Annotated in this window: 45 protein-coding genes, 5 pseudogenes and 6 CRISPR repeat arrays (1 of these 56 cut by a window edge); of the genes and pseudogenes, 34 read left to right on the top strand and 16 right to left on the bottom strand. The window is 69.5% G+C overall.

What is annotated here, in order from left to right; translation table 11 throughout:
• Both HNP84_RS29215 and HNP84_RS29205 read right to left on the bottom strand, forming a co-directional pair.
• Nucleotides 1–131: pseudogene (locus HNP84_RS29215) on the bottom strand (ATPase, T2SS/T4P/T4SS family) (its annotated part extends 203 nt beyond the left edge of the window); the annotation flags it as partial.
• Nucleotides 132–389: 258 nt separating this feature from the next.
• The gene (locus HNP84_RS29205; protein ID WP_185053141.1) at nucleotides 390–1,355 is read right to left on the bottom strand and encodes a ketopantoate reductase family protein; all 966 of its coding nucleotides are present in this window, start codon (nucleotides 1,353–1,355) and stop codon (nucleotides 390–392) included.
• A 91-nt stretch (nucleotides 1,356–1,446) separates the two neighbouring features.
• On the opposite strand from HNP84_RS29205, the gene HNP84_RS29200 reads away from it, so the two are divergent.
• The 12 genes from HNP84_RS29200 (at nucleotide 1,447) to HNP84_RS29150 (ending at nucleotide 8,951) form a co-directional block, all read left to right on the top strand.
• A complete protein-coding gene (locus tag HNP84_RS29200; protein WP_185053140.1) occupies nucleotides 1,447–2,016 on the top strand; it encodes a TetR/AcrR family transcriptional regulator in 570 nt (189 codons plus the stop codon).
• 161 nt (nucleotides 2,017–2,177) lie between these two features.
• Complete coding sequence (locus HNP84_RS29195; protein WP_185053139.1) at nucleotides 2,178–2,366, top strand: hypothetical protein; 189 nt, start codon at nucleotides 2,178–2,180, stop codon at nucleotides 2,364–2,366.
• A 231-nt stretch (nucleotides 2,367–2,597) separates the two neighbouring features.
• On the top strand, nucleotides 2,598–2,762 hold the full coding sequence (locus HNP84_RS29190; protein WP_185053138.1) for a Tn3 family transposase: 165 nt from the start codon (nucleotides 2,598–2,600) through the stop codon (nucleotides 2,760–2,762).
• 93 nt (nucleotides 2,763–2,855) lie between these two features.
• Complete coding sequence (locus tag HNP84_RS29185; protein WP_185053137.1) at nucleotides 2,856–3,203, top strand: hypothetical protein; 348 nt, start codon at nucleotides 2,856–2,858, stop codon at nucleotides 3,201–3,203.
• A 61-nt stretch (nucleotides 3,204–3,264) separates the two neighbouring features.
• A complete protein-coding gene (locus tag HNP84_RS29180; RefSeq protein WP_185053136.1) occupies nucleotides 3,265–3,654 on the top strand; it encodes a rhodanese-like domain-containing protein in 390 nt (129 codons plus the stop codon).
• Complete coding sequence (locus HNP84_RS29175; protein WP_312925924.1) at nucleotides 3,651–4,136, top strand: MerR family transcriptional regulator; 486 nt, start codon at nucleotides 3,651–3,653, stop codon at nucleotides 4,134–4,136. The genes HNP84_RS29180 and HNP84_RS29175 overlap by 4 nt, the downstream gene beginning before the upstream one ends.
• Before the next feature lie 5 nt (nucleotides 4,137–4,141).
• Nucleotides 4,142–4,264 carry a hypothetical protein gene (locus HNP84_RS55310; protein WP_281396293.1) on the top strand — a complete coding sequence of 41 codons (123 nt, stop codon included), beginning with the start codon at nucleotides 4,142–4,144 and terminating at the stop codon, nucleotides 4,262–4,264.
• Nucleotides 4,265–4,286: 22 nt separating this feature from the next.
• Nucleotides 4,287–4,511 (top strand): mercuric ion transporter MerT, encoded by a 225-nt coding sequence (gene merT, locus HNP84_RS29170; protein WP_185053135.1) that lies wholly within the window; start codon nucleotides 4,287–4,289, stop codon nucleotides 4,509–4,511.
• A gap of 237 nt (nucleotides 4,512–4,748) precedes the next feature.
• On the top strand, nucleotides 4,749–5,558 hold the full coding sequence (locus HNP84_RS29165; protein WP_221336884.1) for an arsenic resistance protein: 810 nt from the start codon (nucleotides 4,749–4,751) through the stop codon (nucleotides 5,556–5,558).
• A 299-nt stretch (nucleotides 5,559–5,857) separates the two neighbouring features.
• The gene (locus HNP84_RS29160) at nucleotides 5,858–6,484 is read left to right on the top strand and encodes a TetR/AcrR family transcriptional regulator (protein WP_312925948.1); all 627 of its coding nucleotides are present in this window, start codon (nucleotides 5,858–5,860) and stop codon (nucleotides 6,482–6,484) included.
• The gene (locus tag HNP84_RS29155) at nucleotides 6,481–7,371 is read left to right on the top strand and encodes an ABC transporter ATP-binding protein (protein WP_185053133.1); all 891 of its coding nucleotides are present in this window, start codon (nucleotides 6,481–6,483) and stop codon (nucleotides 7,369–7,371) included. The genes HNP84_RS29160 and HNP84_RS29155 overlap by 4 nt, the downstream gene beginning before the upstream one ends.
• The gene (locus tag HNP84_RS29150; RefSeq protein ID WP_221336883.1) at nucleotides 7,368–8,951 is read left to right on the top strand and encodes an ABC transporter permease; all 1,584 of its coding nucleotides are present in this window, start codon (nucleotides 7,368–7,370) and stop codon (nucleotides 8,949–8,951) included. Before HNP84_RS29155 ends, HNP84_RS29150 begins: the two co-directional genes overlap by 4 nt.
• Before the next feature lie 190 nt (nucleotides 8,952–9,141).
• Here HNP84_RS29150 and HNP84_RS56805 read toward each other — a convergent pair.
• Nucleotides 9,142–11,175 (bottom strand): annotated as a pseudogene (locus HNP84_RS56805) (Tn3 family transposase); the annotation flags it as partial.
• Between HNP84_RS56805 and HNP84_RS29140 the strand changes: the two are divergent.
• A pseudogene (locus HNP84_RS29140) lies at nucleotides 11,172–11,516 on the top strand (transposase); the annotation flags it as partial. The pseudogenes HNP84_RS56805 and HNP84_RS29140 sit on opposite strands and share 4 nt — an antisense overlap.
• Nucleotides 11,517–11,556: 40 nt before the next feature.
• Here the strand turns inward: HNP84_RS29140 and HNP84_RS29135 are convergent.
• The 3 genes from HNP84_RS29135 to HNP84_RS29125 form a co-directional block, all read right to left on the bottom strand.
• Complete coding sequence (locus HNP84_RS29135) at nucleotides 11,557–12,570, bottom strand: glycoside hydrolase family 113 protein (RefSeq protein WP_185053132.1); 1,014 nt, start codon at nucleotides 12,568–12,570, stop codon at nucleotides 11,557–11,559.
• Nucleotides 12,571–12,849: 279 nt separating this feature from the next.
• Complete coding sequence (locus tag HNP84_RS29130) at nucleotides 12,850–13,503, bottom strand: hypothetical protein (RefSeq protein ID WP_185053131.1); 654 nt, start codon at nucleotides 13,501–13,503, stop codon at nucleotides 12,850–12,852.
• A gap of 46 nt (nucleotides 13,504–13,549) precedes the next feature.
• Nucleotides 13,550–14,200 (bottom strand): hypothetical protein, encoded by a 651-nt coding sequence (locus tag HNP84_RS29125; protein WP_185053130.1) that lies wholly within the window; start codon nucleotides 14,198–14,200, stop codon nucleotides 13,550–13,552.
• 70 nt (nucleotides 14,201–14,270) lie between these two features.
• On the opposite strand from HNP84_RS29125, the gene HNP84_RS29120 reads away from it, so the two are divergent.
• The 11 genes and pseudogenes from HNP84_RS29120 to HNP84_RS29085 all read left to right on the top strand — a co-directional run bounded on the left by HNP84_RS29120 (nucleotide 14,271) and on the right by HNP84_RS29085 (nucleotide 23,243).
• On the top strand, nucleotides 14,271–14,753 hold the full coding sequence (locus HNP84_RS29120; protein WP_185053129.1) for a hypothetical protein: 483 nt from the start codon (nucleotides 14,271–14,273) through the stop codon (nucleotides 14,751–14,753).
• A 482-nt stretch (nucleotides 14,754–15,235) separates the two neighbouring features.
• Nucleotides 15,236–15,481, top strand: a complete 246-nt coding sequence (locus tag HNP84_RS29115; protein WP_185053128.1) for a hypothetical protein — start codon at nucleotides 15,236–15,238, stop codon at nucleotides 15,479–15,481.
• Nucleotides 15,482–15,784: 303 nt separating this feature from the next.
• On the top strand, nucleotides 15,785–16,027 hold the full coding sequence (locus tag HNP84_RS51365; protein WP_221336880.1) for an FAD-dependent monooxygenase: 243 nt from the start codon (nucleotides 15,785–15,787) through the stop codon (nucleotides 16,025–16,027).
• Complete coding sequence (locus HNP84_RS56800; RefSeq protein WP_376771974.1) at nucleotides 16,021–16,437, top strand: FAD-dependent monooxygenase; 417 nt, start codon at nucleotides 16,021–16,023, stop codon at nucleotides 16,435–16,437. The genes HNP84_RS51365 and HNP84_RS56800 overlap by 7 nt, the downstream gene beginning before the upstream one ends.
• Nucleotides 16,422–16,739, top strand: coding sequence for an aromatic-ring hydroxylase C-terminal domain-containing protein (locus HNP84_RS56795; protein WP_376771979.1), 318 nt, complete (start codon nucleotides 16,422–16,424; stop codon nucleotides 16,737–16,739). Before HNP84_RS56800 ends, HNP84_RS56795 begins: the two co-directional genes overlap by 16 nt.
• Nucleotides 16,740–16,904: 165 nt before the next feature.
• Nucleotides 16,905–17,387: a hypothetical protein gene (locus tag HNP84_RS57125; RefSeq protein ID WP_185053127.1), complete on the top strand. Its 483-nt coding sequence runs from the start codon at nucleotides 16,905–16,907 to the stop codon at nucleotides 17,385–17,387.
• Nucleotides 17,388–18,021: 634 nt separating this feature from the next.
• On the top strand, nucleotides 18,022–18,189 hold the full coding sequence (locus tag HNP84_RS53600) for a hypothetical protein (RefSeq protein ID WP_246518835.1): 168 nt from the start codon (nucleotides 18,022–18,024) through the stop codon (nucleotides 18,187–18,189).
• A gap of 65 nt (nucleotides 18,190–18,254) precedes the next feature.
• On the top strand, nucleotides 18,255–19,367 hold the full coding sequence (locus tag HNP84_RS29100; RefSeq protein ID WP_246518834.1) for a tyrosine-type recombinase/integrase: 1,113 nt from the start codon (nucleotides 18,255–18,257) through the stop codon (nucleotides 19,365–19,367).
• Between the two features lie 169 nt (nucleotides 19,368–19,536).
• Nucleotides 19,537–20,018: a CRISPR direct-repeat array (repeat unit 30 nt; unit sequence GTCCTCATCGCCCCTACGAGGGGTCGCAAC).
• A 314-nt stretch (nucleotides 20,019–20,332) separates the two neighbouring features.
• Nucleotides 20,333–20,845, top strand: a complete 513-nt coding sequence (locus HNP84_RS56785; RefSeq protein ID WP_376771972.1) for a ThiF family adenylyltransferase — start codon at nucleotides 20,333–20,335, stop codon at nucleotides 20,843–20,845.
• Between the two features lie 506 nt (nucleotides 20,846–21,351).
• Nucleotides 21,352–21,621, top strand: a pseudogene (locus HNP84_RS56780) (Mov34/MPN/PAD-1 family protein); the annotation flags it as partial.
• A gap of 146 nt (nucleotides 21,622–21,767) precedes the next feature.
• Entirely contained in the window at nucleotides 21,768–23,243 is a 1,476-nt protein-coding gene (locus HNP84_RS29085; protein WP_185053124.1) for an SAVED domain-containing protein, read from the top strand.
• A gap of 230 nt (nucleotides 23,244–23,473) precedes the next feature.
• Nucleotides 23,474–23,835: direct repeats of the CRISPR family, unit length 30 nt; unit sequence GTCCTCATCGCCCCTACGAGGGGTCGCAAC.
• Between the two features lie 315 nt (nucleotides 23,836–24,150).
• Here the strand turns inward: HNP84_RS29085 and HNP84_RS29080 are convergent.
• From HNP84_RS29080 to HNP84_RS29045, 8 genes are all read right to left on the bottom strand, one after another.
• The gene (locus HNP84_RS29080; protein WP_185053123.1) at nucleotides 24,151–25,197 is read right to left on the bottom strand and encodes a hypothetical protein; all 1,047 of its coding nucleotides are present in this window, start codon (nucleotides 25,195–25,197) and stop codon (nucleotides 24,151–24,153) included.
• Nucleotides 25,198–25,502: 305 nt separating this feature from the next.
• Nucleotides 25,503–25,997: direct repeats of the CRISPR family, unit length 30 nt; unit sequence GTTGCGACCCCTCTCAGGGGCGATGAGGAC.
• 124 nt (nucleotides 25,998–26,121) lie between these two features.
• Nucleotides 26,122–28,368 (bottom strand): hypothetical protein, encoded by a 2,247-nt coding sequence (locus HNP84_RS29075; RefSeq protein ID WP_185053122.1) that lies wholly within the window; start codon nucleotides 28,366–28,368, stop codon nucleotides 26,122–26,124.
• An 88-nt stretch (nucleotides 28,369–28,456) separates the two neighbouring features.
• The gene (locus tag HNP84_RS29070) at nucleotides 28,457–30,532 is read right to left on the bottom strand and encodes a TIGR03986 family type III CRISPR-associated RAMP protein (RefSeq protein ID WP_185053121.1); all 2,076 of its coding nucleotides are present in this window, start codon (nucleotides 30,530–30,532) and stop codon (nucleotides 28,457–28,459) included.
• Nucleotides 30,532–31,077, bottom strand: coding sequence for a type III-D CRISPR-associated protein Csx19 (csx19, locus tag HNP84_RS29065; protein ID WP_185053120.1), 546 nt, complete (start codon nucleotides 31,075–31,077; stop codon nucleotides 30,532–30,534). Before csx19 ends, HNP84_RS29070 begins: the two co-directional genes overlap by 1 nt.
• Nucleotides 31,074–32,639, bottom strand: coding sequence for an RAMP superfamily CRISPR-associated protein (locus HNP84_RS29060; protein ID WP_185053119.1), 1,566 nt, complete (start codon nucleotides 32,637–32,639; stop codon nucleotides 31,074–31,076). The genes csx19 and HNP84_RS29060 overlap by 4 nt, the downstream gene beginning before the upstream one ends.
• A complete protein-coding gene (locus tag HNP84_RS29055) occupies nucleotides 32,636–34,924 on the bottom strand; it encodes an RAMP superfamily CRISPR-associated protein (RefSeq protein WP_185053118.1) in 2,289 nt (762 codons plus the stop codon). The genes HNP84_RS29060 and HNP84_RS29055 overlap by 4 nt, the downstream gene beginning before the upstream one ends.
• On the bottom strand, nucleotides 34,921–36,447 hold the full coding sequence (locus HNP84_RS29050; protein WP_185053117.1) for a Cas10/Cmr2 second palm domain-containing protein: 1,527 nt from the start codon (nucleotides 36,445–36,447) through the stop codon (nucleotides 34,921–34,923). The genes HNP84_RS29055 and HNP84_RS29050 overlap by 4 nt, the downstream gene beginning before the upstream one ends.
• The gene (locus HNP84_RS29045; protein ID WP_185053116.1) at nucleotides 36,432–37,466 is read right to left on the bottom strand and encodes a hypothetical protein; all 1,035 of its coding nucleotides are present in this window, start codon (nucleotides 37,464–37,466) and stop codon (nucleotides 36,432–36,434) included. The genes HNP84_RS29050 and HNP84_RS29045 overlap by 16 nt, the downstream gene beginning before the upstream one ends.
• Nucleotides 37,467–37,739: 273 nt before the next feature.
• A CRISPR array of direct repeats spans nucleotides 37,740–38,036; the repeat unit is 30 nt; unit sequence GTTGCGACCCCTCTCAGGGGCGATGAGGAC.
• Between the two features lie 304 nt (nucleotides 38,037–38,340).
• Here HNP84_RS29045 and HNP84_RS29040 point away from each other — a divergent pair.
• From HNP84_RS29040 to cas2, 8 genes are read left to right on the top strand one after another with little or no spacing between them, the layout of a single operon-like run.
• The gene (locus HNP84_RS29040) at nucleotides 38,341–39,069 is read left to right on the top strand and encodes a CRISPR-associated endoribonuclease Cas6 (protein ID WP_185053115.1); all 729 of its coding nucleotides are present in this window, start codon (nucleotides 38,341–38,343) and stop codon (nucleotides 39,067–39,069) included.
• Complete coding sequence (locus HNP84_RS29035) at nucleotides 39,066–40,508, top strand: hypothetical protein (RefSeq protein WP_221336877.1); 1,443 nt, start codon at nucleotides 39,066–39,068, stop codon at nucleotides 40,506–40,508. Before HNP84_RS29040 ends, HNP84_RS29035 begins: the two co-directional genes overlap by 4 nt.
• Before the next feature lie 4 nt (nucleotides 40,509–40,512).
• Nucleotides 40,513–41,547 (top strand): type I-B CRISPR-associated protein Cas7/Cst2/DevR, encoded by a 1,035-nt coding sequence (gene cas7i, locus HNP84_RS29030; RefSeq protein ID WP_185053114.1) that lies wholly within the window; start codon nucleotides 40,513–40,515, stop codon nucleotides 41,545–41,547.
• Nucleotides 41,544–42,194, top strand: a complete 651-nt coding sequence (gene cas5, locus HNP84_RS29025; RefSeq protein WP_185053113.1) for a CRISPR-associated protein Cas5 — start codon at nucleotides 41,544–41,546, stop codon at nucleotides 42,192–42,194. Before cas7i ends, cas5 begins: the two co-directional genes overlap by 4 nt.
• 11 nt (nucleotides 42,195–42,205) lie before the next feature.
• Nucleotides 42,206–44,530 (top strand): CRISPR-associated helicase Cas3', encoded by a 2,325-nt coding sequence (gene cas3 / locus HNP84_RS29020; RefSeq protein WP_185053112.1) that lies wholly within the window; start codon nucleotides 42,206–42,208, stop codon nucleotides 44,528–44,530.
• Nucleotides 44,527–45,024, top strand: coding sequence for a CRISPR-associated protein Cas4 (locus tag HNP84_RS29015; protein WP_312925913.1), 498 nt, complete (start codon nucleotides 44,527–44,529; stop codon nucleotides 45,022–45,024). The genes cas3 and HNP84_RS29015 overlap by 4 nt, the downstream gene beginning before the upstream one ends.
• Nucleotides 45,024–46,004 carry a type I-B CRISPR-associated endonuclease Cas1b gene (gene cas1b / locus HNP84_RS29010; RefSeq protein ID WP_185053111.1) on the top strand — a complete coding sequence of 327 codons (981 nt, stop codon included), beginning with the start codon at nucleotides 45,024–45,026 and terminating at the stop codon, nucleotides 46,002–46,004. Before HNP84_RS29015 ends, cas1b begins: the two co-directional genes overlap by 1 nt.
• Before the next feature lie 7 nt (nucleotides 46,005–46,011).
• Nucleotides 46,012–46,275 carry a CRISPR-associated endonuclease Cas2 gene (cas2, locus tag HNP84_RS29005; protein ID WP_185053110.1) on the top strand — a complete coding sequence of 88 codons (264 nt, stop codon included), beginning with the start codon at nucleotides 46,012–46,014 and terminating at the stop codon, nucleotides 46,273–46,275.
• Nucleotides 46,276–46,407: 132 nt separating this feature from the next.
• A CRISPR array of direct repeats spans nucleotides 46,408–46,704; the repeat unit is 30 nt; unit sequence GTCCTCATCGCCCCTGAGAGGGGTCGCAAC.
• A 95-nt stretch (nucleotides 46,705–46,799) separates the two neighbouring features.
• A CRISPR array of direct repeats spans nucleotides 46,800–47,284; the repeat unit is 30 nt; unit sequence GTCCTCATCGCCCCTGAGAGGGGTCGCAAC.
• 174 nt (nucleotides 47,285–47,458) lie between these two features.
• Here cas2 and HNP84_RS29000 read toward each other — a convergent pair.
• Entirely contained in the window at nucleotides 47,459–47,959 is a 501-nt protein-coding gene (locus HNP84_RS29000) for a hypothetical protein (RefSeq protein WP_185053109.1), read from the bottom strand.
• 7 nt (nucleotides 47,960–47,966) lie between these two features.
• Here HNP84_RS29000 and HNP84_RS28995 point away from each other — a divergent pair, with 7 nt between their 5' ends.
• Nucleotides 47,967–55,592: a polymorphic toxin-type HINT domain-containing protein gene (locus tag HNP84_RS28995; RefSeq protein WP_185053108.1), complete on the top strand. Its 7,626-nt coding sequence runs from the start codon at nucleotides 47,967–47,969 to the stop codon at nucleotides 55,590–55,592.
• Nucleotides 55,586–56,095, top strand: a complete 510-nt coding sequence (locus HNP84_RS28990; protein WP_185053107.1) for a hypothetical protein — start codon at nucleotides 55,586–55,588, stop codon at nucleotides 56,093–56,095. Before HNP84_RS28995 ends, HNP84_RS28990 begins: the two co-directional genes overlap by 7 nt.
• Before the next feature lie 363 nt (nucleotides 56,096–56,458).
• On the opposite strand, the pseudogene HNP84_RS28985 reads toward HNP84_RS28990, so the two are convergent.
• Nucleotides 56,459–57,230, bottom strand: a pseudogene (locus HNP84_RS28985) (transposase family protein).
• Between the last annotated feature and the right edge of the window lie 441 nt (nucleotides 57,231–57,671).

Below are 57,671 nucleotides of genomic sequence, written 5' to 3'. Positions count from 1 at the left end.
CGTGCAGGTGCCGCAGCCGCCTTCGTGGCCGGTGTTGAGCGCCGCCAGGAGGTCTACCACCTCCGCTCCCCTACCTCGCCCACCACCAGGCGGTCGGGACGCATGCGCAGGGCCTGGCGCACGAGGTCCCGCGAGACCGGCTCTTCCTCGCGGATCTCTTCGTACGCCGGCGGCGGCGCGAACGGGCACGTACGGGCCATGGGGAACTCGTGCTTCTCGGCGGTAGTCATGATTTTCCTTCCACGACGTCACGGACAGGCGATAGAGGCTGGACAGCGAAAGGCCGTGTGTGAACGGCAGTCGGTCGACCGGTGCGACCGGCTTCGGCTCTGGGATGCGGCGGACCAAGCAACCGCGATGGACCACCGGGACCGACAACATCGATGGATTCAGACTCGACCCGTCCCCTCACGGGCGAAGTTCGGTTCCGCCGCTTCCAGTCGCGGTACCGAGATGCCCAGCCGTCGTGCTTCGGCCAGGGTGTCTCGGCAGATCTCACGCGGCTCCTCGGCGTCGGGGTCGGAGTGCGCCGAAAGACTCACGCGCGCAAGCGCGACATGAGCAGTCAGCCAGGCGAGCGCGGGGGCCGTCAGCCAGGTGGGCGCCCGGAACAGCAGCACACCGCCCCGGTGGCGTCGCAGGTCAAGGCCGCGCGCCGTGAGGAGCGGCAGCAGTTCGCGGCCGGCCAGCAGCGCCTCGCGCAGGTCGCCCGTTGCCCCGGCCAGCTTGGACAGGGAACCCAGCCGCAGGCCCTGCGAGGACAGGCCGGCATCCGACACGAAATGGACCCACAGCCAGCCGCGGATGTCAGGCTGCTCCTTAATCCGGAGCCCGGCGTCGCGAAACGCCTGGCGCACGGCCCGCTCCCGGTCGGTCGGGGGCTGGCCGAGGGTGCCGAAGATGACCGACGGCAGCAGCGCCCCCCGGAGCACGCCGTCCGCGCCGAAACCGCCACCGGCCTGGGGAAAGCCCCAGGCGATCTGGTCGGGCGGGAGTGCGCCGATCGCGGCCAGCGGCTCGGTCCAGATGTTGCCGAAGACCAGCACTGTGGCCTGGCCGACACGCGGGGACAGGAAGGCCGTCGCCTCCGGAAGGCGGTGGTGCGGCACGCTGAGCACGATCAGGTCGAAGTCGTGGTCCGGCTCCAGCGCCTCGCGGTAGCGCACCGGCCACTTCTCGACGACGCGCTGCCCCCACACCCGGCGCCGCGTATCGAGCAGGTTGAGATCCACCGCGTCTCCGTACGTGGCGGCGCGGCCCGGCCGGACGTAGAACTCGACGTCATGCCCGGCCCGTTGCAGGGCCCAGCCGTAGACGGTGGCGATCACGCCTCGGCCGAACATCAGGATCTTCACGCTGCACCTCGTGGGGTACGATCGATTTGGAGGTCATCTCCACTTTCCGAAAATATGGAGGTCATCTCCAGTTGTCAACGCGAGGGAGCGCATGACCGCCGACAAGCCGCTGCGGGCCGACGCCCGGCGCAACCGCGAGGCCCTGCTCGCCAAGGCCAGGGAGATCTTGGACGCCGGCGACTTCTTCGACCTGCGCTTCGATGACTTCGCTCGCCTGGCCGGGGTGGGCACCGGCACGCTGTACCGCCACTTCCCCACCCGGGAAGCACTGGCCGAGGCGGTCTACCACGGGGAAGTCGCCGCGCTGTGCGACCGCGCCCGCCGGCTACAGGCCACACTGCCCGCGGCAGAGGCGTTGGCGACCTTCCTGCGCGGCATGGTCGACCACATAGCCGCCCACGAGGGCCTGGCCCGGACGCTGGCCACGCTCATGGCCGATCGCTCGGGTACCCTCGCCAAGGGCAGCCGGGCACTGGAGCAAGCTGTCACCGACCTGGTGGCCGCCGCCGTGCGGGACGGCGCCGTTCGCGACGACGTGGGTGCCGGTGCCGTGATGATGGCGCTGCACGGCATCGGCGCGGCCCATGACCGTCCCAACTGGCGGGCCGAGGCCGACGACGTCATCACCCTCGTACTGGACGGGCTGCGCCGCCCCCTATGACCAAACTTCGGATGGCCAACGCCCGCCACCTCTTCCCAGGGCCGCCAGTTCTCTTCAGGAAACCACCCTTCCGTTAAGTAACCTGGCCCATGCCGTCCCCCACCCCCAGCTCGGCGTCCCCGCACGCCGGACCGGATCGCGCCGAAATCACTTCACGAAAGGTGGTCGGGCTCCCCGACCGGCTCGATTCGGCCGACGACAGCCTGCCCGCCTGGATCGAGCGCCACCTCGATCTGGCCGTGCGCGGGGTCCGCTCGCTGGAGGTCACCGCCAAGATCTCCCGGCATCCGCAGCGCTTCGCCACCTGGATCGCCGATGGTCTCGGGCACGACGGCCTGGACCTCCTATAGCTACGGCGAGCCGCCACCCCGGCCAGTCCTGAGGGTCAATGAGGGATATGCGAAGAGTTAGTTATCGGTTCCAGTCACGTAGTTATCTCAGGTAGTGCATACCTTCCGGTAACCCCTTCGAGCTCCTCCATGGTGATCGGGCCGCTGATAGCGCCGGTCTGGGGAGGAGCTCCGAGGTGCGTACCGACTGGGAACAGGATGAGCTGATCAGCGCGTGGACGCTGGTGGAGGGTGCTGGCCCAGCTCCTTCAGGCCGTTCTGCGAGATCCGCAGTGGGCCGGCAAGCTGACGGAGGAGGACCGGCGTGCGCTCAGCCCGCTGTTCTGGGCTCACCTGAACCCCTACGGCCGGTTCCGGCTGGACATGGACACCCGGCTCGACCTCACCGCGGCCTGAGCGAATCCCCCGGCGGTCGGGTTCTTGCGGTGGGAGAACCGGCCGGCCGCAGGACTTGCATCCGGTACCTAGGTACAGGTTTACCGTCGAGGTATGACACAGAACGTCGCCCTTGACCTGGGGTGGGCTCCCTCCGCGTGCACTCTGCCCACCGCCGAGCAGCCGCTGCGGGTGGCCGAGTTCGACGCCTTGTTCGCCGACGCGGTGCAAACGGTCGTGCGGCTCGCGCCGACGCGGCTGCGGCTGGAGCTCGTCTTCGGCCCGGAGCACGCCGCCCGGGCCGCCGAGTTGGCCGCGCGGGAGAACGGCTGCTGCTCCTTCTTCACCTTCACCCTGACCATCGCCGACGGCGGTCTGGCGCTGGAGGTAACGGTCCCGGCCGAGCACGTCGAGGTGCTGGACGCACTGGCCGAGCGCGCCGGCGCGGCGGCACCGGCGTGAGGCGCTCGGGTCAGGCGCTGGTGAGCCGGCCACAGAACGCGGCCGGGACAGGAGGTTGGTGATGGAGCGCATCACGTGCGAGGACCTGCTCGCGCTGCTGGACAGCGGGGACGTGCAACTGGTGGAGGCGCTACCGGCCGACGCCTTCGCCGCCGAGCACCTGCCTGGCGCGCGCAACGTGCCGGATCAGGTGTCGGCCGAGCTGGCCGGGCTGGTGGCGCCCGATCGGGCCGCCCCGGTGGTGGTCTACTGCTCGGGCCCGTACTGCAACCGCTCGAAGATAGCCGCTGCGGCGTTCGTCCGGCTCGGGTACGCCGACGTGCGCGTCTACACGGGCGGCAAGAAGGATTGGGCGCAGGCCGGGCTGGCGTTCGAGGGCAGCCGCGCGAGCACGCCCACGACCGTGAGCACGATCAGCGACGCGGCCGCCGTGGCGGGGCGGCCGTCGTGAGGCAGGACATCGTGCTGCAAGGTGGTCCGGGCGAGTCGTATCTGCGCAGCGGGCAGGTGGCCGAGCAGGCCGGGGTCAACCTGCAGACCTTGCGTTACTACGAGCGCCGGGGGCTGATCGCCGAACCGGCGCGCAGCCCCGGCGGGCATCGTGCCTACCCGCCTGAGACCGTCACCCTGCTGACGGTGATCAAGGCGGCGCAGCGGCTCGGCTTCACTCTGGAGGAGGTGGCCGAGCTCCTGGACACCGGCAGGCGCGGGCACCCCACCCCGGACCTGCGCGAGCGCGCCCAGGCCAAGATCGCCGAGGTGGAGGCGAAGATCGCCGACTTGACCACCATCCGGGCGGCGCTCGTCCAGGTGGTCAGCGCGGGCTGCGACAGCCTGACCCACTGCACCTGCCCCGACTGTCCGCTGCCGTTCGCCGACCTGGCCGAAGGCCACCGTGCCCCCAACGCCCCCAACGCCCCCAAGGAGAGCTGACCACTGTGAGCACCGATCACGACGACCGCGCGTCCACCGCCGGGCCCGTCACCGTCCCTCTCGCCGGACGCGGCAGCGGGCCGGGCGAGCGCGGCACCAACGAGGGTGGCGGGCCGCCGCTGCGCTAGTAAGGTCACCGCCGCTCTGGCCGTGCTGGCGTGCGCGGCCTGCTGCGGCCTGCCGGTGCTGATCGGCGCCGGGCTGCTCACCGGTGCCGGTGCCGCGCTGGCCGAACAGACGTTGCTGGCCGTGGCCGGGCTGCTGATCGCCGCTGCGGCGGGCATGTGGTGGCTGCACCGCCGCCGCACCTCACGCACGGCCAGGGTGGTCATGGGAGCCGGCTGCGGCTGTGGTGGGAGCAGCTGCGGGTGCTGACCTCAACCTCGGCACGCTCCGCGCCCCCGGCCCTGCGCCGGTCAGGCCGCGCCGGTACCGTCACCTCGGGCGATGGGACGGCACGAGCGGGAGACGAGCGGTGACGCAACAGGCACAGCAGGTGCCCGGCCCGGCAGCGGGGCTGGTGGCGGGGATGGAGCGGCACCAGGTCGCCATCTGCGTGGGGCCGATCGCCGCCGGGCCGTGGCGGGGTGGGCCGCCCCGGGGCTGGGGCCGGTGCTGGAGCATGCGATCAACCCCGTGCTGGCGGCTCTGCTGTATGTGACGTTCCTGCAAGTGCCCGCGGCCGAACTGGTGCGCTCGCTACGGGCGGGTCGGTTCCTGGCGGCCGCGCTGGTGGTGAACTTCGCCGTGGTGCCGCTGGTGGTCGCGGCGATGTTCGCCTTCCTGCCCGCCGACCAGGCGGTGCGCCTCGACGTGCTGCTGGTGCTGCTGACACCGTGCGTCGACTACGTGATCGTCTTCTCCCGGCTGGCCGGAGGAGACAGCCGGCGGCTGCTGGCCGCCACGCCGCTGCTGCTGCTCGCCCAGATGGTCGCGTTGCCGGTGCTGCTGGTGGCGTTCATGGGCGCCGAGCTGACCCACATCGTCGAGCCGGGGCCGTTCGTCGAGGCGTTTGTGGTGCTGATCGTCGTCCCGCTGGCGCTGGCCTGGCCCACCCAGGCGTGGGCGGCCCGCCGCCCGGCCGGGCGCGCGGTCGCCCACGGGGCGGGGACGGCGATGGTGCCGCTGATGGCGGCCACCCTGATCACGGTGGTCGCCTCCCAGGTGCCCAAGCTGGACGGCAACCTGGCCGCGGTCGCCGCCGTGGTGCCGTTCTACGTGCTGTTCCTGGTCGTGATGGCCGTCGCCGGCCTCGCTGTCGGCCGCCTGTTCCGGCTGGACGTACCGGCCGCGCGGGCGATCGTGTTCACCGGCGCCACCCGCAACTCCCTGGTCGTGCTGCCGCTCGCGCTGGCGCTGCCGGCCGCGCATGTTCCGAGGCGTTCACGCGCGGGTGGCTTGACCAAACCACTGGCCAGATAACAACAGTTATCCCGAAACCTCTTTGGGCGCCGTACCCGTACTGGTGGGCCCGCCTATGCAACTGTCGCGAGTTGTGACCATCCGTGTTGCCCGGCGGTGTAGCGGCTCCATACGTCGCGCGGCGGTCAACGGGATGGAGCGGCGGCGACACTGCCCCGGTCTCGCACGGAGACATCTCCCGCCAAAGTGAGACCTTCGCCAAGGGTGCCCCAGATGCGCAAGCCGGAGATCGCGACTTGTGGTGGTTGATGTGCTGAACGTTCGTATGGCGACCGATACGTTTGTATAGACTCTTGGACGTGCGACCAATTTCTGAAGAGGACCTGACGACGCGCGCCCGCATCCGCGACGCCGCGATGGCGCTGTTCGCCGAGCAGGGGGTCAAGGCCACCACCATCCGTGGGATCGCCGAGGCCGCAAAAGTCTCGCCCGGCCTGGTGCAGCACCACTTCGGCACCAAGGAAGCGCTGAGACAGGCTTGCGACGAGTACGTCCTCAGCTACCTGCGCGAGCAGGTCACCGTCGGCGTCACCGACCACAACCTGGACAAGCCCGAATTCATCGAGAACGTCCACCGAACCGCGCCGCCCTTGATGAAATACCTCGGCCGCGCGCTGGTGGACGGTTCCCCCGCAGCCGCCGCCATGTTCGACGAACTCGTCAGCGTGACGGAGGAGCATCTCGCCGACGACGACCGCTCCGAGGCCGACCATCGCGCCCGCGCGACCGTACTGACCGCGATGAAGCTCGGCATCACGGTGCTGCACGAGCACGTCTCCCGCGCGCTGGGCACGGACCTGTACGCCCCGCAAGGCGCGCTACGCGTCGGCAAGGCCCAGCTCGATCTGATCAGACCGGAATTCCTCGGCCGCGAGCTGTTCGACCAGGCGCGGACGGGCCTGGAGAAGGTCGAGGGACAACGATGAACGCCGCAGTGCACGTGGGGGGCCTGGTCAAGAGCTTCGGCCGGGCCAGGGCCCTGGACGGGCTCGACCTCACCGTCAAGACGGGCGAGGTGCACGGCTTCCTCGGGCCCAACGGTGCCGGCAAGACCACCACGATACGTATCCTGCTCGGCCAGATGCGCGCCGACGGCGGCCAGGTCGCGTTACTCGGCGGCGACCCCTGGCGCGACGCCACCGAACTGCACCGAAGGCTCGCCTACGTGCCCGGCGACGTCACCCTGTGGCCCTCGCTGACCGGCGGCGAGGTCATCGACCTGCTGGGCAGGGCCCGTGGCGGCCTGGACCCCAGGCAGCGCGCCGAGCTGCTGGAGCGCTTCGAGCTCGACCCGCGCAAGAAGTGCCGCACTTACTCCAAGGGCAACCGGCAGAAGGTGGCGCTGGTGGCCGCCTTCGCCTCCGACGTCGAACTGCTGATCCTGGACGAGCCGACCTCGGGCCTGGACCCGCTCATGGAGGCGGTCTTCAACGAGTGTGTCCTGCGGGAGAAGCGCGACGGCCGCACGGTGCTGCTGTCCAGCCACATCCTGTCGGAGGTGGAGACGCTGTGCGACCGCGTCAGCATCGTCCGCGCCGGCCGTACCGTCGAGTCCGGCACCCTCGCCGACCTGCGCCACCTCACCCGCACGTCGGTGACCGCCGAGCTGATCGGGCCCGCTCCCGGGCTGGCCACCCTGCCCGGCGTACACAACCTGACCGTGGACGGCGCGCGGCTGCGCTGCCAGGTCGACGGTGACGCGCTCACCGCGGTGCTCGCCGAGCTCGCCAGAGCGGGCGTACGCACCTTGACCACGCAGCCGCCGACGCTGGAGGAACTGTTCCTGCGCCACTACGAGGGAGCCGCCAGATGACCGGCACCATGACCGGCACCGGGACACTGATCCGGCTCATCCTGCGCAGGGACCGCGTCCTGCTGCCGGTGTGGATCGTGATCACCGCGCTGCTGCCGGCGAGCATCGCCTCCGCCACCACCGACCTGTACGCCGACCAGGCCGCCCGCGACTCCTTCGCGGCGGCCTCGGCGAGCAACCCCGCGCAGCTGGCCATGCGCGGCCCCATCTATGACGCGAGCGTTGGCGGCCTGACCGCGTGGACGCTCGGCTCCTCTCTCGCGCTGTTCGGCGGGCTCATCAGCATCCTGCTGATGATCAGGCACACCCGCGTCGAGGAGGAGACCGGCCGGCGCGAACTGCTGGCCTCGGGTGTCATCGGCCGTCACGCCCCGCTGGCCGCCGCGCTCGCGGTCGTGCTGGCCGCCAACCTGCTGCACGGTCTGCTGTCGATGCCCGCCCTGGTCGCGGGCGGCCTGCCCGCGGGTTCCTCGCTGCTGTTCGGGCTGTCCACGGCCGCGGGCGGCTGGGCGTTCGCGGCCGTGGCCGCCATCACCGGGCAGCTCACCGCGTCCTCCGGTACGGCGCGCGGCATCGCGATCGCCATCGGCGGCCTGCTGTTCGCGCTGCGCTCGCTGGCCGACACCGGCGGCATCGGCTGGCTGGCGTGGCTGACGCCGTTCGGCTGGGTCCGGCTGACCAAACCCTACGCCGGCGACCAGTGGTGGGTGCTGGGGCTGATCGCGGTGTTCGTCACCGCGCTGGCGGCGGCGGCGTTCGCGCTGTCCACGCGGCGTGACGTGGCCGGCGGCCTGATTCCCGCCCGCCCCGGACCCGCCGAGGGAACTTTGCCGGGCGCGTTCGGCCTGGCCGCTCGCCTGCATCGCGGCACCCTGGCGGGCTTCGCGATCGGATTCGGAGCGCTGGGCGCCCTGCTCGGCGTGGCGGCGCGCGGGCTGAACACCCAGCTGGACACGCCGCAGTTCCGGGAGCTGGCCGCGACCCTCGGTGGCGCCGAGGCCGGGCTCTCGGATGTGTTCTTCACGTTCGTGATGTACGTGCTCAGCCAGCTCGTCGCGGGAGCGGCGCTGGTGTCGGCGCTGCGCGCCCGTGCGGAGGAGGCGGCGGGCCGGGCCGAGCTGCTGTTGTCCACCCCCGTCGGCCGGCTGCGCTGGGCGCTGAGCCACTTGGTGTTCGCCGTCATGAGCCCGGTGCTGCTGCTGACCGTGCTGGGCGCGGTGGCGGGGCTCACCTTCGACGGCGACGTGGCCCGCGTCACCGGGGCTACGCTGGCCTACCTGCCCGCGGTCTGGACCGTGGCCGGGATCGCGACGCTGATGTTCGGCCTGTTGCCACGGCTGGCGGCGGCCGTGAGCTGGACCGCGCTCGGTCTCTTCCTGGTCGTGGATCTGCTGGCGGAGTTCAAGCTGGCCACCGGGATCATCCTCGACCTCTCGCCGTTCATGCACGTGCCGGCGATGCTACTGGGCGGCGCCTCGTCACCAGCAGCGCCACTGCTAGGGCTGACTGTGGTGGCCATCACCCTGACCGCGGCGGGGCTGGCGTTCCTGCGCCGCCGTGACCTGATGCCCTCCGCCTGAATCAGCCCCAGAGAGGCGCTGATGGCCGACAGGCAGCGGTGTTCGTCTTCTGGACGCAGGACGGCGGCGTCCGCGTGGTGAACCTGGCCACCGTTGCTCGGCCGTGGATGGCATCGACAACAAAGAGATCACCGACCGCCGACATCACCAGCGGCCACTTCACGTCACCGGGATGCGAACGGTCGGCGCTTCAGACGCCGTCCTGGTCCACGACAGTGGCGCTGGCGGCACTGACCTCGGGCAGCGCCGCCGCGCCGAGCGGCCGCAGGCCCTTGTCCGGGGCCGAGGAAGCGATCGCGTAGCGGCCCGGGCAGTTGAGGTGGGCGTGGCCCAGAGGGGACAGCCGCGCCACGTCCTCGTCCTTGACCGGCACACCCTGGGCGTGTAACTGGTCCAGGATCGCCGACAGATACCGTAAGTTCCACAACACGACGGCATTGACGACAAGTCCCAGAGCTGCCAGTTGGTCCTCCTGGCCTTCCCGATATGCCTGCCGGATCCGGCCGGAGTTGCCGTGGCAGATCTTGCGGGCCAGGCGGTGCCGGGACTCCTGGACCGACAACTGCTTGCCCAGGCTCCGGCGATAGCTGGAATCCATCGGGTCCAGCATGCTCAGTAGGTGCATCGTCTTGTCGATACGGCCGTACTCGGCGAACGCCTGCCCCAGCGGCGTCGGAGAGCCCTGGCGGGCGAATATGCGCAGCAGGTCGTAGCCGCGCACCTGGTTGGTCACCAGGGATCCGGCGACGCGGAGCACGTCCGGCCACTGGGTGATCACCTTCTTGGTGTTCAGCTTGTTCCGGGCGATCGCCTCCAGCACCCCGTATGCGCTGGTGGTGCCGTCGGACAGCTCGGCGCGCCAGAACCGCTGGTCGCCCAGGTCGGCGAAGCGGTAGCCGAGCATGGAGAAGATCCCGAACACCATGTCGCTGTCGCTGGCCTGGTCGGTCGTGACCACCTCGGGTTTCGGCCCGGCGTCCAGGTTGATCAGGCAGTCCAGGATGTAGAGAGAATCGCGCGGGGTGCCCGGCACGACCATCTGCCCGATCCCCGTTACTTGATCATTGACTGCGTTGAGCCAGGTGATACCGCGTTTGTAGCCGTAGTACTTGGGCGAGGGCCCGGCGTTGATGGTCTTGATCGGGACGACGAACCGCAGCCCGTCCACCGACGCCGGCACCCGGCCTTGATCACCGGCGCCAATCCGACGTTGCAGGCCTCGCTGATCAACAGCGCCACCGGCGATCTCGGCAGGTCGTTCATGCGGGTGGAGATGTCGGCCAGGTGCACGTACGCGTCCACGTACCCGGTCCAGGCGTGCACCTCCAGCAGCAGTTCCGGCAGGTCGACGCGGGGCAACATGGCCTGGCAGGCGGCCCGCAGCCACGCCAGCGACTCGCTCTCGCCGAGCGCGCCGAGCTTCTCCACCGACAGCCGGGCCCGCCCGCCGCCGGCCGGGGTCACCACCGAGACCAGCGCGTCCTCGCCCGCCTCCTCCAGCCGGGCGGCCATCTGCTTCCAGGCCGCGTCCAGGGCCAGGACCTTGTCGTTCAGATGCTTCTGGACGGGATCGGTGAGCGACAGGGAAGCCAGCACGTCCTCGGCGATCGCCTCCCACTGCGCCCCGGCCAGCAGATGCGAGCGCGGGTCGGCCCAGCGCAGCGACGGCGAGGCGAACACGTCCCTGATCGTCAGGGCCCGCATCAGGTGCTCCAGCACGCACACCACGTACGCGTCACGATCCACCGCGCCCTGCGGCAGGTCCGGGTTGGCATACACCGTCCGCTTCCACGACGCGGTCACCAGCGCGGCGTCGAACTCCTTGGGCAGCAGCGGCTTCTTGCTCACCTGCCGCCGCAACAGCTCCGGCAGCCGGCGTACCGCGGCCAGAACGCGCCGCCCACGGTGCCGCTGACAGCGCCTTGGACTCGCCCAGCAGCCTCAGGAACGGGTGCACCGTGTTGTACTTCTCCACCAGCGCGGCCCGCATCGCCGCCTCGGCCGCGCCGTCGGACTCGGGGACCAACTCCTCCACCACTTCCAGCGCCGCACGGACCTGCTCCTTGCTGGCGCCGGCGATCTCGGCAACTGCGGTCCACATCGCTGCCACATTGAGGTCCGCGCCCTCCTGGTCGACCAGGTCGAGCTGGTCGAGCTGGTCGACCAGGACGCGGCCGGCCTTGGCCACCAGCTTGGAGGCCCGCTCCAGCCGGGGCAGCCGGCGCCCCGATCTACGTGATCCTGGACAACCTGTCGGCGCACAAGAACCGGCGTGTCCGCGCGTGGGCCGAGAAGAACAAGGTCAGGCTGCTATTCACGCCGACCTACGCCTCGTGGGCCAATCCGATCGAGGCGCACTTCGGACCGTTGCGCCAGTTCGCCCTGGCCAACTCCAACCATCCCAACCACACCGTCCAGACCCGCGCCCTACACGCCTACCTACGCTGGCGCAACGCCCACACCCGCCACCCCGACGTGCTGGCCGCCCAACGCCGCGAACGCGCCCGCATCCGCAGCGAGAAAGGCATCCGCTCGGGCGGCCGACCTCTGGCTTCCGCAGCCTGAAGCCCGTTACCCAACCCGGTGATCGTTTCCCGTCACAGCACTAGATCCTGGGCGCGCCGAATCGGCTCGCGAGGGCGTCGAAGACCTGCTTGGGCTCCCACGCCATGTCGGGATAGCGCGTACCCTTCCGTCCTTTGAGGACTTTGACGACGCCGTAGCTCGCCATGTCGAGGTCGCGCTTCGGTTCGGGATCGAACGGGGCTTCGTAGCCGGCGAAGGTGAACCAGAAGGCGCCGTGCACGTCCTCGGCCTCGAAGACATCCATCAGCTCGTGAAAGTACGCCACCTGAACGGACTCGTCGCGGACGTAGTCGCCGTTCAGCACTCGGGGTGTCGCCGAGTGGTCGACGATGGTCCAGCCCGTTCCACCGGCCTCCGCCGCGCCACGGTAGGTGCAGCAGCCGAACTCCGTGATCACCAAGGGCTTTCCGTGCGTGCCGAAGTTCCGCACGATTCGGGGGTACTCGGCGGCGTTGTCCGCGGAGCGATACAGATCGACCGCGGTGAAGTCGAATCCTGACCAGTCGATGTCCTCCCACTCCCCCGAGGCATAAGTGACCTTCCCTCTGAAGTGCTCCCGCGCGCCCCCGGCAACGCCGCGCAACATCTCGTTGAAGTCCATCTTGGGGGTGTGGCCGGCCCAGGCCTGCGGGTTCATCGCGTTCTGGATGCGTTCCATCAGGTACGCACCCGGCACAAAGCCGGTGCAGAACAGTGACATCTCACAGCCCAGCACAAGCACGGTCTCCGGGTCGCGCACCCGGATCTCCTCCGCGCTCTTGGCACAGTTTTCGAAGTAGGGCAGCAGTTGCGCCGGCGTCAGGTCCATCGGGAACGGCGCGAACCACACCCGCAGCCCCGCATCGACGGCGGCATGCGCGGCCAGTGCGATGCGGTCCGGATCGTCCCCGCTGATCCGGACCGCATCGCAGTGCAGGTCTGCCGCGATGATCTCCAACTCTCGCCGTATCACATCGGGGTCGAAATCGATCCGCAACCGGTCACCGACCGCGCCACCGAACCCCGTGTCGTAGTTGATTCCCCTGAGCTGCATCTACGCCAATCGGTGGACGGTCCCATGGACGATCACCGGCATCCAGCCCGGCGCGGCCCCCACAGAGATGACCACCCAGCTCAAACTCGGCGGCCTCGCCAAGGGCGACTACGACCTCACCCTGCGGGTCGTGAACCCCTCCCCGGCGGCGACGACCTGCGCTTCGCCAACACGACCCAGGACACGCACTCCGGCCTGCTCACCCTCGGCCGGCTCAGGATCGGCTGACCAGCACCCACCCGTACCCCGGTGGCGTCCCGCCCCCGGGATACGGGCTGCTCAGGAAGAGGACTTTTTCAGGTCGATGACCCGGTCACCCCGCCCCGGATAGATCATGACCAGCAGGTGCTGCGGGGTGTCCGCCTCCCAGTCGGGTTCGCGGTAGTGCACCCGTACGCGGTAGTGGCCCTTGCCGACGATGGCCAGGTTCGGCAGCTCGGGCTCGGCCATCGGATCCCGGAGCACGAAGTCCCCGGTGGGGCTGCGGTAGCCGACCCCGATCACCTTGTCCCAGCCCTTGACCTCCACCGGCGGACGGCGCCGGTACGCCTCCGCCGTGACGCACGCCTCGGCCTCGGAGGACAAGTCGATCGACAGGTAGCCCGGCGCGCTGCCCACCAGGTCCCCGTGCATGAGGGACACGTCCTCCGCGGAGTCCTCATGGTCCTCCCACGCCTCCATGCCGACCTCAGAGAACTCCGGGACCCGCGCCACACGGACGGGCGTGATCCGGGGCCGGTGCCGGGAGCGGTCGCAGATGGCCTGGACGGCGGCGTCCCGGCGGGCGTACGCGGCTTCCGCGATGCTGGACTCGCGCAGCACGTCGGCCGCGGCGGGCGGGCAGATCGATGCGATGACGTCCATGTAGTCCACCACGCGCGGGTAGGCGGCGCACTGCGCCCGGCCGTACGCGAGCAGGGCGTGGTCGGGCACGGCGGTGAAACCGTAACCTCGGCGAGCGGCGCACAGGAACGCCTGTTCACCGACCGGCACCCGCGGCGTGTCCGGAGTGATGGGCGGGCACTCCCTGGCGATGGGACCCGAACCCAGGTCGGCCACCGGTACCAGCCCCACCACGGCCAGCGCCGCCGCACGCGACCGTCCGCCGTACCCAGCGCGCCCGCACCAGTCTCCCCAGCAGGGCGCGTAGCCGGTGGCGGGGCCGGCGCACGGCGGCGAACACGCACAGCGCGGCGCCCACGGCCACCACGTTCGGCCCGATGGAGAACCAGGCGCCCTCGGGCCCGCCCCACTCGGAGTAGAGACATACGCGGTCGCCTGCCACGTCCACGAGGAAGGCCAGCGGGCCGACGCCATGCACCACAAGCGCGATGGCGGCCATGGCCCGCGCGGTCACCCGCCCGATCCGGGCGCGGCCCACGCGCGTGCCCAGCCAATGCGCGGCGAACCCGAGGGCCACCATCGGCACGGCCCCATACGACAGGATCGGTACGTACGCGGCCACGTCCCACAGGGGATTCTGCTCCCCGGAGTAGAACTCACTGCCGGGACAGGACGCGCCGGAGCCGAAGTACATCCAGCCGAATTCCGACGTTGACAGACTGGCGGCCATCCCGCCGACGGCGATGGTCAGGGACGCGGCCCACCATAACCGCGATCTTCGTGACATAATTCGCCAACCTACCGCCCACTATCACCTGTTGAATGGTGATCAACCGACGAGCGTTCTGGAGAATGGCATGGCGCTGACCAAGGCGGACCCGGAGGCGTTACCGAGACAGCGGAGCAGGTGGCCCTTGTTCGTGTGCCTGGCGCTCCTGGCTTTTATCGTTGCCTGCGTTGTCGCCTTCGTCCTGGTGTTCAAGGTCCCAGAGTGGCGGAACAACGAAAAACTGGACCGGCTGGAGGAGCGGGTGAGCATGCTCCCGCTCCCGCCCGACACGGAGCCCGCTGATTACAGTATTCAGAGCACGGTAGGTCTTCAGTCGGGCAACAGCAATCATTGCGACTATCTGGTCCGCATGTCCCTGCTCACCAAGCTGCCCGACGCCGAGATCGCCCGCTACTTCGAGTCCACCACGGTCGAGGGTGTCGAGGGCCGCGACCTCTCCGGCAGTGTGTACGTCAACCCGAGCGGATCATGGCGGGAGGGGTACAAGGGCGTCATCGTGGAGTTCTTCGACGGATTTCACGAACCCGGGTTCGACCTGCGCTGTCATTGACCAGTCGTCCGGAACCCGACTCACCATGCGATCAATCGGCTAACTCACGGACTCCATCCGCGGCCAAGCGGCGCACAAGTCGGAGCCGTCATCGTGGGGGCATGACCAAACGTCGCAATTGAGGCACTACCAGGCGACGTAATCAAGGCACTACCGGACACCGTCGTCGCGGCACGGACGACGTCCGCACGTGAAGGGCCAGGCGTCCGGCCGCCGTCACCGCCTCCGGCAACCGGGACCCCGGGCCGATCCTCAAGGTGTTGATCGTGCTGGGGTGGCCGGGAATGTGCCTGGTGCCGATCCCGCTGTCCGTGCCGCCCACCCGACTCGCGGCGGGCGCCGTCGGCACACCCGGCACGCTCACCGTGGAGTGTGCGAGCCGATCTCCCGGGGCGGCTACGACTGCGAAGGCACGTTCGTCCCCGACGGCGGCGGGCCGGGGCTCCCGGTCGCCGCACCTCCCGGCCTGGAGGCGGGGCGGCGTGGCGGACGCCCAGCTCACCCCTAAGGGCGACCGGGCGGTGCAGGCGGACGTGCGCGGCGTGCTCGGCACGCTGACCCTGCCCTTCCTTCACGTCGGCATGATCGGCTTCCTGCCTATCGCCATCCTGTACTGGCTGGCCGCCACCGACCGGCATCTGCGCGCGGCGATGATCGCCGGTTGCGTACTGACCGTCGCGGGCACCGTCGGCGTCACCACTGGCCTCGTCGCCATCTACTCGACCTGACCGGCACAGGCCCGCGAGGCGGTCCCCCTCCTCGCGGCACAGCGTTCTCGCGGTCGCCGCTGCCCCCTCCCCAGATAGGCCGATCGAGCGGTGGCCGACGCCCGCGCCGCTCCCGGCCAGGGAGCCGTCCACACGGGTTACGCCCTCCTCGACACCCGCCGCTCGGACGGGTCTCCAGGTCCATCACCCCAGCCAGACCGGCGCCGAGGCCGGAAATGCGACCGCGCCTCCCGGCCTTGGGCTGCGTGCGTGTGGCTGACATGAGGGCTCGCTCTGCGCAGGGGCTCCCACCTCGCGTGGTGCGTGTTTCTCGCGCTCGCCGGGGTCGAGGTGAGCGTGGTGGACCGGCTGCCGCGGCGCTCGCCGTACTGCCGGGGGTGCAACCTCAACGCCCGCAGCCTGGAACTGCTGGACCGGCGTGGCATCGCCGAGCGGTTCCTGGCCGAGGGGCCGACGGTGCCGTACAGCATGTTCGCCGATCCGAGCCGGCGCCTCCCGCCGACCGTGACGAGCCGGTCCGGCTCGACTACTTCCAGCGGGTGCTGACCGAGCAACTAGGCCGGTCGGTCGGGCTGCGCGATCCCCGCTGGCTCACCCGGTTCTCCGACGCGGCCCGGCAGGCGGACCGCTACGTCGCCGGACGGGTCGTGCTGGCCGGGGACGCGGCGCACATCCACCCGCCGGCGGGGGCGGTCGGGGTGAACGTGGCGGCGGCGGACGCGGTCAACCTCGGCTGGAAGCCGGCGGCCACCGCCCTCGGGCACGCGCCGGACGCCTGCTGGACAGCTACCACCAGGAGCGGCACGAGGCCGGGGCGCGGGTGCTGCGGAACACGTGCGCGCAGGCGATCCCCGGGCGGCGCGATCCCGGTCTCGGCCCGCTGCGGGACCTGCTCGGCGAGCTCGCCGGCCTGCCGGAGGTCGGCAAGTACCTCGCCGAGATGGCGACCGGCGTGAGCACCAGGTACGCCCCGAAGGTCCCCGGCGACCACCCGTGGCTGGGACGGCTCGCGCCGAACCTGAAGCTGACCGTGGGGAAGCGGCACACCAGTGTCGCCGAACTGCTGCGGCCCGCCCGTCCGCTCCTGATCCGGTTCGGCGGCCGGGAGCTGCCGCCGGTCGCGGGCACCGGAGTGGACGCCTGCCACGCCGACTGCCCCGCACTCTGCGCCACCGGGGAGAACCGAACGACGCGTGCCGGCGGGCGCGGCCGAAGCGTGGTCGCGGTGATCGAGGACGCCATCACGCGGCCGACGTGATTCCGCCTGGTGACCTCGGCGGGTCCATGGTCGCGCTCGACCTGTCCCGGCCGGTGCGGGCGGACGCGGAGGCGGCAAGGGCCGCACCGCCGGCCGCGCGAGTGCGAGGGCTGACGCGGCCGGCGGGACAGGCGGCCATTCCATTGCCGGGCCCGCCGGATCGAAATGTCGCCGTCGTGGCTGCGGGCGCGGATCTCGGCCGCCTCGGCGAACCCCTCGGGGCTGCCGCAGGGGCCGAGGAAGTTGAGCAGCCTGCCGGTGGCCGTGCTCACGTCGAACCATGTGGCCGTGCCCTGCCGGATGCCGGCCTCCAGGTCGCCGGTCGTGCCCGTCAGCACCACCGAGCCGCGCACGACCTCTTCGATCAGCACGCTGCCGTACACGTTCTTCGCCTCGACGCCGCCGTGGGCGCGGTCGACCCGCATGTCGCCGTTGATGCCGATCAGCCGCAGGTCGCCGGTGATCTCGCCGACATGGCACTCGCCGTCGTCGTCGCTGATGGACGCCGTGCCGTCGATCTCGGGGATCCTGATCTCGCCGGACTCGGTGGCGATCTCGGCGTGGCCGGTCGCGCGCTCGACGGTGATCTCGCCGCTGTCGCTGGTCAGGTGGACCGGCCCGGCCTCCTCGACCCGGATGTCGCCGTAGCCGGTCCGCAACCGGCACGCGCCCAGCCGTCCCGCGCAGCGGAACCCGCCCGACATCGTCTCGCCCTGCACGCGTGCCCCCGACGGAAGCTCGATCGGTACGCTGGCCGTGACCCCCTCGTCCGTGAACATGCGGGCCAGCCCCCGACAACCCCAGAGCCCCGGCTTGACGAACGAGGCCACCGCCCCGGCCGCCGCCTGCCAGGACATCCCCCGCGGACCCGGGTCCTGCCGCGTGGACGGTGAACGCGCCTCGGGCCATCCTCTGGCAAGTGACACGGCGGTGAGGGCCGCCAAAGCCGCGGGAGTGCCGGGGCAGGCCGGGGGGTGACGTCTCGTCCCACGACGAATGACGGACAAACGATCAGAGGCCCGGTCTCCGTTTTCGGAGACCGGGCCTGCGACCTGGTGTTTCTCAGTAGACAGGGGCAGGATTTGAACCTGCGACCTCTGGGTTATGAGGCGAGTTAAGGCATTCAAACGAGGTTCTGGCCACACAGAGTCACAAGCACTAAACTGCAGGTCAGAGGCCGTTTTGTAATGTCGAACGGTGCCACCGAATATCACCCCCTCACGCACCGTCTGCCTACAAATTGCCTACAAGTGATCTTCGACTACGGGGAGGGCCCACCTTCATGGGATGGTCGATCAAGCGAGTCGGAAAGACCGGCAAGCCGCGCTACACCGCGCAATATCGCGACCTACGCGGCGAAAAGCAGACCATCGGCACATTCTCCAACAAAAAAGGGAAGCCGACCGAGCCTGGCAACGAGCCGAGGTCAAGCTGGCCGAGGGGCGAGTAGGCGACCCACGTCGAGGCCGCCAGACCTTCGCGCGGTATGTCTTGGATGAGTGGCTCCCGCATCACATGATCGAGGCCACCACCCGAGAGGGCTACACCTACCAGATCGGCAAACACCTGATGCCCTGGTTCGGCCCGCTCCGCATGGCCGAGATCCTGCCCAGCCACGTCCGCGAGTGGGTCACCATGATGGTCAACAACGGCGTCACCCCGGCCACCATCCAGCATGTCCGCAACATCCTCAGCGCCATCTTCACCACGGCCCTGAACGACCAGATCACCTTCCTGCACCCCTGCAAGGGCGTAAAGACCCCCACCGTCCCCAAACCCGAACTGAAGATCATCACACCGGAGCAGTTCGACACCATCTACCAGGCGCTGCCCAACGCCGACATGCAACTCCTCATCGAGACGGCCATCGAGACCGGCCTGCGCTGGGGCGAGCTGACCGAACTGCGCGTCAAGGACCTCAACCGCACGACCCGGATCCTGTCGGTACGCCGCGCCGTCGTCCAGGTCGACCCGAAGTTCCACCCCGAGGGCAAGCGATTCCACGTCAAGGACTACCCGAAGGACAAGGAGAGCCGCCGCCTCAAGCTCAGCAGGCAGATCGCCACCAAGCTGAGCGTCCACATCGACGCGGAGAGCCTGGGCGAGGACGACCTGCTGTTCCGCCTCCGCGACCAGGAGGACACCACGCCACCCCTGTACGTCGTGCCCGACCCCGACGACCTCGGCCTCACCGCCCCGAACGCCGCCGGCCGCCGGTACCGGCACGGCTCGCTCAGCGGCTACAACGCCGGCAAATGCCGCTGCGACCACTGCAAGAAGGCCTTCGCCACCTACCGGGCCGAACGCCGCGCCAAGGGCAAGGACGCGCCCCGCAAGAAGCGCGTGGTGGACACCGACGGCCACATCCCCCGCGACTGGTTCCGCACCAACATCTGGAAGCCCTCACTGAACAAGGCCGGCCTCGACTTCCACGTACGCGCCCACGACCTCAGACACGCCCACGCCTCATGGCTTCTCGCCGGCGGCGCCGACCTCCAGGTCGTGAAGGAACGCCTCGGCCACGGCAGCATCACCACGACCGAGAAGTACCTCCACACCCTTCCCGACGCGGACGAGAGCGCCATCGACGCCTTCGAAAGCATCCGCTACCGGAAGGGGACCGGCTGAGTCGCCGCCGCAGGGCACGGTGGAGACGTACGATGAGATCGGAAACCAGCGGTATTGACCTTGAAATTGCAACAGACCTCCCAGGGTTTCTGCACTACCGGAGGTTCACTGCAAAAGACTGGTCGCCAGCGGCCAGAAAGGCACGCATGACCTGCACCTTTACATTGGGGTCCTCATCGCCCCTACGAGGGGTCGCAACCCGGATTGGGGTGGAGATATCCCACCCCGGGCGGGTCCTCATCGCCCCTACGAGGGGTCGCAACCTGGTGAGCTGGCGGCCCTGCAGGGCGAGGTGACCGGTCCTCATCGCCCCTACGAGGGGTCGCAACCTAACAGGCTGGCCGACGGACGGCTCACCATCAAGGTGTCCTCATGTCCTCATCGCCCCTACGAGGGGTCGCAACTCTGCCTGCGCGGCCTTGGCCAGGATCAGGGCCCGGGTCCTCATCGCCCCTACGAGGGGTCGCAACGGGACCGGGATGTTGTTGACCACGGTGACCGTCGAGGTCCTCATCGCCCCTACGAGGGGTCGCAACCGGCCAGGCCAGCCGACCGGTGCGCCTCATCCCTCCGAGGGGTCGCAACGTGACGGGCAGCAGCCGCTCGGCGTCCACGTCCTTGGTCCTCATCGCCCCTACTAGGGGTCGCACCTTATTCCGCTTCAGATACTCGGCAAGGTTGGCCCGGCACTCATCGCCCCTCGTGGCCGAGCAGGTTCTGGCGAGCATCGCCGGGTGGCTGGAACAGAGCGCGGCCGGATGGCCGGACGACGACATGCGATCTTGAACGCTATCTGAAGCCCGACCCGAGCACGCTCGAACTCTACAACGCGGAGGACCTTGCCGACGTGGCCGGGAAGGCCGTACGAACCATGGCCGGGCAGACACCCACCACAGTGATCGTCGGGATGCGGTCCACTGCCTCAGGGGGGCTCACGAACGCAAACGGAAGGACAAGGCACTGGCGTGGGTAGACAAGCTCGGCGAGATTCTCAGGCCCGTCCGGGGCAGGTAGGGCATCGAGGAAACGCTCGGCCAACGGGCTGCCAGGCTCGCGCGGCACATCGCCATGGGCGCCGTCAATCTGTTGCTCCGCTACCGGCGAGATGGCCGGCACTCGGTCTTGGCGCTCAAGGTCAGGCGAGTCACCGGGGAATCGATGTACGTTCCCGCGAGAGCGCCGACACCAGCCCTCAGACGCGGCAGTTGCGCGCTGGAGTGACGGCCGAGGGACTGGCGAATGCGAAGATCGCCGTCGTCGGGTGCGGAGCCGTAGGGTCGTTCGCGGCCGGTACCTTGTTCCGCTCCGGCGTTCGCCATCTCACTCTTATCGATTATGAGCGGCTGCGCCCCGGGAACGTTGTAGGCCATCTGGCGGCACCGGTCAGGTCGGCAACTGGAAGGTCGAGGCCATGCGGAACCGCCTTGCCGACATCGACTCCGATGTGGGTCGCGTCGAGGTGCGGATGGACATGGTGACCACGCTCGTGGAAGCGTCCGAGCTGCTACGGGAACACCATGTCGTTCTGGACGCCACCGGAAGTGCCCGGACGAGCAGCCTGTTGACGACCGCCGCTGGCAGCGGAGCATGCAGCGGTCACATCGTCGTGTCCGCATGCGTACAACGTCAGGGCGACATCGTACGCGTCGCCCGGTTTCCGCTTCGAGGTAAAGAGACCTACCTACCGCCTCTACCGGCTCACGAGGACGATGACCGTCCATGGGAAAAGGGCTGTGGGGCGTCTGTCTCCCCTACTCCCGACTGGGGCAGTCATCGCCGCCGCCGAACTGGCCTGCCGCGTCGTGATCGACGAGGCCATCGGCACGTGCTCGCTGCCCGCCTCCCTGATGGAGGTACGCGGTGTCCAGCAGGTGCCGCCCTATACCCATGTCGGCCTGCTCTCCTCGCCTTCCCGGGAGCGGGAGAGGCGGTAGCGTGAGCCGGCCGCGCATCGGGATCGGTCCTCCACCCGGAGGTCAGGGCAACGATAATGGCGGCTGCATCATCGGCCTCTGGAATCGAGGCAGGCGGTTTGCTGCTCGGCTGGTGGCATGCCGGGCATATCGTGGCGCCATATGCGGCCGAAGTGACCGATCCTTGTGTGACCGCCTCAACCTGGAGCCGGGACGAGGAACGTGCACAGCAGGCGTTAAAGCAAGGACTTTCCGATCTTGATCACCCTGGGCTCGGTTATATCGGAGATTGGCACACGCATCCAGCTCGTTCCGGTCCTAGCAAGCAAGATGAGCATTGAATTCGGCAAGCTTTGCGCCAATACGAGCAGCCGCTGCTACTGTTGATTCACCGGGCGGACGACCGAATTGACGCTCGGATCGCCCACCAAGGGCACATCTGCTCTCCGCTCTTCCGCCCCGTTCCCAGTAGCCGGAGAAAATCCCCATGACGCTGCTTCCACCAGCCGCTGGTCCTGCCTCCCGCTCCGGCGTGCGCCGCTCTGGAGATGACTATCAGGATCTCATCGCCTGGGTGGCCGCCTTGCGGGTCATTCAGCCCGAGGGTGAGGTCACCCAGTTGGAGATGGAGATCAACGGTGCGGGGAATGTCGATGACGTGATCCTGCGCCGGCCGGCGCTCGGTGACCGGTTCGGCCAGGTGAAATGGGCAACGAACACAGCGCTCACCGTTGACGAGACCTTTATGACGGCACAGACAGGGAGAGGTACATCGCTGCTACAGAAGCTTTACGGGAGCTTTTGGCAGCTCCATGACCCTGACCGGCCTCCGATTCTCGAACTCATGACGAACCGCGGTCTCGATCCCGCACATCCGCTTCTCGGGCATGTCGACGGGCGGACAGATCTTCTTGTTCCCTACGCCGCTGACGCTCCATTGAACAGTGCCGCCGGCGTACAACTTCAGAAGTGGGGGGAGCACGTCGGAGGCGACCGCGAGCGCCTGGTGGAAATGCTCGCGCATCTTGTGTTCCGTACCGGCCTGACCGTCAGCAGCGAGTGGGACCGCGCGAAGGCGTTGATGCTGGCGGCCGGGCTCAAGCACGGAGACGACGCGGTGCGGCGAGGACTTGGCGCCGTGGCGGGGTGGGTGCGTGGCGGGCGGCGGATCATCCGGCCCGGCGACGTACACCAGGTCATCGACCAACATGCTCTTCGAGCCGACGAGCCCCGGGCCGTCCTGCTCGTACAGGCGATCGACCGCGACCCTCAACAGGAGGATGCCACCGAGGTCCTTGACTGGGTGGGCCTGTATGAGGGGAACACGCCCGCGACTCGCTACCGCCCCCGGGAAGACTCCGACTGGCAGAGGATGGCCGACGAACTGGCTCAGGCGGCACAACGCCTCGAAGCCGCAGGGGAGCGAGACATCCTCGTACGCGGCAAATTGCGCCAGGCGACATTCTTCCTTGTCGGTGCCTACCTTCCAGCCGTCCGGGGAATGACCCTCAGCTACCTGCAGTATCAGCAACTATGGTCGACGAACGCGGCGAGGACCAGCGTCCCCGCCCTTGAACGTCGATACGTGTCGATCGACGCCGGGACAGACCTTGCCGTCGCGGTCGGTATCGCGACGGACCCCGCCAAAGCCGTCATCGGCTACACGCGAATGGCGAGGCTCCCCGTCAGTGAGGTGGTAATCCTCACTCCACGAGGCTCCGCCCACGACCAAGCAGTGGGCGGCGCGGGCGAAGCGGTGGCGTACGCGCAGATGACCCGCGATGCGGTCCGCGCTGAACTCGAACGCCGGCCACAGGTCGAGAGGCTGCACCTGTTCCTGGCGGGCCCTGGTGCTCTCGCCATGCTCCTGGGCCACCGCTGGAACCGGCTCCGGCCGACCATCGTTTACGAGCACCTTGGTACCGGACGGGATTACACCCCGGCATTCACTGTGGATGCCTGAGAGTGAGGGCGGAAATAGCGGCATCGAGGTCCTTCAGGAATCGCTGCCGGAGGAGACCGGATCAGTCCGGCCGCAGGTGCAATGGAGACGTACGATCAGACCGGAAAGCGACGTATTGATCTTGAATGTGCAGCAGACCTCCGGGGGCTCCTGCACTACTGGAGGTTCGCTGCAAAAGGCGGCTCGCCACGGCAGAGGAAGGGGCGCATGACCTGCGCCTTTACATTGGGGTCCTCATCGCCCCTACGAGGGGTCGCAACTCAGCCAGGCGCAGGATGCCGACCTGTGTGATGACGGGTCCTCATCGCCCCTACGAGGGGTCGCAACCCTGCGGAGGACCGTGGACGCCGGGCATGGACTCGTCCTCATCGCCCCTACGAGGGGTCGCAACCTGTCGGACTGCACGATGAGCCCATCACGCTCGAAGGTCCTCATCGCCCCTACGAGGGGTCGCAACGGCGCTGTGGCACGCCGGGAGACAGTTGAACCCTGACGTCCTCATCGCCCCTACGAGGGGTCGCAACCCGTAGATCACGTCCACGTCCCCCGGCAGATGGCCCGGGTCCTCATCGCCCCTACGAGGGGTCGCCAGTCAGGGCGCGGACACAAGATCCCGCCCGATCACCAAGATCAGGCGGGATCACGTCAACTTCAGTCCAGCCGTCTCAAGAACGGCCCTGGGTCATCGCCGCTGCGAGAGAGCGCATGCTCATCGCGTTGCGACTGCGCGGCCGCCGCCCCCACCCAAGAAACGCTACTGTCGAAGTCTCTCCACCAGTACTGGTGCAGTAACCAGATGCCGCGGGTGCCCGCGAACGACCAGACGGGGCAACGAAGACATCCGCCTTCCTCCGCGCTGTGAACGGTCACGGCGCGGAGGCATCAGTACGTCAGACATCAGCGATGATCACGTGTTGCAGCGGTCGGCCACCCAATCCGAGTCCGCAGCTACTGTGAGGTGCACCAGGCGGCCGATGAGGTCATAGGCGGCGTCGTCGGGAATCAGTAGTTCGTAGGCCGTCCAGGAAACCAGGTCGGCAGCACCGGGGGGCGTAGGGCTGGAGATGTGTCCAAGCAGAGTTCGGTAGATACCGTGACCGTTCGACCTGGGATCGTGCGCCAGGAGATGAGCCAAGTCGCGTCGGGCCTCGGCGCGGGTTTCGGCCTGGGTGAAGAGGGACTCGGGGCTCACGACCGTGACGAGGTCCTGGCAGTACTGGCCCTGCTCCATGTGCAGGATCACGTTGGCGCGATAGAAGTCGGGACGAAGCTCAAGCAGCGCGGCCAAAGCGCCGCGCAGCTTCTGGTGGGCGGCAGCCGGGTCGAGGTTCAGACGGGTGAGAAGGTCGGGGGAGATGGCGTAGGGATCACAGCCGCCCCACCGCAGCCGGGTCACGGCATCGAGCAGGAGGGCGAACGCCGTCGGGTCGGCGCGCAGCGGTTCGGCCCAGGCCGACTGGATCAAGTCACGCTCGGGGCGGGCCGAGGCGCCCATGGCCACGGCTTCCGCGCGCCGTACGCGTGCCTCCAGGTTCTGTAGCGGGTGGTGGACGAGTTGGGCGCGCGCAGCTCGTACGCCGGCCGGTTCCGCGCTGCTCGGCCGCTGCCGAATCAGACGGGACGCTTCGTGGAGCGAGGTCGTGGCCGCCTCGGGAGCGGTGAGCCAGTCGACGATGACCTGAACTTCGCGGACGACCGTGCCCGTGCTCGTGCGCGGTATGTCTCCGTCCAGGGCCTTGCGCACCATGGTGAACTTGGCGAGGAGGTGATCGTCGACGTTCTCCTCGCAGTCGTCGCACAACCGTCCGCGATCGGTGCCGCTGCAGGTCCTGCCGTTGTGCCGCGCACGGCGAAGCGGCCCGCAGGCGGCGTCTCGTAGAGCAGGGCGGATAAGCGCGTGGTACGCGTGGAAGGCGAGCGACTCGCTATTGGCGGCGACTGCGGCCAGAATCATGAGGTGCCCCTCCAAGGCATGACAGGAGGGCACGCCCGAGAGCGTGCCTTCATGGCATTGGCCTCGATGTCCGAGACCCTCAGAGGAGCGGGCCGATCCGCTCAAGCTCGTCGGCGCAGGCCGTTGAACGGTCCCAGAATGGCGGCAACGTCGTAGGGTGGTCAACCGCTTTTACCAAATGGCATCTCCTGGTCGTTCGCCCACTCAAGGGCGATAAGGACCGGTGACGGGTCTGACTGGTCATCGCGGGCATCGTGTTGCACCCCTTCCCGGGGGCGCTCGCGCCTGATCGACGACCCGCACAAGGACCCCGCCCTCTCAGGGGCGATGAGGACTGCGCCAGCCGGTTCAGGTCGGCCTGAATCGTCCGGTGGGTTGCGACCCCTCTCAGGGGCGATGAGGACTTCAGCTATTCGCAGCTCTCACAGAGGTACGTGAAGTTGCGACCCCTCTCAGGGGCGATGAGGACGGGCTCAGCTCGGAAGCGTTCGCCAGGTTCGCCCGCGGTTGCGACCCCTCTCAGGGGCGATGAGGACGCTCACCCGCCTCGGCGGCCTCGGAGTGGGTTAAGTTGCGACCCCTCTCAGGGGCGATGAGGACCTCATGATCCGCGGCTGGATGGATGCGCTGTCGCGGGGTTGCGACCCCTCTCAGGGGCGATGAGGACCCGCTCGGTCTCGCGCTGCTGCGGCGTCGCCGGTGCGTGTTGCGACCCCTCTCAGGGGTGATGAGGACCTTGGCGAGTACCTGCGTACCGTTCCGGTGGCCGTGTTGCGACCCCTCTCAGGGGCGATGAGGACCCAACGGTAAAGACGCAGGTCAAAGGGCCCTTCCCATGGCTCTGGAGAAGGGATTTTGCAGTGAACCTCCAGTAGTGCAGAAACCCCGGGAGGTTTGCTGCAAAAACCATGATCCATCTGGCTCTCACCCGCCGCCCGACAGCCTGGCGATGACCTCTCCGTACTGCTTTACAAGGACATCGTCCCCCTCCCCCGGCCCGCCCAACTCCACCATGGCCTGTGCCAGCAGCTCCCGTACATCGTGCCGCTCTGGTCGCCATATGCCGCGCCGGTATCTGTCCAAGGCATGTCCCTGGACCGTGTCGTTCGCCATCCTGCCGAGGGTCTTCAACACCGGACACGCCTTCTGAAGCCGCGTCCACACGTGCCAGGGAAAGAGAGCCGGCCGGAGAGCCTCCACGGCGAGGTACGCCATGGGGATCAGATGTCTCTCGCCGACGTCACGGATGAGGCGTAGGCGACGTCTCGCATGGCGGATGCGATCCGCTTCGCGCCAGTCCCTGCCGGCGGGGCCGTACAGGTCGGACTCCAGGCGTTTCAGGCGCGGCAGCACCTCGCGCGGGGGTTCTGACATGCGCTCGACGAGCCGCCGGGCCGTGCGCAGGTCGAGCCGGCGTACGGCGCTCACCGCGAGGGCCGTGAGCATGTGGTCGGCGCCGAGGCCGGCGAGGACGGGGGCGCCGCCGCGTAGTTCCGGCAGGCCGTCGGGGCGGCGGGTGAGTTCGGTGATCCGCAGAGGGCAGGCGGCGGTGAGTGACCATTCGACTCCGGCCGAGATCATGCCGTAGTTGGTCATGGGCGGTCCGGGGTTGAGGACCAGGACGAGTTCGTCGATGTCGCGCAGGCTGCCCGAGTCTCGGCGGCCGGTGGGCGGGGCCTCGGCGGCGAGGGCCGTGGTGACGCTGTCGCGTACGGCGAGAAGGTCGCCGGTGACGCCGCCGATCACGCGCACGTCGGCCGTGGCGTCGGTGTCGCGGGTGGCCCAATGGGACAGGCGATGCGCCCGGTCCTGGGTTTCGGGGCTGGCCAGCAGGCGCAGCTTGAGCGCGCCGGGCCGGAGGAGGTGTTGTTGCCGTCTGCGCAGGTCGGTGATGACGGCGAGTATGGCGCGGTGGTCTTCCCCGTCCCTGCCGTCGCGGTCCAGGCCGACGGCCATGAGGGCCAGGACGTCACCGCTCCCCAGCACTGGCCAGCATGTTCTGCCGGTGCCGGTGACCAGGTTGACGGTGTGGTCGTCCTTCTCCCAGCGGTCGGCTGCGGCCAGGAGGACCGGGGGCAGTGGGCCGGGCTCGGCTGGGTCGGGTTTGAGGTGCGCCTGATGGGTGGCCGCCTCGCGATAGAGGTCGACGAGGGCGTTGTCTCTCAGCATCGCGACCGCTGCGCTCTCGTGGTCGCCGCGTGTCTCGCGGCTCGCAGTGCGGATCTTGCCGGCGAGGCCACCTTGATCGCTGTTCCGGTCGCCGAGGACGTCGATGAGGTCGGCGATCAGGTCCCGGTTTCTGGGAGACAGAAGCGTCTCCTCGTTGTTGAAGAACTTGTGGAGCTGGTGGGCGAACCAGGCGCGCAGCAGGCCGTGGTCGGCGGCTTCGCCGCGGCCGAGCCTCTCGAAGAGCGCGGCTTGAGCGATAGGCCAGGGCTTGGTGAACCTTTCGATCTCGATGCCGGGCAGGCGGTCAGGTCTGGAGGTAAGGGCGGCGGCCCTGTCGATGTTGCCTGCCTGACGGGCGGCGAGGAGCTCCCACAGGGGCGCGTGGTCTGGGTCGATCTCGGCGAGCGCGTCCCAGAAGCGGTGGCGGAGCAGCCAGGACTCCAGGTACGTGTCCATGCCACGGGCAGGGCCGAGCGTGTACGACCGCTCCGCACCGGCGATGTCGAGAATCCGGGCGGAACGGCGGGACTCCAGCGCCGCGCACAGCGCGCCCGCGCTCAGGGCGTACGCCCCCGACCCGCACGTCACCAGGATGTCGTCGGGGGTCCGGCCGTCGAGCCATCGGCGCAGGGCGTCCGTGGTGTGGCTCAGGGTGGGCCCCTGGACCGGGACGACCGCGACCGCGCCCGGCTCGAAACGGGCCCCGAACAGGCCGTTCGGGGAGACGAGCCGGGCGCGGATCTCCTCGGCGTGCTCGGCGAAGGACCTGCCCGCGGGCCCGCCGGGGGTGGTCGTGCCGAGCAGCGCGATGAGGGAGACCGGGAGCTTGGCGGCGGCCAGGCCCGCGAGGACCTTGCGCAGCGGGCGGAGGTCGGTGCCCGTCGCCTGCGGGTCGCCGTCGATGTCGACGGGCGCGCCGGTCCAGTCGCGCGCACCCGCCAGGCCGAGGTCGCCGCCACCGACCGCGTGCACGAGCAGGGTGCCCTCCGTTTTGTCCGCCATGGAGGCTCCTTGGGGAGAATGGGGAGCGACCTCGATGACCATGACGGTAACGCATGACTCTGCCACCATGCAGGAAATACGCGGACGATTAGCCTTTTCTCCGATTATTTCCGTTTTTCCCGCCACTCTTTGGGCCCTTGCTCTTTTCCGGCGGTGGCTCGGGGAACACGACCAGTGGATGGCTGCGGTCCGTCGCTGCCGGGAGCGAGCGGCGCGTGCCTTTAGGGGCGTCCTGTCCGGTTCTTTCGTTCTGGGTGAACCACTCGAAGTTCCTGCCACGAGGATCGGGTGGTGCGGGGGCATTCGGGGACAGCTTGTTGCCCAGCACCCGGGGATAGTGCACGGGAATGTTCGGATCACCTGAGGTGACCACCTGAAAGGCGTCCCGGATCGCGCCGAGTGAGGGCGAGTTCTCCACTATCTGGTCGAACATGTCCCCGGCCGACTGCAATACCTTGTGCCCGTCTGTTTCGGGCAGTGTGCCGGAGAGCGTGCGGTAGTAGGCGACGTAGTCGGCTGCGGAGTGCAGCGTTGTGCGTGAGGGATCGATGGCGAGACGTACGCTGCCGAACCCGAGCGGGCGGCCCAGGCCGAGCCGGTGGAAGTGCCCGTCGGGCAGGGTGAGCAGCCAGGCGAGCGCGCCCAGTTCGATGTCGTCCAGGTCGCGTACGTCGATGGTGAAGCGGAAGGTGGTGCCGGGCTTGACCCATCCTGTGATGGAGCGGTTCTGCTTGTCCCGTTGATCCTGGCCGTTGGTGGCGTAGCGGCGGCCGTCGCGCGTGGACGTTCCTTGATCGTCCACTGGTTCGTGGGGGCGCAGGTACTCGCGGAAGCGGTTGCCGGGCAGGAGTTCCTGCGCCGGGTCGCCACCTCCGCGTCGGCTCGGATCCCAGTGCCGCTTGGCGTCCAGGCCGGCGTGGTGCCAGTACGCCTTACGCCCGCGCAGGCCGCGGTCGTGACGGTAAAGGTCCCCTTTGGCCGTCCTGTCCGGGATGGGCAGGTCGGGACGGTGCTTGCTAGCGGCAAGGTAGAAGCGTCCTTGCTGCGGTTTCGGCTGCCCCAGGATCGCCAGCGGCAGTCCATCGCCGTCGAACCGGCGCACCGCGGTGTCAGCGTCGTCGTCGCAGATCACGGGGCCGATTCGCAGCCGTCCCTTGTACGCGGCGGGGCGTACGCCACTGGCCTCGGGAGCGACCCAGCCGAATACCCGGTCCGCCGGGGAGAGTTCCCCGAGGCAAGCCGCTGGAGCGATGCTCGGATCGAGCATCTCGGCAGGGGACACGGGAGAGAGGTCACGGGGGACCAGCACCGGATAAAGCCGTGACACTTTTGTGGATTCCGGCTCGCGGTAGGCATAACACAAGGTCCCCTCGGCGAGATCGGGCCAGCTCTCGCTGGTCTCGGCCGAGCAGCGCAGGGCGTTCCAGTGGGCCAACAGGTCGTCCCACGTGTCGGCCGGATGAAGCACCTTCGGCTCCTGGCCGGGTTCTGTGAAGAACAACCGCTCGTAGCGCTTGCCGTCAATGTTCCGGCCGGTGACACAGAACGTGCCGTTGACAAGGCGTTCCCGACCGCGCAGCCGCAGGTTGCGCATTCTGCCTTCGGGAACGAAGCGAACGACTTCAGGGATGCCCTTCCCCCCGCTGATCACGGCATGGACCTTCTGGCCGTGCCGGGGCACCGGCATTCCGTTTTTCGGGTAGAGTCCGCGGCCGGTCTTGTCGTACATCTTGATGACCGCCTGCTCGAACGCCTGAACCGTTTTGTCGGCCAGCACCTGGACCGGGATCAGCTTGTTGGCGAAGTCTGGGGAATGACGGAAAGCGAGCGGGCGATCATGGCCGGTGAAGACGCCGAAACGGGAGTTGGTGATCGCCTCGTACGCGGCGCGCAGCATGCCCTTGACTGAGGTCGCGGCCAGGTACGGGCGGCCGTCGCGGAGACGCACCGGGTACACCTTGTGGTCACTGCCCTCCGCGCGGGACGGGTCGAGGACGAGCAAGGGCGTCTCGACGGTGAGGGTGACGCCGATCCGCCCGGTCCAGCCCTTGCGCAGGCGCTCCTGGCCGTCCGGAGCGCGGTCCTCGAACCCGTCAGGCAGGCCGGATCGGGGGAAGGCCGGGATGAACGTGTACGGATTGAGGAATGGCTCTCCGGTCGGCATCACGCCGCTCCTTCCGGGCGGTAGGGCTCGAAACCGATCAGGCGTTCTTCGGCGACGTAGGCGTTTCCGTGCTCGGGTTCCACGGCGACGTACTCGCGGGCGGCGAGTCGCACCCGGCTCTGTCCCGTGGCCGCGGGCACGGCGATGGTCGGCACCCGGTTGGAGCGCAGCGCCGTCCAGCCTGGAGTTCCGCGCGTCGCCTCACCCCACACGAGATAGCGGTGGTCCAGTACGTCGATCGCCGCCAGCGCGTCCAGTCGTTCGGGGAACGACGGCGGCAGCAGGCTCTCGTCCTCGGTCAGCAGGACGGCGTAGCCGCGCTCCACCCAGCGCAGTTCCCTGTCGGGGGTGAAGACCCGCGCCTCGTAGACGGCCCTCAGGTCCACGGGGCCGTCCGGGGTCATGCAGTCGCGGCCCTCCACCCGGGCCACGTGGTAGGCGGAGGGGGCGGTCAGCAGGGCGCAACCGCCGTCCATGGCCGCGGCCTCGATCGCGTCGGCGAGTGCGCGGCCCTCGGCCGCCGCGCCGTACAGGACGGTCGTCATGACACCTCCAGGGCCAGGTAGCGTTCCCAGGCTTGGGCGATCGGGGCGATCTGCGGGCTGCCGAGCGCCTCCGGCAGCGAGATCGGGTCGGGCCAGGCGCCGCCGGTGAGGGTGATGGCGCTCACCTCCAGGTCGCCGAAGCCGCGGTTGGTGGCGGCACCGAGGGGGAGGCGGCCGTCGGCGAGGTCGCGAAGCGTCAGCAGGAGCAGCGCGAGCGGGGCGTGCCTGGCGTCGTCGTCGCCGAGCCGGGTCAGGTCGAGGGAGAGCCGAATGGGCTCCCACTCCACGGCGTGCGGTTCCAGGACGCTGAACAGCCGTCCGTCCGCGGCTCCGCCGGTCCAGCGGTCCAGCGCAACGTGGTCGGAACGGGACATGCCCAGGTCCTCCAGCCGGTCGCGTACGGACTCCGGGTACTCGCCGGTCGTAGACGGTTCGGTGTCGGCGCCGGTGACCGATCGCCACAGGTCGTCGGGGATGGTCGCGGTGGAGGTGCACTCCTCGGCGCGGAGCGCGCCCGCGCGCCGGTCGGCGCTGTCGTCGCGGGCGGCGCCGAACAGGGCGCGTACGGCGGGCAACTGGTCGAGCTGGGCGCGGAAGGCCGCGCTGTACGCGCCCGCTGAGCCGTTCACTACAGGGGTGTCCACGTCGAGGCCGCGGGCGGTGCGTTCGATGAACTCGGCGTGGGCGCGCAGCGCGCCCTTGATGGACGCGCCGGGCAGGGCCAGGGTGAGGTGCCTGCGACCGATCCGGGTGGTCAGCGGCAGCGTGTCCACGACCAGGCCCCGAGTGCCGGAGCGGACCATGACCGGGGCCCGTGGCGTCCAGGCGATGCGGATGTCGAGCACGTCCCGCCGCTGGGGCAGGCCGGCGGCCCCGGCCCGCAGCGAGGCGAGGGTGCGGACGCGCGAGGGGTCGTTGCGCAGGACGGCCAGCAGTCCCTCGGGGGAGTCGAAGCGGTCCACGACGATTTCGAGGGGGTGGTCCAGCAGGCGGACGGCGCCGAGTCCGCGGCTGGTGGCGGCCCCGAGGCGGACGTCGCCGTCGGCCAGGGCGGTGAGGAAGGCGCCCATGCGGGCCTCGTCGGCGCTCGCGTCGCCGTCGGACTCGATGTCGATCTCCAGCCTGATGTGGCAGCCCGCCGGGACGACGGCCCGGCTGTAGAGGAACTCGGTGGCGGCGGTGCCGGTGAAGCGGTCGATGCCCACCGACGGCCGGTCCTCCAGCGGCGGGGGCGGCGATTCCGGCCTGGGGTCGGCGGTGATCAGGCCGTCGGCGACGATGACCCGGCTGGCGTGCCCGTCGCCGGGCTCCTCGTCGCGCGGGATGAAGCCCCACAGGTGGTCCAGGTCCCTCGTCTCGGTGTCGCGGCCGAGTGACCAGGCGCGCAGGACGCCGGCGAGGGAGGTGCCGGGGACGTAGAGGCGGCCCTGGCCGTCCACCGCGATCGGCAGCGGCTCGGACGGATCGTGGCCCAGGCCGCCGACGTGCAGCGGCGATTCCGTACGCAGCCAGCCCCGGGCGCGGACCCTGCTGGTCATGCGGCGGCCGACCCTGGCGGTCATCGAGCGCTCCCTTCCCGTTCGAGGTTGGCGGCCTTGGCCCGAGTGTGGGCCGACAGGCAGGCCTCCACGAGTACGCGGATGGCCTCGTCGCGCAGTTCCCGGCGCAGCACGGGGATGCCGTCGGATGTCAGCACGAGGTCCTGTTCCTGAAGCCCGAGCAGGTCCCAGATGCGGTCCGGGCTGGTCAGGAGGTGCTTGAGCTGATCAACCGCCTCCGGGGGCCACTCCCGGCGGCCCGCCTTGGTTCTGGTGAGCCAGGCCAGCCGGCTTTCCGCGCGGCCCTCGGCCAGGTCGGCGATCACCTCGCGCAGCGCGTTGAGCTGCGTGCTGGGCACCTCCCGGTGCAGCACCTTCTCGCGCTCGGCCTGCCGGCCGCGGATGCGTTCGCTCGCCCGGTGGATCTCCGCCCGCCACGCGGCCCGCTCGAAGACCCGGGCGGTGGCGTGCCCCTCGGCGTCCGGTGCCAGCAGTTCCGGCGGCTGCGGGCCAGAGGTGTGCGGCGGGGCCGGGGCCTCGGCGACCGGGCGTACCAGGAGGGGGTGGTCCAGCTCGACCTGGCCGAACCCCTCCGCGCGGCGCTCGCCCACGCCTGCGGCGCGTACCTCGGCCAGGGCCTCGGCCGGGATCGGGCCGCCGTCGACCTCGAAGGTGAGGCAGCTTCCGGCGGCGAGGCCGTAGAGGGTGGCGCGGGGCAGGCCCCAGCCGCGGTGCCAGCTCTCGGTGCGGTGCGCGGCCAGCGCGGCGCCGGGCCGGGGCGTCAGCCGTACACCCTCGGCACCCGCACTGGCCAGGGCCTGTTCCAGGGCGCGGGCGACGTCGGCGGGGTCGGTGCTGGGCCGCAGCCGCCGGTCGCGGACGAGCAGGTCCGACAGCAGCCACACTCGAAGCAGCCCCGCCACTGCCTGGTCGCGGCCGGGCTCGGCGGCTTGGCGGTGCACCTGGACGCGGACCTTGCCGTAGTCGTCCTTGGAGGAGCGGCCGACCCGCCAAGATCCGGCGAGCTTGTCCTCCCAGCCGGGGGCGAGGCGTCCGGCACGTACGCGCGCCTCCGCGCGCAGCACGGTCGTGGCGGCGAGCGCGCGGTAGATGTAGACGCCGCCGATGTCCCGGGCGGGACGCTGGATGTCGTCTCTGATGGTGTTGTGCATGCGCACCGTGGTGTCCGGCGAGACGGTCGCGTAGGCGTCCTCGCCGTCCGGGACGACGTACCCCTCCTTGTACGTCTTGCCGCCGGCAGGTCCGTCGAGCAGCCGGTTGCCGGTCACCACCTCGGGCCGGCCCTTCTCGTGCGTGAGCACCCGGGGAACCGGCAGCGTCGCGGTGCCGCGCGGCGACCGCGGGAGGGCGGCGGTGACCACCAGATCCCCGCTCCGCACCAGGGCGTGGGCGGCGCCGCCGAGCCGGCGCACCACCTCCGGCATCAGGCACCAGCCCGGGATGTGCTTCTCGCCTTCGACGAGGTTGCCCTGGACGGTGGCCGCGGCCAGCACCGGCTCCTCGACGGTGATCACCAGTTCGGCCCGTTCCCATCCCGGCCCCTCCCCCGCCGGCGCGGTGGCCTTTTCGGGCACGGCGTACGGCGCGGCCACTGGGGGCGGCGGGACATCGCGTAGCGCCGGTGACGTCCACTCCGGGGCCAGGCCGGGCCCGGTGACCGTCATCCGGCACCGGCCCGCGCCGCGTCGCCGCTTGCCGCCGATCGTCTCCAGCAGCCGCGCGCCCGCGCCGAGCAGCGCCATGGCCGCCGCCTGCTGCCCCGGGTCGAGCGTGCCGAACCCCTTGATCCGGCCGGAGCCGACAAGCGTGGCTCCGCCGCGTGCCATCTCCTCAAAGCGCAGCTTGTCCGGCTCGGCGGTGCCGGTCTCCGGGTTGATCGCGACGCCGGGCTTGCGGAAGGTCGCCGCCCAGGCCACCCGCGGCTTGGCCCGCAGCAGCGCCGCGAGCGTGCCCGGGAAGCGGAGCGGGCCGTCGAGCACCAGGGCCGCGGGACGGACCACCGTGGTGTCATCGGCGCGATACTGCCCGCCGAACAGGTGGTGCAGCCAGGCGTGCCAGACCCCACCGCCGTCGCCGCTGTCCAGCGCGTACGCCGCGACCTCGCACGAGTCCCGCCAGACGCCCACCAGCGTCTTGGCGGGCACGATCGGCGCGGCCGGCGACCCGGTCGTGCCGTCGGCGTCCCGCTGGACGAGCCGGTCGACGTATCCGTGCGCGCCGGTCCCGGTGCCGATGCGCCAGTCGCTGAGCATGTGCAGCGCGATCGTGAACTCCCCCGGCGTCGTCATCGCGCGGCCCCCTCACCGGCCAGGAACGGCAGCGCCGCCATCGCGTCGAGCAACCCCGTCACCTTCGTCCCGTCCTCGGCCCACACCAGGCCGCCATCGTCCTCGGTCAGCTCGGCCAGCGCCTGCGTACGCGCCTGGTCCCCTTCGAATCGGTGCCGCAGCGCCGTGACCCGCGAGGCCACCACCTTCTCCCCCAGGCACACGCCCTCGCGCAGGTCGTGCGCGGCGCCGCGCGGGATCAGCGGCCCTCCCGTCCCCGGCTCGTCCCGCGTCAGCGCGTTCACCCGCCGCTCCAGGTCGCTCCATCGCCGGTGCTCCGCGCGAGGATCGGCCGCGCCCCGGCCGACGATGTACGGTGAAGCGGACCCTGAAAGGTCCTCCACGATGGGCACCGCACCGCGAATGCGCTTGAGGTCGGGGGCGGCGCTCTCGTGCAGCACGGCGAACGCCAGCGCGGACGCCCACCCCTTGACCTGCTTCGCCTCCTGCTCGATGAGCTCCTCCGCGAGGTCGTAGGCGAAGTGGAAGGGATAGTTGCGCTTGACGATCGCCACCCCGGCGGCGGCGCCGATGCCGCCCGGCACGTACGCCGTGATCCGCTCGTCCTGAGCGGTCTCCTCCTCGAACGCCTCCAGGTAGCGACGCGTGAACGGCAGAGCCGCCTCCGCCTCGCACACCACCGTCAGATCGTCGCCCCCCACCACCAAGGGCAGGATGCGCGCGTTCGAGTCGTTGGCCTTCCGGAACGCCCGCTGCGCGCACTCGTTCAGCCCTGCGGACACATCGCGCAGCGCTTCGGCGTAGGCACTGTCATCCCGGCCCCGAGCCCACTCCCGCAGCCCGGTGAAGATCGCGCCGATGCCGTTGCCGTCCGCGTGCACCACCGCCACCCAGCCGGCCTCGAACCCCAGCCACTGGACCGTCCGCCGCATCTCCTCGCGTTCCTTCCCCGCGAGGTCGCCCATCCGGAGCAGCGCATCCTCGTGCGCGGCCAGCTTCGCCAGCGACACCGCCGACCTCGGCTGAGGCCGCTCCTCAGGCTTCCCCTTCGGGGGCGGCCCGCCCTCGCGGCGGATTTCGGCGGCGGGCAGGCCGGTGGAGGCACAGTCCTCCACGATGGGCAGCCGCAGGAACCGCGCCTGCGGCCCCGGCCGCGCCTCACGCACCGACGCCAGCCTGCTCTGCGCTTCCTGTACGGCCTCGGCCAGCCCGCCCTCGTCGTAGCGCACCACGATCCCGCACACATCCAGCCCCGGCGCGTACCTCAGGGCGCGCCGGGTCACCTCGGTCACCATCCGCCGCCCGTCCGCCACCTCCTTGACGAGCAGCACGATCTGCCCGGCACCGGCGACGAGCCGTTCGAAACGGTGCGTCTCACCACCGAAGGTCTCCTCCAGAGCCTCCTTAGCCCACGCGCCCTCGACCTTCACGATCAGCTCGGACGCGCCGACGATCTCCTGCCGCTTGTTGGAGGCGAAGATGTAGCGCTGATTTCCCGCCGTGCGGATCACGACGACGTACATGTCTCTCCTGCCTGCCTCTGATAGGGATGCGGAACCACCGCCACGGTGTGGCCGAACAGCCACCCCAGCGCGAACGCGACCGTGGCCGGGGCGGCGATGAACAACCGGGGGCGCAGCTCGCGGTACTGCGGCCGGACGGCCAGCCACGACCGCCACGCGGTGTAGACGTACCGGACCATCAACTCGAAGTCGGCGCTGTTCTCCGGGATGTTCGCCTGCCCCCCGTCGATGACGAGCGCGGCACGGCACCGCTCGAAACGCCCCCGCGCGTCACGGCACCCCTCCCCCGCCGCCCGCAGCGCCTGCGCCACCATCAGCGGGTTGTCGGCGAGGTGGACGACGATCGCGACCGCCTCGCCCTCGGGGGCCGGCTCGAACCCGGGTTCCTCCACGATGGTCGCGAAGGTGGCGGCGCGCGCGGCTTCGGCGCCGCTCAACGGCTCCTTCAACCGCCCGCTCAGCCGCACCGCCGGGAAGAAGTCGGAGGCCACACTCTCCGACCGCTGCGCCAGCACCGACCCGTCCGCGTCCACACCCAGGTACGGTGCGACGCCGCGCAGCTCCCGGTGCACGTTGAACTTGAACAGCGCGCCGAGATCATAGGCGTCGGGCAGGGCCGCGTTGACGTACAGCGACACCGGGGTGCTGGGATCGGACTCGGCCAGCTCGGTCAACCTCGCCGTCACCAGCTCGTACGCCAGCTCCAGCGCCTCCGTGCGCGCCTGTGGCCCCTCCGCGTCTATCGACCGGCGCACGGTGAAGCAGGAATCATGGTTCCGCCGCGCGTGATCGGCCGCCGCCTCCGCCCACTGCGGACTCCACGGCCTCCGCCACCCCTCTCGCGGCAGCGAGACGACGATCCCCACCCCCTTCGTGCGCTGCTGCCACAGATTGATCCCCGCGAACACCCCGGCCGCCGCCACACACAGCACGGTCAGAAACCACCGCTGATCGCCCCACCACCCCTTGATCACATCCGGCACCGTCCCCGCCGCGACGGCCGCCGCCACACCGGCCAACGCCGCCACCAACCACGCCGAGGCCCCCTCCCATAACCTCCGCCGCGCCCCACCCCGACTCCAGCCCATCTCCGCCCCTACGCCCGTTGTTTCCGCCTTCACCCACTACAGATGGACGAAGACATCGGCGCTGCTCAGCGGCATTGCGCCTTTCCCCGGGCGATGAGGAGGCACGTCCTGGCCGTCGGATGGGAGCTGCAATACACGTTGCGGCCCCTTCACAGGGGCGGTGAGGACCGACAACCCCACCATCAGCACCGGCGCATACGCCCTGTTGCGACCCCTCTCAGGGGCGATGAGGACTTGGCGCGGGCGTCCACGATCGCACGCACGGAGATGCTGTTGCGACCCCTCTCAGGGGCGATGAGGACCTCGACTGCCCCGGTACGGAATGGTTCGCGGGCAAGCCGTTGCGACCCCTCTCAGGGGCGATGAGGACTGCGCGACGACGAGCCCCACGTGCTCGTGCTGACCAGGTTGCGACCCCTCTCAGGGGCGATGAGGACGCTGGTCAGGCGCCGATCTCGATGACCTCGTAATGTTGCGACCCCTCTCAGGGGCGATGAGGACCCCACGGTAAAGGCGCAGGTCAGCACACCCTGCGAGACGTGCTTGAGACGCCATTTTGCAGTGAACCTCCGGTAGTGCAGAAACCCCGGGAGGTTCGCTGCAAAACCATGATCCATTTCTCCTCCAGGGAGGAGGCTTCCACCTCCGGTGAGAGTAACGCCATCTTCACCCCCTCTGCCAGGCACCACCTCCGCCCGATCCCCCGACAACCCCTCTCACCTGCCTAAACAACCCTCAGGAGCGTCCGCGAGGCCCGTCGTCCATCTGTAGTGGGTGGAAGGCGGGAACGAGATGGGAGGACATCATGCGGGTCCGCATCGAGGTGACGACCGCGGCTACCGAGCTGCCCTGGAAGAGCGTGCTGGCGCCCGGGCGGTCGCTGGCCTATGACGTGCTGGCGCGCGTCGCGCCCGAAGCCGGGAGGCTGTTCCACGGCTCCGGCTTCGGTCCGCACGGCATGGTGCCGCTCGGGCACGGCGCGCCGGTCTTCCCCAAGGCTTCGCGCCGCCGGGGAGCGTACGCCATCGGCGGTCGCGGTTGGGTGGAGATGGGCAGCCCTCTGTTCGAGGTCGCGGCCATCCTGCAGCAAGGCATCAAGGAGCGGGAGCTGCTGGACTGGGGCGGGGCCGCGTTCCGGATCCTCAAGGTGGCCATGGTGGAGCCGCCGGCGTTCGATACGGGCACCGCCCGCTTGCGTACCTGCACCCCCGTGGTGATGAAGGGCAGCGGCCGGGACGAGTCGGGGACGCGGACCACGCGGCAGGCGTGGCTGCTGCCCGCCGATCCGGAGTTCCCGGCGTACTTCCAGGGCAACCTGCGGCGGAAGGCCGAGACGCTGGGGCTGGACCCGGACGTCTCGTTGAGCCGGATCACCTGGGTCGGCGCGAAGCGGTCCTTCGCCGTGGGGCAGGGGCTGAAGCCCGGAGCGCCGATCGAGGTGGAGCTGACGGGCTCCCCCCAGACGCTGCAGGCGATCTGGAGCTGGGGGCTGGGCCAGGCCAACGCGGCGGGGTTCGGCTGGATCAGCGGGTGAGCGTGCGTACCGCGGCGGGCCCGGCGCCACACAGCGTGGCCGATGACGAGCAGTGCCGAGTGGTGCTGACCGCGCATCCGCTGCAGCGGATCGGCGCGTACGCGCTGGCGTTCCTCGGCAAGGCGGCCTCGCCGGCGGCGCTGCTCCCCGGCGCCTTCGAGCGGGCCGTGGAGCAGATGACCGCCGACGCCGTACGCGCGGCGCTCCAGCGCGACACCAAGGCCGATGACGGGTTCTGGCTGAAGTCGAGCCTGTCGTTCTTCCCGAACTCCAAGATGAACCACCCCAGCAACGCCAAGCGCACGGACGAGGAGATCCGCGACGCCGTACGCCAGTGGCGGCGAGCGCCGGAGGATCGGCCCGATGCGGCGTGTGTGCTGTGCGGGCGGCAGGCGGTGGGGTTCTACGGCAAGGTCGACGTCCCCTTGGCCGAGAGCGACCTGTACCGCAACACCACGCCGCGCGGGCACTTGGGCATGGCGCTGTGCCGGCCGTGCCTGTGCGGCTTCCACGCCCTGCCCTACGGCTGCCGCCTCACCGGCGGCCCCGCGATAGCCGTGCACAGCTGGGACGAGCGGTTCCTGGCGCGGACGCTGTCGCGGCAGGTGGAGCGTAACCGGCAGCTCATCGCCATCGGCAGGGCCGATCCGCGCGGCATCGCCTCCCGGGAGGTGCTCGCGTTGCAGGCGCTGCGCCATCACGAGGATCGGATGACGGCGGGCGTGGAGCTGCTGGTGTTCAGCAACAACAACCGGGGCCAGACGCTGGAGATCGAGTCGATGGACCAGCCGGTGGCCGAGTGGTTGCGCCGCTCGTCTCGCCCGCCGCGCCGTACCGGGTTCCCCGCGCTGCTGCGGGCCCACGCGACCCGGCACCAGCCCGGCATCGTCGCCCTGGCCCGTAACGCCTTCCGGGCACCGGAGCGGATCGCCGGAGCGTGCGCCCGCTACCTGACCGCGCACCTGGACCGGGGCGTGATCCGCGAGGAGACGGACGCCCTGGCCGAGCTGTGCCTGTCCTTCGTGACCGAGGTGATGCTGATGAACCAGAACGAAGTGGACGAGATCACGGCGGCCGGGGCGAAGGTGGCCGCCTGGCTGCACGCGGAGAACTCGGCCGGGCGGCTCCGGGCGTTCCACGCGACGTTGAAGGACCCGCCGCGGATGCGGCGCTGGCTGATGCGCCACAACATCGACACGCTGCTCGACCCGGCCGTGGAGAGCGAGAGCCCGCTCATCACCGAGCGGCAGTTCCGGCTGCTGTTCGACCCGGAGGTGGAGCAGGCGTGGTTCCACCGTCAGGTGCTGGCGGTGGCCGTGGTGCAGCGGCTGCACGAGCTGGGCTTCAGACCGGCGGACCGGGCCGAGGTCGCCGCCGCGATGGCGGAGGAGGACGCCGAGCATCCCGAGGACGCCGAGTTCGTCAAGGGCGAGGAGTGACGCGATGAGCTACCTGGTAGGGAAGATCGTCCTGGACGTGGTCGCCGGGGCGCCGAACAACGGGCTCGGGGAGGACAACCTCGCCCGGGTCAAGCAGATGCGGATCGGGCGGGACGTCCATCCGTACGTCTCGGCGCAGGCGTTCCGGCGCTGGGTACGCGACTCGTTGCCCGCCTCCGAGCCGGTCTCGCCGGTGGTGCGGGCGGGCAAGGCGAACAAGCAGCAGGCGTACACCCAAGGGCGTCCGGACCTCTACCTGGACGATGACCTGTTCGGCTACATGGTGGCGGTGAAGGGCGACAAGGCCAGGACGTGCCAGCGGGACACGGTGCTGTCCACGGGCACGTTCGTCTCGGTGGCGCCGCGCCCGCCCGCGCGGGACTGGGGCACGATGAGCCGCGGCTTCGGCGCCGGGGAGAACCCGGTGATCCACGAGCACGAGTTCTACAGCGCCGAGCTCGCGGGCGATGTGCTGCTGGACCTGCCGCGCGTCGGCGTCTTCGAGGTGGACGGCGCCGGGTTGAAGGTGGCGCTGCCGAAGCCGGCCGCCGAGCAGGCCCTGGCCGGCGGCGCGGAGGCGGTCACGTTCCGGGGATGCGCGGCGCTGCGGCTGGCGATGCCCGAACGCCGGCGCCGGGCGGCGCTGCTGTTGCGCACGCTGGCGGCGGTGCGGGGCGGGGCCAAGCAGGCGCTGCACTACGGCGACCGCGCCCCGGCGCTGGTGCTGCTCGCGCCGGTCAAGGGCGGCGTCAACCCGTTCACCCGGGTGATGGGCGTGCGCGCGGACCGGGTGCGCTTCGACGGCGGCGTGCTGCGGGCGGAGATCGAGGCGTGGGCCGATGAGCTGGACGGGCCGGTGCTGCTCGGCTGGGCGCCCGGCTTCCTGGGCGACCAGCGTGATCAGGTACGCGCGGAGCTGGCCGATCTGGTCTCGGCCGGGACGCTGGTGATCGGCCACCCGCGCGTCCTGCTCGGTGACCTGGCCGGGCAGATCGAGCGCGGCGAGCGCGACATCTGGTTCGAGGACCCCAAGGCATGAACGCCTTGGAGGTGACGGTCAGCGCGCCGATCGTCTCCTTCCGCAACCCGCTGTACGCGGCGGTGCAGGTGGCGCTGCCCTGCCCGCCCCCGGCCACGGTGGGCGGCATGCTGGCCGCCGCCGCGGGCGGATGGGGCGCGGTGAACCCGGGGCTGCGGTTCGCGATGGCGTTCCACGCCCGCGGCCAAGGGGTCGATCTGGAGACCTACCACCCGCTGGACGCGACCGGGAAGAAGGCCGAGGTGACGCCGCGGGACCGCGAGTTCCTGGCGGAAGCGACGCTCACGATCTGGCTGACCGAGGACCTGGAGGTGTGGCAGCGCCGGCTGCGCCGGCCGGTGTGGCCGCTGCGGCTGGGCCGCAGCCAGGACCTCGTACGCGTCACCACCCGGCGTGTCGTGCTGCGCCCCGGTCCCGGCCGCCAGGGCTCGGCACTCCTGCCCGAGGAGCACGCCCGCTCGCTCCCCGGCACGCTGCTGAGGTTGCCGACGGCGGTGTCGCCGGACCGCCGCCGTACCCGCTGGGACGGCTACCGCTTCGACCGCACCGGACGCAGCGAGGCCGCTGCCGACGCCGCCTGGAGTGACGAGCACGGCCGCGCGGTGGCGCTGCTTCCGCCCGTCCACCCATCGAGGGCGTTGCCGTGAACCTGGGTGACATGCTCGCCAAAAGCTCCCCGCGCGAGTCGCTGACCGCCCACCTGGCCGCCACCCTGGACGGGGCGCTCGCGCTACAGCGCCGGGTCGGTGAGATCGCGCTGCTGGAGCCGGTGTTCGAGGGGACGTTCTGGCCGGTCGTGTGCCTGGCGGCGCTGTGCCACGACGCCGGGAAGATCCCGGACGGCTTCCAGGCGATGCTGCGGGGCACGGTCAAGTCCTGGGGCGAGCGGCACGAGGTGGTCTCCCTCGGTTTCCTGCCCGCGCTGATCGAGGACGAGCGGCTGCTGATGTGGACCGCGACCGGCGTGGCCACGCACCACCGCCCGCTGTACGGTGACCGCGGCTCCCTGGCGCTGGCGTACGGGCAGGCGGCGGAACCGGAGTGGCGAGACCGCTTGCAGCCCGTCCCCGCCCAAGTGGCGGCCGAGCTCACGCGGTGGCTCCAGGAAAAGGCGCGGCGCGCCGGGCTTCCCGTCACCGCGTCATCGCGCGGCCAGGATGTGATCAGCGAGGCGTACGCCCTGTTCGGCAGGCTGCTGGACTGGTGGGACGCGCCGTCCTTGCACAACGAGCGCCTGGCCGCCGTGCTGCTGCAAGGCGCGGTCACCCTCGCCGACCACGTATCCTCCGCGCACGGCGCCCTGCACCCGCACCAGCCCCTGGACGACGTATTCGCGGCGCGGCTGACCGCCGGCTTCGCCCGCCGGGGACACGACCTTCGCCCCCACCAGCGGGACGCGGCGAAGGTGGAGGGGCATCTGCTGCTGCGCGCCCCGACCGGCTCGGGCAAGACCGAGGCGGGCCTGCTGTGGGCGGCGGCGCAGGCGGTCCAGCTCGCTTGCTGGACCGGGGGTGTGCCCCGGGTGTTCTACACCCTGCCCTACCTCGCCTCGATCAACGCCATGGCCGTACGCCTGGGCGACCTCCTCAGCGATGACAGCCTCGTCGGCGTGATGCACTCGCGAGCCGCCTCCTTCCACCTCGCCACGGCCATCCGCCCCGAGGACGGCGAGGACCAGCAGGCCACAGCCGCGCGGAAAGCGGTCGCGCGGGCCGCGGCCACCCGGCTGTTCGCCGAGACGGTGCGGGTCGGCACGCCGTACCAGATCCTGCGCGGCGTCCTGGCCGGGCCGGTGCACTCCGCCACGCTCATCGACGCCGCCAACTCGGTGTTCGTGCTGGACGAGCTGCACGCCTACGATGCCCGGCGCCTGGGCTACATCCTGGCCATGGCACACCTGTGGGAGCAGCTCGGCGGCCGGATCGCGGTGCTGTCGGCCACGCTCCCCGACGCGCTGGCCCGCCTGTTCCGCACCGCCCTGGACGCCGAAGCGCACCTCGTCGAGGCCGGCACCGCCGCCGCCCCGCGCCGCCACCGCCTCATCGTCCGCGACCGCCACCTCACCGACCCGGCGACGATGGAAGAGATCACAGCCCGCCTGGGCGAAGGCGAATCGGTGCTGGTGGTCGCCAACAACGTGGCCGACGCGCAGTACCTGTACGCCGAGCTGTCTTCCGCCACCCCCACCTCCTGCCTCCTGCACTCCCGCTTCCGCCGCATGGACCGCGCCGAGGTGGAACGCGAGATCGGCGAACACTTCGGCCTCGGCCGGCCCCGGCGGCCCGGCCTGGTCGTGGCCACCCAGGTGGTCGAGGTGAGCCTGAACGTCGACTTCGACCGCCTGTTCACCTCCGCCGCACCGCTGGAGGCGCTGCTGCAGCGCTTCGGCCGCGTCAACCGCATCGCCGCCCGGCCGCCGTGCGACGTCATCGTGCACCCGCCGGCGTACGCGCCGCGCCGCACGGGCGGCCAGGACTACGCCGACGGCGTCTACCCGCGCCTGCCGGTGGAGCTCGGCCTGCGCGTCCTCGCCCGCCATCACGGCCGGGAGGTCGATGAGACCGAGGCCCGCGCCTGGCTGAATGAGGTGTACGACTCGGAGTGGGGCCGCGCCTGGCACGACGAGGTCATGTCGCACGCCACCGACTTCGCCGACGCCTTCCTCGCCTTCACCCACCCCTTCGACAGCCGCGAGGAACTGGCCGAGCGGTTCGACGCGCTGTTCGACGGCACCGAGGCGATACTGGCCGAGGACCGCGACGCCTACGAGGCGGCACTGCACCAGGTGCCCGGCAGCCGGGCGGCCGGTCGCCTGCTGGCCGACCGCTACCTGATCCCCATGCCGTACTGGGCCGCTCCCCTGTCCAGGTGGGAGAAACGGCTCGGCGTACGCATCATCGAGGCCGACTACAGCCCGCGCCTGGGCCTGGGCCGCATCCACGGCCCTGCCCGGGAGACCTACCAGGCAGGTGAGATCCTGTGATCGAGGCCGAGGATGTGGGCGGGGTGCACGTCAAGTACCTCTACCACTGCCACCGCCAGCTCTGGCTGTACGCGCGCGGCGTACGGCCCGAACACCTCAACGCGACCGTCCAGCTCGGCGAGGCGGTGCACGAGACCTCCTACACCCGCAGCTCCCCGGTCGACCTCGGCGCCGCCAAGCTGGACCACCTCGACGGCGCCGCCTGGGTGCACGAGGTCAAGTCCTCCGGCAAGCCGAGCCGCGCCGACGAGGCCCAGGTGATGCACTACTGCTACCGGCTGCGGGCCATCGGCGTGGACGCCCAGGGCGGCATCCTGCACTATCCCAAGACCCGCCGCACCAGCCGCCTGCCCTACACCGGCCAGGCCGAACGCCAGGCCGAGGCCGACATCGACGCCGTCTTGACCGTCGTCCGCGCGCCCGTCTCACCGCCGCGCCCGGCCCGCACGGCCTGCCGCGGCTGCTCCTACCTCGACTACTGCTGGAACGACTGATGCCCACCGCCGCCCGTACCTACTGGCTGACCACGCCGTGCCGCATCCGCCGCAAGGACCAGTCCCTGCGCATCGAACGCCAGGACGGCTCACCGGTGCACATCCCGATCACCGACGTGCGCGACATCGTGGCCTGCGAACCGGTCGACATCAACACCGCCGTGATCTCCCTGCTCAACCAGCACCGCATCAACGTTCACTTCCTCAGCCACTACGGCGACTACGCCGGCTCGCTGCTCACCTCCGACACCAGCACCTCCGGCGAGACCGTCATCGCCCAGGCCCGCCTGGCCGCCGACCCGGCACAGTCCCTGAACATCGCCCGCGCCCTCGTCCTGGCCACGGCCGCCAACGTCCGCCGCGTCATCGACCGCAAACTCCTCACCCGCCCGCTGGAGGTCCTGGAGGCCAGCGTCGCCGCCGCCACGACCCGCGAGGAACTCATGGGCGCCGAAGGCGCCTTCCGCCGCTCGGCCTGGGCCGTCCTGGACACCCGCCTGCCCGACTGGCTCCAGCTCAACGGCCGCACCCGCCGCCCGCCCCGCAACGCCGGGAACGCCTTCATCAGCTACGTCAACGGCATCACCTACGCCCGCCTGCTGTCGGCGATCCGTCTCACACCGCTGCACACCGGCCTGTCCTTTCTGCACAGCACCATGGAACGCCAGCGCCACTCCCTGGTCCTGGACCTGGCCGAGGTCTTCAAACCCCTGTTCGCCGAACGCCTGCTACTACGCCTGGCCGGCCGCGGCCAGCTCAAACCCGCCCACTTCGACGTCGAGACCAACCAGGCGATGCTCAGCGACACCGGCCGCAAACTCATCGTTCAGACCGTCCGCGACGAACTCGCCGTGACCATCCAGCATCGAGGGCTGGGACGGAACGTCGCTTACGACGAACTGCTGTACCTGGAGGCCCTGCAGCTCACCCGCACCTGCCTGGAGGGCACGCCGTACAAGCCGTTCCGGATCTGGTGGTGAGAGAACCGTGTACGTGGTCGTCGTCTACGACACCCTCGCCAAACGCAACGCCGCCATCCTGCGGCTGTGCCGGCAGTACCTGCACCACGTCCAGCGCAGCGTCTTCGAGGGCGCACTGAGCCCGGCGCAGCTCCGCCGCTTCCGGCACGAAGTGGAGGGGGTGATCGATGGGGGGTACGACAGCGTGCTCGTCTTCACCTTCCCGCCCGGCACCACCCCGGAGCGCCAGGAATGGGGGGTTGCCCAACCGGCACCTAGCGATATCTTGTGAAGCGGCCAGAGACACGATGATCAAGGAAATTGCAGCAGACCCCCTGGGGTTACTGCACTACCGGAGGTTCACTGCAAAAGCGCTTCTCCGGAGCCGCGGGAAGGGGCGCTTGACCTGCGTCTTTACCGTGGGGTCCTCATCGCCCCTGAGAGGGGTCGCAACCGCTCACGTCCCGGCCCGCCCGCTCGATGTCGTCCGGTCCTCATCGCCCCTGAGAGGGGTCGCAACGCCAGCATGCGGTCGTAGGCGTCCCGGACCTCCTGCGTCCTCATCGCCCCTGAGAGGGGTCGCAACCCGCGGATGGCGAGGCCGACGCCGCCGATGATCGGGGGTCCTCATCGCCCCTGAGAGGGGTCGCAACGCAGAAGCGGCGCCATCGTGCTCGACGTAGACCGCCCGGTCCTCATCGCCCCTGAGAGGGGTCGCAACGTCACCTCCTCCGGCGCGTCGCCCATGACGCTGGTCCTCATCGCCCTGAGAGGGGTCGCAACGCAGTGACCCCCCTGACCCCCATCTTGTTCAGGAGTCCTCATCGCCCCTGAGAGGGGTCGCAACACGACCGGGCGGCCACGCAGGATCGTCACGAGCGGTCCTCATCGCCCCTGAGAGGGGTCGCAACACGCCGAACCACGCCTCGGCCGCCTCGCCGATCTCCTGTCCTCATCGCCCCTGAGAGGGGTCGCAACCCGTGGCGCCGCCACAACTGGTGGCCGTACCGCGTCCTCATCGCCCCTGAGAGGGGTCGCAACTTCCAGAAGCCCCTCATTGGGTCGCTGCGCAACTCGATCGGCGGGTCCTCATCGCCCCTGAGAGGGGTCGCAACAGGGCGGCGACGATGTCGCCCACCGCGTGCGCCAGGGTCCTCATCGCCCCTGAGAGGGGTCGCAACTAGCCGGGCATGTCCGGGGCCTCCAGGAGGATGGGTCCTCATCGCCCCTGAGAGGGGTCGCAACTTGATGGCGGGGGTCCCTCCACACCCGTCCTCATCGCCCCTGAGAGGGGCTCGCAACGTATTCAGGCAGCGCAGACCCGGTGTTTGGCCAGCGTCCTCATCGCTCGGTGCAGATAGCAGTGCTAATCGGGAAGGCGGGCACAACCCACGCCCTTGAAGGGCCGCCAAGCGATCGTCTACGTCCAGCGGCGTGGGTCCCTAACAGCGCCCACGCCGCATTCGAGCACCGATTCAGACAGCGGCGGCCAGGCGCATTGCGCGTATGGCCTGGGTTTCCATGTCGTGGGCGATGTCGGCGTCGGGGATGGTCTGGGCGACGCTGGTGACGGCGTGCATCACACCGCCGGCGCTCAGGTCGCCGCCCTTGATGAAGTGGCGCAGGATCTGCTGCTGGTGCTCCTCGGTGAAGCGGAGCTTGGCCGCGACCAGCGGGATCGTGACGTCGGGGTTGGCAATGTCGGTGCCTGCGGTGTTCGTGAGTTCGGCGATCTTGGCCGCCGCCGGCGTCCCGGCATATGTCGACGCGAGCGCGACCCGCGCGGTGGAAACCGGGGAGACACCCAAGAGCGAAGTCCCGGAAATCCCGAAGGGGGCACTGCCGCCGGACGAGCGGGACCTCCTCAAGCTCAACCGGGCGCCGGCCCTGACACCGCCGGGCAGGCTGGGGAGTGACGGCCCTCTGGGGCGGCAGGCCACGGCGACGCGCGAGCCGTCGGCCTCCGACTTGTTCACCGCCGCGTTGGCCTCCCCTCCGGACATCGGCTCCGCGTTTCCCGAGGACCAGGCGCAGGTCGACACGCTCACGCCGCAGTTGCGGGTCCAGGCGTACGCCAGGGGCACCACACCGTGGTGGGACGTCGACCGCCTGTACAAGGTCTGTGAGATCACCGCCACCGGCGGTACGGGAGCGTGCCGTCAGTCTTCATGGCAGGACTGGACCAACCCGTACTGGCGGGTGCCTAGCGGTTTTCTGAAGTGGGGCAAGTCCTACGAGTGGGAAATTCAGGCGCGCGACGGCGTCACCGGCGATACGAGCGTCCGGCAGGACATGACTTTCACCACGGCGGTCCGCCAGCCCGGAGTGAGTTCGCAACTGGCGAGCCGCGGTGTGAACGGGCAGGAGTTCCATCACCTCGCCGGGAACTACACCACCACGTTCTCCGACGTCTCGGTCACGGTGGCCGGTCCGCCGCTGGCCGTAACGCGCTCGTACAACAGCCTTGACCCGCGAAACGACGGCATGTTCGGCGCGGGGTGGTCCACACGCTATGACATGAAAATAAAGTCGGAGGGTGGATCGCCGGAATCGCTTCTGGTGACGTATCCCGACGGTCGTCTGCTGCGTTTCCAGCAGAAGCCGGGCACGACGAGTTACCAGTCGCCGGCCGCCATGCACTTCACCTTGGCGAAGGCCACCGGTGGCGGCTGGCAGTTGATGGACAAGGCGTCCACGGTCTACCTGTTCGACGCGCAGGGACGCCTGATCAAGCTGACCGACAACCGGGGACGCGGCCAGGATCTGACCTACGGAGCCGACGGCAGGCTGCAGAAGGTGACCGCGACCGGCGGACGCTCCCTGAACTTCACCTGGAACGGGGACCGCGTGACCTCGGTCTCCACCGATCCCGTCGATGGCACCGCGATGACGTGGACCTACCAGTACGACGGGGACCGCCTGACCCAGGTGTGCTCGCCCGCCGCCGCGCCGAACTGCACCGTCTACACCTACGGAAGCGGGTCACGCTACCGGGAGATCGTGCTGGACGACCGACCCCTCGGCTACTACCGGCTCGGGGAGCACCTGATCGTGCAGTCGGAGGGACAGTGGCAGTGCTATCCGGACGAGACCGGCCTGTCCGGCTGTGCCATCTACGGGTCGGGGGTGCAGCTCGATCAGCCCGGCGCGCTCTCCGGCACCGCGAACACCTCGGCCGGCTTCCGGGGCAACGGCACCTCCTCCTACGTCGATCTGGTGAACGTGCTGCCCAAGGTCGGGGACACCGCTTCGGTCGAGACGTGGTTCAAGACCACCGGCCCAGGAATGATCTTCTGGGCCGGGCAGGGCGCATGGAACCCGTCCAACCCGGGGCACGGCGCGCCGGGTCTCTACGTCGGCACCGACGGCAAGCTGCGCGGTCAGATGCGGCTCGCGTTCCCCTTCGAGTCGCCGATCGCGCCGGCCACCTCGCAGAACCGGGTCGACGACGGCCAGTGGCACCACGCGGTCATCACCGTCTCGGGCGGCGTGACCAGCTTGTACGTGGACGGTGCGCTGTCGGGCACCTCCGATATCGGCACCGAGCCCTACGACTGGGTGGAGAACGCGCTGATCGGGACCGGCTCCGCCAGTTCCCACCTCCCCGGCGGCCCGGCAGGGAAGGACCAGCCCGTCGAGTTCGCCTTCCCGGGCTCGATCGACGAGTTCGCCTTCTACGACCGCGCGCTCAGCCCACAGCAGGTCCAGGCGCACTACCAGGCACGCGCCGAGGCGCCGTACACCCTGTCGAAGATCACCCTTCCGTCGGGGCGCACGTGGATGTCCAACACCTACGACCCCAAGAACGGCCGCGTGATGACACACACCGACCAGCACGGCGGCACCTGGAAGGTCGGCCCCCAGACCTATGACTGGGTGAAGGGCCTGACCACGATCACCGTCCGCGACCCGCACGATGGAGTGCTGCAGTACGAGCACGACATGTGGCGTGGCTATCGCCTCGTCTCCGAGACGGATCAGCTCAAGTACAAGACGACATACAGCTACGACTCCGGCGGCTTCTCCACGAAAGTGACGGACCGAAACGGCAACACGGTCACCCAGACCTCCGACGAGCGCGGGAACGTGCTCAGCAGCACGACGTGCCGCACCTCGACCAGTTGCCAGACCGAGTACTACGGCTACCACGTCAACACGCAGAACGAGTTCGACCCGCGCAACGACCTGATGACCGTCTCACGGGACGGCCGCTCGGCGAACTCCTCCGACAACACCTACGCCACCAGGTGGGAGTTCGACACCTTCGGCGACCTGGTCAAGGAGACCACGCCCGCCACGTCCGACTTCCCCAGCGGCCGGGCCACCGTCTACACCTACACCGACGGCACCGAACCGGCCCTGCCGAGCGGGACCGGGACCGTACCGGCGGGGTTGCTGGAGTCGGAGAAGGACCCCAAGGGCAACGAGACCACCTACCGCTACACCGCGTCCGGGGACATCGCCGAGGTCACCGACCCCTCCGGCCTGGTGATCAGGTTCGGCTACGACTCGCTGGGCCGGATGATCTCCCGTACGGAGGTCTCCGACGCCTTCCCGGACGGTGTGACGACCAGGTTCCGGTACGACGCCGCCGGTCGGCTGGTCGCGCACACGGGCGCGCCGGTCAAGAACGACATCACCGGGGTCACGCACCAGCCGGAGGCCCGCTACACCTACACCCCGGACGGGCACCGCGAGACGGAGAGCGTGGTGGACCTGACGGGCGGCGACCCCGAGCGGAAGGTCTCCTACACCTACGACGACTACGGCCGGGTCGAGTCGGTCACCGGGCCCGAGGGCGCCGTGGTGCGCTACACCTGGGATCACACCGGGGCGCGTACCAGCGTCACCGACGAACTGGGCAACGTCTACCACTACGCCTACACCGAGCGCGGCGAGCTGCGGACCCGGACTCTGAAGAACTGGACCGGCAGCCCGGTGGCGCCGAAACCCGCCACCGATCTCGTCCTGGAGTCCTACACCTACGACAACGAGGGGCGCCTGGGCGCGAAGGTCGACGTGCTGGGCCGCAAACTGGCCTACAGGTACTACAACGATGACCTGCGCCAGCAGGTGGCCGCCGAGAACGTCAGGCTCAACGGCTCCGCCACGCCGACGACCGTGGTGCTGGAGAACAACACCTACGACTTCGCCGGCAACCTGACCAGGCAGGAACTCGGCGGCGGCAAGCAGATCCTCCAGATGGAGTACGACGCGGCCGATCGGCTGACCAGGGAGGTGCTCGACCCCGCCGGCCTGGCCCGGGAGATCCGTTACACCTACGACGCCAACGACAACGTCGTCACCGAGGCGATGACCGCCGCCGACGCGGGGCGCACCGAGCGGATCGAGCACCGGTACAACGCCGACGACGTGCGCGAACGCAGCACGGTGGAGAACGGCGACACCGACCTGGTCACTACCTGGACGGTCGACGACCGCGGGTTGGTCACCAAGATGACCGACCCCCGGGGCAACCTGCCCGGTGCCGACCCGGCGGCCTTCACCACCGACTACCGCTACGACGCGGCCGGGCAACTGGTCGAGGTCAGCTCGCCTCCGGTGCGGGTGGAGGAGGCGGGCACTCCCGCCGCCACGGCCCGCCCGACGGTCACCTTCGGCTACGACAGCGGGGGCCGCCGCACGCACTCCCGCGACGAGAAGGGCCGCGTGACCACCGTCGGTTACGACAGGCTCGGCCGGACCACAACGGTCACCGAACCGGCGTACACACCGCCCGGAGGCAGCACCCTCACCCCGGTCACCAGGTACGAGTACGACGCCGCGGGACGGGTGACCCGCTACACCGACCCGCGGGGCTTCATCTGGTCCACCGAGTACGACGCCCTCGGCAACCGGGTGCGGGTCACCGAACCGGGGCCGGGCGGACAGCCGGGCGGGGCGTGGGTGTACGAGTACGACGCCGCGGGCGAGCTGCTGGCCAGCGTCGACCCGACCGGCGCGCGTACCGAGGCCACCTACGACGGGCTCGGCCGCCAGGTCACCCTGACGATGATCGAGCGCAAGCCGACCCCCACGGCCCTGACCACGAACATGGAGTACGACACCGCGGGCCGTAAGGTCAAGGAGATCGCCCCCGGAGGCCGGACGCTCGCCTACGAGGTCAACGCCGCCGGTGAGGTCACCAAGTTCACCGACCCGCTGCTCGACGTCACCGAATACCGGTACGACCTGGCCGGGCGGCTGATCAGGACAACCGACCCGCTGGGCAACGCCACCGTGAGCGAGTACGACCTCGCGGGCCGGGAGATCGCGGTCAAGGACCTGGACCGCAACGGCCAGGTCCAGCGCACGGTCGCCTACGAGTACGACGCCGCCGGCAACCCCGTTGCGGAGACGTCCGGCGAGGGCAACAAGGTGCGCCGCGTGTACGACGCCACCGACGCCCTGGTCGAGCTGATCGAGCCCGTCTCCGACGACGTCTCGGTCACCACGACGTACGGCTACGACGCGACCGGCGCGATGACACGCACCACGGACGGGCGCGGCAACACGGTCTGGACGACCTACAACAGCCTGGGGCTGGCCGAGTCGGTCATCGAGCCCGCTACGACCGCCCACCCGCAGCCGGCCGACCGTACCTGGACCAACGTCTACGACGCGGGCGGCAACGTCACCGCGGTGCTGCAGCCCGGTGGCGTGCGCATCGACCGCCAGTACGACCACCTGGGCCGGCTGGTCAAGGAGACCGGCACCGGCGCCCAGGCGGCGACGCCCGACCGTACCTTCGGCTACGACCTGGCGGGCCGCGACACCGTGATCGGCGATTACACCCTGGAGTACAACGACCGGGGCCTGCTCACGAAGGTGAGCCGGGGCACCACCCAGGTGGCCGCCTTCACCTACGACGACATGGGCAACGTCACCCAGCGGGTGGACACCAGCGGGACCGCCTCGTTCACCTGGGACAACGACGACCGGCTCCGCACGGCGGCCGACCCGGTCAGCGGCCGATCCTTCACCTACAGCTATGACAAGGCCGACCGGGTCACCTCGCTCACCTCCGCCAATCCGCTCACCACGCAGGACTTCTCCTACGACGCGATGGACCGGCTGACCGGCCACACGCTCAAGAACAGCGCCGGCGTCGAGATCGCGAAGATCACCTACGGGTGGGACAAGGACGACCAGCTCATCTCCAAGGTGACCACCGGAACTGCCGGAGCGGGCACCAACAGCTACGCCTATGACCGGATGGGCCGGCTCACCTCCTGGACAGCCCCCGACGGCAACGTCACCCGCTACGAGTGGGACCCCGCGGGCAACCGCACCAAGGCCGGCGACGCGACGTTCACCTACGACGAGCGCAACCGGCTGCTGTCCGGCGACGGCGTCACGTACACCTACACCCCGCGCGGCACCCTGGCCACCGAGACCGAGAACGGCGTCACCCGCAACCTGACCTTCGACGCCTTCGACCGCCTGGTCTCCGACGGCCAGGCCACCTACACCTACGACGCCCTCGGCCGGCTCGCCTCCCGCAGCACGGCCAACGGCACGGAGAACTTCGTCTACTCCGGGACCGAGAACGACATCGTCGCGGTGACGGACGGTGCCGGCGCGGTGCAGGCCACGTACGGCCGCACTCCCACCGGTGAGCTGCTGAGCCTGAAGGAGGGCACCGGGCCGGCGCTCGGGGTGCTGTCGGACCAGCACGGCGATGTGGTGGGCACGTTCTCCGGCACCGCGCTCGTGGACTCCACCGCGTACGACCCCTTCGGCGAGGTGGTGGTGCAGACCGGCACCAAGCGACGGCTGGGGTACCAGGGCGAGTACACCGACCCGGACACCGGCAAGGTGAACATGCACGCCCGGTGGTACATCCCCGGGACCGGCGGCTTCGCCTCCCGCGACGACGTCACCCTCACGCCGTACCCCTCGCTCAACCTCAACCGCTACGCCTACGCGCTCGGCGACCCGCTGTCGATCGACGACCCGACCGGGAACTGCCCGTTCTGCATCCCGCTGGCGTGGATGGCCGCGCGCATGGCGGCACAGATCATCGCCCGGCAGATCGCCCAGCGTCTCGCCGCCGAGGCGGCCAAACGCCTGGCCATCGAGGCCGCCAAACGCGCCGCCGCCCAACTGGCGCAGAAGACCGCGCAGCAGGCCGTGAAAAAGGCCGCCCAGACCGCGACCAAGAAGGTCGCCCAGACGACTGCGAAGAAGGGCGCGCAGAACACCGTGAAACGGGGTGCCCAGCAGTCGGCGAAGAAGGCGGTCAAGGACAAAGCCAAGCAGCAGGTCAAGAACCAGGTCCGTAACAAGGCCAAGGACCAGATCAAGAGGCAAATCAAGAGCAAGGCGAAGGAGAAGGCCAAGCAGAAGACCAAGCACCAGGCCAAGGACAAGGCCAAGGAACGCGCGAAGCAGAAGGCCAAGGAGAAGGCCCAGCAACGCGCCAAGCAGAAGGCCAAGGAGAAGGCCAAGCAGAAGGAACGCGAAAAGGCCAAAAAGAAGGCCGAGCAGACCAAGAAGAAAGCGCAGTCGACCAAGAAGAAGAGCCAGACCAAGTCCACCGGCGAGAGCCGCTTCGAGATCATCGAAGCCACCATGGACGACTTCGGCGTCGAGCCGGTCAGCGACTTCGACGGCTGCTTCAGCTTCAAGGGCTGCGCCAAGGACGTCGTCGAGGACATCATCGAGGACACCACAGAGTCCCTGATCGAAGACATCATCGACCACGTCGCCCCCGACCTGCCCCTGGTCGGCACCCCCGGCGACGGCAGCGGAAGCTGCGAACGCCGCCCCAACAGCTTCGTCCCCGGCACCCCGGTCCTGATGGCCGACGGCACCACCAAGCCCATCGAGGACGTCAAGGTCGGCGACCACGTCCAGGCCACCGACCCCGAAACCGGCCGCACCGCCCCCAGACCGGTCACCACGTTGATCACCGGCGACGGCGTCAAGCACCTGGTCGAGCTGACCATCGACATCGACGGCGACCGCGGCGACGCCACGGACGTGATCATCGCTACCGACGAGCACCCCTTCTGGGTCCCCGACCTGCGGGAATGGGTGCCGGCCGGCCAGCTCGACAAGGGCACCTGGCTCCAGACCTCCGCCGGCACTTACGTCCAGATCACCGCCGTAAAGCAGTGGACCGCCACCCAGCGCGTCCACAACCTGACGGTCGAGGACATCCACACCTACCATGTGGTAGCTGGCGATCAGGCCCTTCTTGTACACAATAGTGGTCCAAAAAAGCCTGACGACGAACTTCTCTCTGATGCCAAATCCCTGCATGAAACGATGCGTTCATCGTATGGAGACCGCGCCTATAACGGCACGACCGTGGCGACCGGGGAATTTGATGGAGAATACGTTTATACCGTCAATAGGAATAAGACGAACCCCGCTATGCGCGCGTTAGCGGCCAGTCTCGGGTACACTCGAGTAAGTGGATCGAAGTATATAGGGCCGGGTCAGACTGATGCAGAGCAGGTGATGCTGAATGCCGTAGATCAAGGGCGCCTCGCGGCTCAAGGTAGAATGGCAACGTCTCGTCCGCCGTGCGGTCCTAGTCGGCAAGACTGTGCTGGGCGGATTGCTGGCTATCCTGGAATCGATCTGGTCGGAGGGTGCTGATGCTGCTCTGGGACTATGAGATGGCTGCTGAAAGAGAGAAGCTGAATGGTCTCAGCCCTACTCGGCGATTGGCGTTGGCGGTAACGGCCATCGAGTGGACGATGGCAACAATGTCTCCACCAATTCGGGATGCAGCTACGCGTGCTTTTCTTGAGAGAGCGCTAGTTGCTTGCCGTCGGGCTGTATCGGAAGGTCAAAGAGCAGTCTCGGAGCAGCCGGAACTTATTAGGGACTATGATGACGTGTACGAGGGGACCGAGGAACCCGGGACAGCCCACCTCCTTTCGGCGGTGATGGAGTGTTGCGAAGCCGTCGAGGGCCTAGATGCGCAAAGGGTGTACAATGTTCTTTCTTACTGTTACGAAGGTTCTATGGATAGGGAAGATATTCCTGATCTCAGTCTAGACGCCGAACGCAATAATCGACGGTGCGTCTCAGTGATTCAGTATCAGCGCAACCTCATCGAAGAGGCGGTGGCGACTGACGCAGGTCTTAATTCTTGATTTTATGTAGTGATAGTCACTATGGGGTGGATTGGCCGCTCCTTGTGATCGCATACTTTCCGGCCGGGCGGTACTGACCGGAGACCGGTCGTTAACTTGGCATGCAGCGGGGAAACGCTTGTGGACGTCCTTCCTGGTCGTAAGGTCGGTTTGCAGCCGGACAATCGGGGCTGACAGGACTTGCAATCCGGCAAGAGCAGCGGGGATGTACCGACCCAGTGCCGACGAGCGGCGATGGCAAGCGCAGGCGACGGCCGCCGCACGCCAGCCATTTGCCACGCGAGTAGTCGTAGGCGGTGTTGGGGCTTGTAAGTGCGGGCAGGGAAGCCGCGCAGGGCCAGGATCTGTTTCCATGAGCCCTTTTCATCTTGAGTAGCGGCCTTCTTCGATGAGCTGAAGGACGAGGATGGCCTGCACGATCGCGGTGGCGCGGTGCGGGCAGCAGCGCAACCGGGTCAGGACCTTCCAGGTCTTCAAGGTGGCAACGGCGCGTTCCCCGCAGGCGCGGATGCGGGCGTGTGCATGGTTGACCGAGCGCTGATGGCGCGACAGCGGCGGCCGTAGCCGATGGCCTTTGAACGGCGTGCGGATGCTGCCTCCCGCACCCTGATATCCCTTGTCGGCGAAGGTCTTCACCCCTGCCGCGGTCAGCGCGTCGATCAAGCCGGTGGCGCGCGCCGCGTTCAGGTCATGCGTGGCACCGGGCAGCGCGGGTGAGGCCCACACCGGCTGGCCGAGCGGATCGGCCAGGACCTGCACATTCATGCCGTGGCGTCGGTGTTTACGGCCGTTCGTCGGCCAGCCGGTCGATCGGGATCAGGGTGCCGTCCAGGATGGTGTAGGCCAGCCGGCCGGCGCGTAAGACGGCGGCGTGGACATCGTCGGCGAGTACGGCGAGCAGGTCGATCGCTTCGCGGACGTAGCGCCAGGCGGTGCTGGTGCCGACGTGGAAGCCGGCGGCCAGCCGCGCATAGGTGTCACCGTTGCGCAGGTGGGCCAGGACCAGAAGGGCTTGCCGGGACGCATCCAGGCGCCGCCACCGGCAGCGGCGCTCGGCACGCCGGGTACGGATCAGCTCGGCCAGACGGATCAGGGTGTGATTGGACAGCGGAATCGCGGCAGGGTAAGACAGCAACGAGGCTCTCCGGTAGAGGCATCGGATCTTGGTCGACTGCTGTCTTACCGAGAGCCTCTTCTCATGCCAACCGGTCCCGGTGCCGCCCCTGCTGACCAGCGCGATCAGGTTGAAAAAGCCTCCCTTTTCAACCGCCCCATTCCCTCAGGTGGGAGGGTTGCCGGGCAACGACCCATGATTCGGTGACCTGGCATGACACTCGCCCGATCCCTGTGATCGTGGCCCGCTTCCCGCTCTGAGCAGGCGGGGTGAGGTTGAAAAAGGTTCACTGAGGCGCTCAGCGGAACCGCGCAACGATCCGTACGGCTGATGTCCATCGGCGTAGCCGTCGCGCACAGCGCCGCTCAGGCGTACGCCGAGCACGTACATCGGCGAGCTCAGGCGAGCGCCGAGGCCACACGTGCCGCGAATCGCCAGCGGCTGACCGCGCAACGGGCCATC

This window comes from Thermocatellispora tengchongensis, from assembly GCF_014202315.1.
Taxonomy (GTDB): domain Bacteria; phylum Actinomycetota; class Actinomycetes; order Streptosporangiales; family Streptosporangiaceae; genus Thermocatellispora; species Thermocatellispora tengchongensis.
This window is presented reverse-complemented; position numbering and strand designations above follow the sequence as displayed.

Bases quoted from the DNA above. Each gene is read 5' to 3' on its own strand.
- HNP84_RS29050 (WP_185053117.1), bottom strand. From the start codon at position 36,447: ATGTACGTCGTCGTGATCCGCACGGCGGGAAATCAGCGCTACATCTTC.
- HNP84_RS29185 (WP_185053137.1), top strand. From the start codon at position 2,856: ATGACACAGAACGTCGCCCTTGACCTGGGGTGGGCTCCCTCCGCGTGC.
- HNP84_RS29135 (WP_185053132.1), bottom strand. From the start codon at position 12,570: ATGCAGCTCAGGGGAATCAACTACGACACGGGGTTCGGTGGCGCGGTC.
- HNP84_RS29120 (WP_185053129.1), top strand. From the start codon at position 14,271: ATGGCGCTGACCAAGGCGGACCCGGAGGCGTTACCGAGACAGCGGAGC.
- HNP84_RS57125 (WP_185053127.1), top strand. From the start codon at position 16,905: ATGTCGCCGTCGTGGCTGCGGGCGCGGATCTCGGCCGCCTCGGCGAAC.
- HNP84_RS29180 (WP_185053136.1), top strand. From the start codon at position 3,265: ATGGAGCGCATCACGTGCGAGGACCTGCTCGCGCTGCTGGACAGCGGG.
- cas3 (WP_185053112.1), top strand. From the start codon at position 42,206: ATGCTCGCCAAAAGCTCCCCGCGCGAGTCGCTGACCGCCCACCTGGCC.
- csx19 (WP_185053120.1), bottom strand. From the start codon at position 31,077: ATGACGACCGTCCTGTACGGCGCGGCGGCCGAGGGCCGCGCACTCGCC.
- HNP84_RS29155 (WP_185053133.1), top strand. From the start codon at position 6,481: ATGAACGCCGCAGTGCACGTGGGGGGCCTGGTCAAGAGCTTCGGCCGG.
- HNP84_RS53600 (WP_246518835.1), top strand. From the start codon at position 18,022: ATGGGATGGTCGATCAAGCGAGTCGGAAAGACCGGCAAGCCGCGCTAC.
- HNP84_RS29125 (WP_185053130.1), bottom strand. From the start codon at position 14,200: ATGTCACGAAGATCGCGGTTATGGTGGGCCGCGTCCCTGACCATCGCC.
- HNP84_RS29060 (WP_185053119.1), bottom strand. From the start codon at position 32,639: ATGACCGCCAGGGTCGGCCGCCGCATGACCAGCAGGGTCCGCGCCCGG.
- cas7i (WP_185053114.1), top strand. From the start codon at position 40,513: ATGAGCTACCTGGTAGGGAAGATCGTCCTGGACGTGGTCGCCGGGGCG.
- HNP84_RS29100 (WP_246518834.1), top strand. From the start codon at position 18,255: ATGATCGAGGCCACCACCCGAGAGGGCTACACCTACCAGATCGGCAAA.
- HNP84_RS56795 (WP_376771979.1), top strand. From the start codon at position 16,422: ATGGCGACCGGCGTGAGCACCAGGTACGCCCCGAAGGTCCCCGGCGAC.
- HNP84_RS29055 (WP_185053118.1), bottom strand. From the start codon at position 34,924: ATGACGACGCCGGGGGAGTTCACGATCGCGCTGCACATGCTCAGCGAC.
- HNP84_RS29080 (WP_185053123.1), bottom strand. From the start codon at position 25,197: ATGATTCTGGCCGCAGTCGCCGCCAATAGCGAGTCGCTCGCCTTCCAC.
- cas1b (WP_185053111.1), top strand. From the start codon at position 45,024: ATGCCCACCGCCGCCCGTACCTACTGGCTGACCACGCCGTGCCGCATC.
- cas5 (WP_185053113.1), top strand. From the start codon at position 41,544: ATGAACGCCTTGGAGGTGACGGTCAGCGCGCCGATCGTCTCCTTCCGC.
- HNP84_RS29085 (WP_185053124.1), top strand. From the start codon at position 21,768: ATGACGCTGCTTCCACCAGCCGCTGGTCCTGCCTCCCGCTCCGGCGTG.
- HNP84_RS29040 (WP_185053115.1), top strand. From the start codon at position 38,341: ATGCGGGTCCGCATCGAGGTGACGACCGCGGCTACCGAGCTGCCCTGG.
- HNP84_RS29200 (WP_185053140.1), top strand. From the start codon at position 1,447: ATGACCGCCGACAAGCCGCTGCGGGCCGACGCCCGGCGCAACCGCGAG.
- HNP84_RS29070 (WP_185053121.1), bottom strand. From the start codon at position 30,532: ATGCCGACCGGAGAGCCATTCCTCAATCCGTACACGTTCATCCCGGCC.
- HNP84_RS29075 (WP_185053122.1), bottom strand. From the start codon at position 28,368: ATGGCGGACAAAACGGAGGGCACCCTGCTCGTGCACGCGGTCGGTGGC.
- HNP84_RS29150 (WP_221336883.1), top strand. From the start codon at position 7,368: ATGACCGGCACCATGACCGGCACCGGGACACTGATCCGGCTCATCCTG.